Genomic DNA, 57,671 nt, shown 5'->3' on the forward strand with positions numbered 1-57,671 from the left:
CGGTGATCATGAACATGTGCGTGTTCGGGGCCGTCGCCCTCGGACCGTTCGTCGGCGGCGTGCAGGCCGAGGCGCACGCCTGGCGACCGTTGTTCTGGATCGTCGCGGGCATCGCACTATTGGCGCTGATCCTGGCGGCGCTGACGTTCGACGACGCCCCGCCCGCCGATCGCGAGGCGCCGCGCGACCTGACCGCGATCGCGCTGGCGACCGTGGGGTGCACAGCCGCCTTCGTCGGCGCCTCGCTGCTGACCACCCATGAGTTCTCCGACCTTGCGGTCACGTTGCCGATGTTCGGCGGGCTGGCCTTGATTGTCACGCTGATCGTCTACCAGTTCCGGGCCCGTCGGCCGCTACTGACCATCCGGACGATGATGACGAGCGCCATCCCGGTCGCCGGCGTGGGCGTCGCCCTATTCGCCGCGGCCGCCTCGATCGCGGCGACCGCGCTGACCGCTTCGGTCTTCATGCAGCACTTCAGCCCGGTAGAAGTCGGACTCCTGTACTTACCCGAACTCGGCGGCGCTCTGGTGATGGCCCTGGTGTTCGGCGTGGTGATCTCCCGGCGCGCGATGCACTTCCTGCCGCTGGTCGGCATGGTGCTGCTGGCGGCCGGCATCGCGGTGTTCCGGGCGTCTCTCCCCGTGAATGTGCCGCTGGCACTTGTCGGTTCGGCGCTGACGGGCCTGGCTCTCGGTGCCACGGTCGCGCCCGCGTTGTTCGTCGCCGGGTTCTCCCTGCAGTCCAACAGCCTGCAGCGGGTGTTCGCGATCATCGAACTCCTGCGCGCGGTCGCGGCGTTCATGGTGGCCCCGATCTTCGCCCACCTGGCGACCCGCTACTCGGGCGATCTTCTGGAAGGCACTGGGGTCGCGTTGTGGGTCGGGTTCGGGCTCGCGATCGGTGGCGCGGTGTTCGGCGTCGCGGTCTACCTACTCAGCGGCGCACGGCCGCAAAAGCCGGACCTCGACGAGTTCCTCGACGGAGACTCCCCCGCCTGGTACTCGCCGCCCCTGCTGGCACGGCTGCGCGGCGTCCTACCGTCAGCGGGTCCCCTCGTCGCGGCCCGCCGGGCGGCAGCGACGACTCCACATAGCCATCCTTTCAACCCGGTCGGGCCGGTGCTGTTCGCATATGACGGTTCACAACTCGCCGACCATGCGATAACGGCAGCAGCTGAACAACTTTCGCCCCGCGACGCCGTCGTGGTCTGCGTGTGGCAGCCCGTCGAGGTCGGCTTCACACCACTGGACAACCAACCATTCGACGCCGACCGGGCCAGCCAGGTGCGGCTGGCCGCCGAGCGGACAGCCGCTCACGGCGCAGCACTGGCGGACGAGGCCGGGTTCCGATCGTGCAGTTTGGCGATCGAGGCATCGCCGACCTGGAAGGGCATCGTCGACGCCGCAGACCAGCACGGGGCCAGCATGATCGTCCTCGGTCCGCATCGCCGCAACGGCCTGCTCGGCCACCTTCAGGGAAGCGTCGCTGCGGCCGTCGTCGCCCACACCGCCATCCCGGTTCTCCTGATCCCAGAACCGTCCAGCAGATGCGCGAAAGAGAGACCGCCGGCCCGCGCCGACGCCAAGGTAGCGTCGGGGGCGTGAATACCCTGCAAGATCCAAAGGTGACCGCGGTCATCGACCGCATGTACGCCGAAGCAAGCCAGCAGATGACCCAGCTCCAGGAACGTGGCGCCCAGTTGGTCAAGGCGACCACGGCGCAGGAGCGCGCCGATGCGTTCAGCGATTTCTACCTGCCGGTGACCCCGGAGTCCGGCCGGCTGCTCTACACGCTGGTACGCGGTACCCGCCCCGGACTCGTAGTGGAGTTCGGAATGTCACTGGGGCTCTCGACGATTCATCTGGCCAGCGCGGTTCGCGACAACGGCGTCGGCCGGGTGGTGACCACCGAGATGAGTGCGGCGAAGGTCGCCACCGCCAGGTCCAGCTTCACCGACGTCGGACTCGGCGACCTGATCACCATCCTGGAGGGCGACGCGACGCAGACGCTGGCCGCAATCGACGAGCCGGTGAACTTCGTGCTGCTCGACGGCTGGAAAGACCTGTATGTGCCGGTCCTCAAGCTGTTGGAACCCAGGCTGAGCCCCGGCGCGCTCGTCGTCGCCGACAACACCGGGCTAGCGGACGCTCAGCCGTATGTCGACTACATCCGCGATCCGGCGAATGGCTATGTGGGCGTGAGCTTCCCGGTCCGGAACCACGACGCCATGGAGATCAGCTGCCGCGCCTGACACCAGGTTCGGTTGTCCGACCTAGGTGACCAGCGCCACCGAGTTGGCGCGACGCAGCTTGCCTGACGGAGTCTTCGGGATGGTGCCCGGGCCGAGGACCACGACATTGCGCGGCCGAACGTCGACCTCGGCGACTACCTCGTGGGCGACCTCGTGCTCGATGCGGCGCACCACGGCGGGGTCCTGCCAGGCGTTGGATTCGACTGCGACCGCGAATGTTTCGCGCGAGTGGCCCGCATCGAGCCGCACCGCGACAGCGCATCCGGGGCGCACCCCTTCGACGCGGCTGGCGGCTCGTTCGATGTCGGTCGGGTAGATGTTGCGCCCGGCCATGATGATCACGTCCTTGACGCGACCGCACACCACGACGTGGCCGTTCTCCAGCAGGTAGCCCAGGTCACCGGTGTCGTACCAGCCGTTCTCATCCTGGGCCGGCACGAAGCCGCCCATGGTGATGTAGCCCGGAGTCAGTGACTCACCACGCAACTCGATGATGCCCACGCCGCGGGCCGGCAACACGTTGCCGTCCTCGTCGACGATGCGCGCCTCGAGATCGGTCAGCAACGGGCCCAGCGTAGCCAGGCGGCGAGTGTTGCCCTTGGAGGAGGGCACCGCGCGCCGCAGAGCGGCCAGCAGATCGGCGTCGACCTCGTCAACGACCAGGCCGGCGTCACATTCGGAGAACGACACCGCCAGCGTCGTCTCGGCCATGCCGTAGGCCGGCAGGATGGCCGATTCCCGCAGCCCGAACGGCCGGCCGGCGTCCAGCAGGTCCTCGACGTCGGCAGGCTCGACCGGCTCGGCGCCTGACAGCGCGAAGCGCAAGGTGGACAGGTCGAACTCGCCGGGCTTGGCCTGGCGGCGCAGCCGCTTGGCGAACAGCGCGTAGGCGAAGTTCGGCGCCGCGGTCATGGTGCCCTTGTACTTGTCGATGAGCTTGGCCCACAGCAGCGTGTCGCGCAGGAAGTCCATCGGGGTGACCTTGACCAGCTCGGCACCGAAGTACATCGGGATGGTGAGGAAGCCGACCATGCCCATGTCGTGGAAGCAGGGCAGCCAGCTGATCATCACGTCGTTGTCGATGTCGTACTTGGCGCCGATGAACATCGCCTCGGCGTTGGAGTGGATGTTGCGGTGGGTGATGACCACGGCCTTGGGAGATCCGGTCGATCCAGACGTCAGCTGCATGAGGGCGACATCGTCTTCGGAGGTCTCGACCGGGTCGATGGGCTCGGCGGCCAGCAGCGCCTCGACGGTGAGCACCGTGACGCCGCGTTCTTCGAGCACCGGCACCGCGACGAGGAACGGGTCGGAGACGATGACGGCCTTGGCCTCGATCATGTCGATGACGGTGGCGGTGTCCTTGGCCCACTGCTCGAGGTCGGTGCGCGGGGTGGGCTGGTGCAGCATCGTCAGGCTGGCGCCGCGCATCCACAGCGCCTGGGCGGTCGGCGCGATCTCCACCGGCGCTCCGGCCAGGACGCCCACTGCATCACCGAGGCTGATCCCGGCGGCGGCCAGGCCACCCGCGATGCGACGGGCACGTTCGTGCACCTCGCCCCACGTGTGCCGGACCGGCTCATGCGGCTCTCCGGTGACCATGCCCTTGGTACTGGTCACGGCATTGTGGAACATCTTGTCGGTGAAACGGCTCACGACGACCTCCTCGGCATCCGGAGCTGGTTGATCAGCGACGTTGAATTCATGCTCCACCTGCCGCAATGCACTGCATAGGAGGCACGCCAGTACGACTGGGGAGCGGTTTGATCTCGAAACGGTGATGGAACGACGAAAGTGCCGGTACCGCCGGGCACCGCCCGCCCCGGACCGGGGTGGGCGACTCGCACGTCTGCAGTGCCAGGCCGCTATTCATCACCGCCGCCATCTTAAACTTCCCTTAAGTTACTGCCAAGTTTTAGACGGTAATGAGAAGCGCGTCACAGTTTCCGGCGGGCAGGAGCGCAGCGACCCGGTGATTGATGGGGAGTCAGCTGGAGACGATGCGGGCACCGTGCACCGGCCCGCTGGCCACCCGCACGGTGCGGCACACGTCGGCGCCGGCCAGCTCGGTGCCGACGTCCACCGCAGCGCTCGCCGACTCGCACAGAAACGCGCAGGTCGGGCCGGACCCGGACACGATCCCGGCCAATGCCCCTGCCTCGGCACCGGCTCGCAGAGTGCGTCGCAAGCCAGGATTGAGACTCAACGCCGCCGCCTGCAGGTCGTTGCCCAGCAGGGCGGCCAGCTCGCGGGGGTCCCCCGAGGCCAGCGCGCCCAGCAGCGGCTCGGGGTCGCTCAGCCGGGGCGGAGTCCCCGTCTCACGCAGCCGGTCGATCTCTGCGTACACCGCGGCCGTCGACAATCCGCCCTGACCGAAGGCCAGCACCCAGTGAAAGGTGCTGCGGGCCAGAACCGTCGCCAGCTCCTCGCCGCGGCCGGTACCCAGCGCCGTGCCGCCGTGCAGTGCGAACGGGACGTCGCTGCCCAGTTGCGCGGCCAGCCCGTGCAGGTCGCGGCGCGGCACGCCCAGCTCCCAGAGGTTGTTCATGGCGACCAGCACGGCCGCGGCGTCGGCACTGCCGCCGGCCATCCCGCCGGCGACCGGGATCGACTTCTCGATGGTGATCTCGACATCGGGTACGCGCCCGACATGCTCGGCCATCAGCTCGGCGGCCCGCCAGGCGATGTTGCGCTCGTCGACGGGGAGATCGTCCGCGCCCTCACCCACCACGCGCAGCGAGAGCACGTCCGCGTTGCGCACGGTCACCTCGTCGACCAGCGAGACGGCGTGGAAGACGGTGACGAGTTCGTGATAGCCGTCGGCGCGGCGATCCCCGACCTCCAAGTAGAGGTTCACCTTGCCCGGGACACGCACGGTGACCGACCCGGTCGCCACCCATTCGGACGCGGTGGAGCCGTTGGATGGGGGCACCCGACGAGACTATCGCGCCGCCCCCGATTCGCCCTCCCGTCGCCGGCCCACGAACCTAGGGTCAAAGCGTGGTGCATCCCGGGCAGTCGTTCGCGGGCTATGCCGTCGAAAAGCTGCTGGGCCGCGGCGGCCAGGCGGCCGTCTACCGCGCGCGTGGTGCAGGTCAATCGCATCCGCTGGTGGCGTTGAAGGTGCTCGATGAGCAGCATCGCGATCAGGCCAGCGCCAACCGGCTGGCCCGGGAGTACCGCGTCGCCCACCGCTTGCGGCACCAGCACATCGTGGCCGTCTACGAGCACGGCGAGCACTGGATGACGATGCAGTACGTCGACGGCGGCAACGCGACTCGCCTGACGTCGCTGGAGACGAAGCTCGAGGCCCTCGGCCAGATCGCCGCCGCGCTCGATCACGCCCACCACGACGGGGTCGTGCACAGCGATGTAAAACCCGCGAATATCCTTGTGCATCGGGATTTTTCGCGATACGGCGCCACACTCATAGACTTCGGCGTCGCGCACATTCTCGCCGAGGACGTCTGGCACCGCTCCGCCCAGGTGGTGGCGTCGCTGCCCTATGCAGCTCCCGAACTCCTGCAGGGACGCCTACCTCAGGGCGCGACCGACGAATACGCGCTCGCCTGCACGGCACTGGAACTGCTCACCGGCGCACCGCCATTCGTCGCGGACAACCCGATGGCGCTCGTCGATGCGCACCTGCATCTGCCGCCACCAGAGGTATCGCGGCACATCCCATGGCTGTCACGGTCCTTCGACGTGGCCCTGGCCAGAGCAATCGCCAAAGATCCAGATCGGCGATACCCGTGCTGCACCGAGATGGTGCACGAACTCGCCGAGGCGGTACGCCGAAGCGCTCAGAACACCTGAGCGGGCCGCGAGGGGCCTTCCGAGGGATCGGTTGCGCCGGTGAAGTCGACAGAACGCTGCAACAACCGGACGAAATCGGCGACCGTCAGCGTCTCCCCACGACGAGCGGGGTCGATGCTGGCGGCCAGCAGGCGCTCGGCGGACTCGTTGCCGGTGCCGGCCCACTCCAGGAACGCGTTGCGGGCGGTCTTGCGGCGCTGCGCGAAGGCGATGTCTACCAGCTCGAAGACCTTCTGGCGGAAGCCGTCGTCGGCCGGCCACGGCGAGGTCTCGTGGCGGTCGATACGCACCAGGCCCGAGTACACCCGCGGGATGGGCCAGAACACCGTCGGCGACACCATGCCGTAGCGACGAACCTTGCCGAAGAACCGCACCTTGACGCTGGGCACTCCGTAGTCCTTGCCGCCGGGCTCAGCCGCCAGCCGCTCGGCCACCTCGGCCTGGACCATGACCATGACGGTGCGGATCGAGGGGAACTCGGCCAGCAGATGCAGCAGCGCCGGCACGGCGATGTTGTAGGGCAGGTTGGCCACTACGGCGGTGGGCTGCTCGATGAGGTCGGACCGCTCGATCCCGAGGATGTCCCGGTTCAGAACGGTCAGCCGGTGAATTTCGCTGTGCGAATGCTCAGCAACCGTCTTAGGCAGACGCGCGGCCAGTACCGGGTCGATCTCGATGGCGCTCACGGTGGCGCCACGATCCAGCAACGCCAACGTCAGCGAACCCAGGCCGGGCCCGACCTCCAGGACGTGGTCGTGCTTGTTAATGCCAGAAGCCGAGACAATACGACGCACGGTATTCGCGTCGTGTACGAAATTCTGGCCCAGAGATTTACGCGGCTTGAAGTCGAGTTCTTTGGCCAAGTTTCTGATCTCGGTACGCCCGAGCAGACGAATTGTCACGATGCACCCCTACCACACACGGGCCACGCTCCCCAGCCTTGTCGCGAACGCGTTACTTCAGCAATTGCGATTTGTTCTTCTCTTGTTGCCTGATCGGCACGGCTAGCATAGCGCAGACCGCCGTTTCTTTCCCAGGTGTTTTGGTCAAATTGCACACCACCGTAGTAACCGTTGCCGGTATTGATCGCCCAGTTTCCGCCGGCTTCGCACCTGGAAATGGCATCCCAAATGGGCCCGTTCTGCACCGGAGGGACCTCGGTCCCCGGCTTGGCGCCGACCCGGAGAACCGAATCACGTGCCGGCACAACAACGTTATTGGCAACGGGTAGCCGTCCGGTTTCCACACCGTTGACCGTCGCGACAGCAAAAGTCACGTCCTGCACACCGGGCGTTCCAGGATCCTGGACGACCTGGCGGCTCATATTCATCGTCGGATCTTCGATCCGCTGGGCCACCGGTGCCAGCGGCACCCGCTGGGTGACCTGTTCAACCCGGATCCTGGTCACCTGAATCTGCATCCCCGCGATGACCGGGGAGGACGCCGACGGCACCACCGAGTCGGCCTGTTCCAGCGGCACGCCTGCAGCGGCCAGCAGCCCAGCGACGTTTGGTGCGGCCAGGCGTACGGTGTTCACCACGCCACCGTCGTTGATCTGGACTGTCTTGGCGCTGACCACGGGCAGGGCCATGCCCTCCAGGGGCAGGCGGCTGCCGCGCGAGGCCGCGGCCGGCGCGGTATCGGTCATCCGCAGCTGCGCCAGCGCCTCGTCCACGGTCGACGCCGTGGTCCACACCTGCTTGGAATCCTGGCCATCCAGGGAGATCTGCAGCGGACGGCTGCGCCGCAGCACGATGGTCTCGGCATCGTTCACGTCCTGGTTGGCGCCGGGGAACAGGTCATCGCGCTCGCCGACGGTGTAACCGTTCTCCTCGACGACGTCGATGACCCGCGACTTCATCGTGCTGACCTTCATCTGGGCGCCGTCGATGTTCAGCGTGACGGTCTTCTCGGACATCACCGCGAACACCCCCGCGCCGGCCAGCGTGAGGAGCACGGCGGCGACGACGAGACGAAGGATCGGTGACGGCGACTGGTGGAGCTTGGTCAACGCATTCAACAGTTTCGATCCCGCCTAGGCACTAAACAAAAAGCAAGGGGCCCACGTTGGCCCCCTTTGATCACAAGACGGTAACGAACCAGTCGGGACCGGAGCAACCCGGGCCCGCGGCTCTCAACAGACCCTTAGAGACCGTAGACCCGTCGCGCGGTGTCCGACGACTGCTCTGCCAGCAACTCTGCCGGCCGGTCGACCACGTCAGCCAGGGCGCGCACGGTGTAGGGCAGGCAGTAGGGCTCGTTGGGCGCTCCGCGATAAGGATGCGGGGTCAGGAAGGGGGCGTCGGTCTCCACCAGCAATTGCCCGGGGGGAATCAGCGTCGCCGCCTCGCGCAGGTCACGGGCGTTCTTGAAGCTCACGGTGCCGGACAGGCTCAGCACCCATCCCGCGTCGACACAGGTACGCGCCATCTCCGGTCCTGAGGAGAAGCAATGGAAGATGACGGTCTCCGGGGCGCCCTCGGCACGCAGCACGTCGAGCACCTCGGCGTCGGCGTCGCGGTTGTGGATCATCAGTGGTTTACCGGTCCGCTTGGCCAGGTCGATGTGCCAGGCGAAGGATTCCCGCTGAGCCGAAGGTTCGGCACACCCGTCGAGCCGGCCCGGCCAGTACAGATCCATCCCGGTCTCCCCGACCGCCACCACCCGGGGCCCGGCGGCCAGCCGCTCGAGTTCGGCGCGGGCGTCGTCGGTGAGCGCGTCGGCGCGAGTCGGGTGCAGTGCCACTGCGGCGTAGACCCGCGGGTCCCAGGTGGCCGCGTCCGCGGCCCAGCGAGCGGCGTCCAAGTCGTCGGCGATGGTCACGACGGCCTGCACCCCGGCGGCGCCGGCCCGGTCGAGGAGCACACGCACGTCATCGGCGTCGCGGGCACCGCAGGCATCCAGGTGGGTATGCGCGTCGATCAACGGCGACAGCGGCTCGGGCAGCGGCGGTGGCTCACCCCTCCTTTGCTGGGCACTCACGCCCTACACCCTAAAGTGAGTCCCAAATGAGCAAGCCGCCGTACTACCTCACCACCGCGATCGCGTACCCCAACGGTGCGCCGCACATCGGCCACGCGTACGAGTACATCGCGACCGATGCGATCGCCCGCTTCAAGCGCCTCGACGGTTTCGACGTGCGCTACCTGACCGGAACCGATGAGCACGGGCTGAAGATGGCGCAGACGGCCGCCGCGGAGGGCATCCCGACCCCGGAGCTGGCGCAGCGTAACTCCGACGCGTTCCAGGCGATGCAGGAGAAGCTGGGGGCGTCCTTCGACCGCTTCATCCGGACCACCGACGCCGACCATATCGACGCGTCGATCGAGCTCTGGAAGCGGATGGACGCCGCGGGCGACATCTATTTGGATTCGTACTCGGGCTGGTACTCGGTGCGCGACGAACGCTTCTATACCGAAGACGAGCTCGAGACCCGCGCCGACGGCAACACGTACTCGCTCGAAACCGGCACGCCCGTGACGTGGACCGAGGAGCAGACCTACTTCTTCCGGCTGTCGGCCTACGCCGAGCGGCTGCTGGCCCACTACGAGGCACACCCGGAATTCATCGGTCCCGACGTCCGCCGCAACGAGGTGGTCAGCTTCGTCTCGGGTGGGCTTCGCGACCTTTCGATCTCGCGCACCACTTTCGACTGGGGGGTACCGGTGCCCGGGCATCCCGACCACGTCATGTACGTGTGGGTCGACGCGCTGACCAACTACCTGACCGGCGCCGGTTTCCCCGACACCGACTCCGAGCAGTTCCGCAAGTACTGGCCCGCCGACCTGCACATGATCGGCAAGGACATCATCCGGTTCCACACCGTGTACTGGCCGGCGTTCCTGATGTCGGCCGGAATCGAGCTGCCGAGAAGGGTCTTCGTCCACGGCTTCCTTCTCAACAGCGGCGAGAAGATGAGCAAGTCGGTGGGCAACGTCGTGGATCCGTTCGCGCTCATCGACGCGTTCGGGCTCGACCAAGTCCGTTACTTCCTGCTGAGAGAGGTGCCGTTCGGGCAGGACGGCAGCTACAACGAGGACGCCATCATCGGCCGCATCAACGCCGACCTCGCCAACGAATTCGGCAACCTGGCGCAGCGCTCGCTGTCGATGGTCAACAAGAACCTCGACGCGACGGTGCCCGAACCCGGCGAGTTCACCGATGCCGACCGCGAGCTGCTGGCGCTCGCCGACGAGCTGTTGAGCAAGGTGCGCGGGCACTTCGAGGTGCCCGCCATGCACCTGGCGCTGGAGGCGATCTGGGCGACGCTCGGCGCCGCTAACAAGTACTTCTCCGCGCAGGAGCCCTGGGTGCTGCGCAAGTCGGAGGCCGCCGCCGACCAGGACCGCCTCCGCACGGTGCTCTACGTGACCCTGGAGGTAGTGCGGATCGCGTCGCTGCTGGTACAGCCGGTGATGCCGACATCGGCGGCCACGTTGCTCGACCTGCTGGGACAGCCGGAATCGGCACGGGACTTCGGTGCGATCGCGGTACGCATCGCCCCCGGGACAACGCTGCCGGCGCCGACGGGGGTCTTCCCGCGGTACCAGCCAGTCGAGTGAACTGCGTCACGTAGCGTCACACCTGGTAGTCCCACGGTGTCTCGAGGTCGTCAGGCTCAAGCGACCTCGAAGGAGAGATGTGATGACCGAGCAACGAGCCCGTGTTGTGGTGATCGGCGGCGGCTACGCCGGCGTGATCGCCGCCAATCACCTGCGGCTGCGTCCCGATCTGCAGATCACGCTGGTGAACCCCCGTCCCGAGTTCGTCGAACGGATTCGGTTGCATCAGCTGGTCACCGGTTCCGATGACGCCACCGTGGCCTACGCCGACATCCTCGGCGACGGTATTGCGCTGGTGGTCGACGCGGCCACCCGTATCGACACCCAGGCCCGGCAGGTCGAATTGTTCAGTGGTTTTCCGGATGGCCAGCCGCTGCCCTACGACTATCTGATCTACGCGGTCGGCAGTGGCTCCGCAGCGGCGACTGTTCCCGGCGCCGACGAATTCGCTTATCCCATCGCCGATCTCGAAGAGGCACAGCGTCTGGGCGGCGCACTGGCTGAGCTGCACTACGGCGCGCCCGTGTGCGTTGTCGGCGCCGGACCAACCGGCATCGAGACCGCCGCCGAGCTGGCCGAGCAAGGCCGGACCGTCACGTTGGTGTGCGGCGCCGTCCTCGGGCCCTACCTGAGCACGCCGGGCCGCCGGTCGGTGGCCAAGCGGCTGCGCAAGCTCGGGGTTCAGATCGTCGACGGACCGCAGGCCGTGGTGACCGCGGTGGCCGCCGACGCGGTGACCCTGGATGACGGACGGCAGCTCGCCAGCCACGTGACGATCTGGACCGCCGGGTTCGGTGTGCCGGATCTGGCGAACCGGTCCGGGCTGCGCACCGATGCGATCGGCCGGCTGCTCACCGACGAGACGCTGACCAGCGTCGACGATGACCGGATCGTGGCCGCCGGGGACGCCGCGGCGCCGTCGGACCAGCCGCTGCGGATGAGCTGCCAGGCCGCGATCCCGCTGGGTGCCCAGGCCGCCAACACCGTGCTGGCCCGCATCGCCGGGGAACGACCCGCCGTGCTCAGCCAGGCGTTCGCCGGGCAGTGCATCAGCCTGGGCCGGGGCGGCGCGACTGTGCAGCTCGCCCGCACCAATGACGTCCCGCTGCCGCTCTACCTCGGCGGGCGGACAGCGGCGACGATCAAGGAGGCGGTGTGCAAGGGCACCGTGAGCTTCCTGCGCCGCGAGGCCCGCAAGCCCGGCTCCTACTTCTGGCTCAAGGGCGGCGGCAAGCGGCCGGCACCCGAGGCGGTGCAGACCCGATGACCGCGAGCGATGAACACGCCGAGCGGTTCACCCTCTTGCGGCCGCTGTTGTTCACCATCGCTTACGAGATCCTCGGGTCGGCCACCGAAGCCGACGACGTTCTGCAGGACAGTTACTTACGCTGGGCGACGGTCGAATTGACGGCAGTTCGCGACACCAAGGCCTACCTGGCCCAGTTGGTCACCCGGCAGGCCCTGAACACGCTCCGCTCGCAGGCCCGCCGCCGGGAGGACTACGTGGGGCCGTGGCTGCCCGAGCCGTTGCTGCTCGACGAGCACGATGCGGCCGACGATATGGTGCTGGCCGAATCGGTGTCGATGGCCATGCTCGTGGTGCTGGAGACGCTGACGCCCGACGAGCGTGCGGTGTTCGTGCTGCGCGAGGTGTTCGGCTTCAGCCACGACGAAATCGCGGATGCGGTAGGAAAATCCACGGCCGCGGTGCGCCAGATCGCGCATCGCGCGCGCGAACACGTGCATGCGCGGCGGCGGCGATTCGAGCCGATGAACCCGCAGCAGTCCGAGCAGATCACCCTGCAGTTCCTGACGGCGGCGGCGACCGGCGACCTGGACGGGCTGATGAGCATGCTGGCGCCCGACGTGGTGTTCACCTCCGACAGTGACGGCAAGGCCAGCGCCGCGCGCCGTCCGATTCTGGGCCCCGACAAGGTCGCCCGGTTCATCATCGGGCTGTTCCGCCAGGCCACGCCGGAATACCGGATCGAAGGCGCGAACTACAACGGAGCACCTGCGATCGTGGTCTACCGCGGCGAGGTGCCGGAATCGGTGATGATGGTCGAGATCACCGAAGGCACCATCACCAACTTCTATGCGATGCGCAACCCGGAGAAGCTTGCCGCTGTGACGGTGCGCAGGGAGATCAGCCGCTGACGCCTTTGCGTCTGCTGGCCGCAGGCGTCAGGCTAGGGCGATGCGCATCGACCGGCTCGGGGATCTCGGCACACCCGCCGACGTCCTGCGGTCCGTAGCCGGCGCCGCCGCACAGCGCCGGCTGCCGCCTCCGGCCGCGCTGGCCGGCGACTGGTTTGGCTCGGCGGCGGTGATCGCCCCCACCGTCCCGGTGCGGGCGATCCCCCCCGCCGAGGCGTTCGCGGTGCCGCCCGGCGATCGCGGGGACGCGATCGGCGGCGGCTGGATCGGCTATCTGTCCTACCCCGATGCGGCCGCCGACGGCCGTGCGGCGCGGATCCCCGAGGCGGCAGGCGGCTGGACCGACAGCGTGCTGCGCCTGGACGTCGACGGCTGCTGGTGGCACGAAAGCCTTTCCGCCGCACCGATAGCCATATGGGTAGCCGAAGCATTGTCGTCTCCGGCGCCGCTTGATTCCTACGAAATCGATTGGGAAGAGCCAGATTTCGCGCGCCATCAGGCCGGCGTACTGCACTGTCTGGCCGCGATCGGCGCCGGCGAGGTATACCAGGCCTGCGTGTGCACGCAGTTCACCGGCACGCTGCGCGGCTCGTCGCTGGAGTTCTTCGCCGACGCGGTGACTCGCACCACGCCGGCGCGCGCGGCCTACCTGGCCGGCGACTGGGGGGCAGTGGCCTCGCTGTCACCGGAACTGTTCCTGCGCCGGGTGGGCGCCGACGTGACGTCCAGTCCGATCAAAGGCACTCTCCCGTTGTGCGGCCCACCCAAGGAACTACTGGCGTCGGCCAAGGACGTCGCCGAGAACATCATGATTGTCGATTTGGTGCGCAACGATCTCGGCCGGGTCGCCGACACCGGCACCGTCACCGTCCCCGAACTGTTGACTGTCCAGGCCGCGCCGGGCGTATGGCATCTGGTGTCGACGGTGGCGGCCACCGTGCGGCACGAGGTCACCAACGCGGCGCTGCTAGCCGCCGCGTTCCCACCCGCTTCAGTGACCGGAACACCGAAAGGCCGTGCCCGTCAACTGCTTTCACAGTGGGAGCCGCGGCGGCGCGGGGTGTACTGCGGCACCGTCGGCATGGCCTCCCCGATCGCGGGCACCGAGCTGAACGTGGCGATCCGCACCGTCGAGTTCGACGCCACCGGCGCGGCCGTGCTCGGTGTCGGCGGCGGCATCACCGCCGACTCCGACGCGAAAGCCGAATGGCAGGAGTGCCTGGACAAAGCAGCCGCGGTCATTCACACCGGTCAATTCCCCGGGTCGCTGCCCTCCGGCCCGCCGGAGCGCGAGCGCAGCACCGCCTCGTAGAGCTCTCGTCGCGACGGCGTGCCCGGGTGCGCGTCCACCACGTGGGCGCAGGCGTCCTTCACCCGCATCCCGTCGGCCACCAACGCGTCGACCTTCGCGACCAGCGTCGGCAGATCTGTGGTCGGCACCGCCCCGGCGAGCACCACCGTGATCTCACCGAGGACCTTATCGTCGGCCCACTGCGCGAGTTCGCTCAGTGTGCCGCGCCGGATCTCCTCGTGCACCTTCGTCAGCTCCCGGCACACCACCGCGCGGCGCTGTCCGCCGAGTTCGTCGACGGCATCACGCAGGCACTCGGCCAGCCGTCGCGGGGATTCGAAGAACACACAGGTGCGGGGCTCGGCGGCGAGCCCGGCCAGCCAGCTCCGCCGCGCGGACTGCTTGCGCGGCGCGAATCCTTCGAAGCAGAACCGGTCCGACGCCAGCCCGGACACCGCGAGCGCGGTGGTGACGGCCGACGGGCCGGGCAAACACGAGACCGTCAGCCCTTCGTGAATGCAGGCCGCCACCATCCGATAGCCCGGATCGTTGATCAGCGGCATCCCGGCGTCGCTGACCACCAGGACCGTGGCGCCCGACTTGATGTCGTCGACCAGGGCCGGCACTCGGGCCGCCTCGTTCTGGTCGAACAGGCTGACCACCCGTCCGCTGATCCGCACGTCCAGCGACTGGGCCAGGCTGCGCACCCGCCGGGTGTCCTCGGCAGCCACCACATCAGCCGTGGACAGGGCGTCGGCCAGGCGTTTCGAGGCGTCGCCAGGTTGTCCGAGCGGCGTGGCGCCGAGAAGCAGTCTCCCGGCAGTCACGCTCGGCGGGCAGGCGCGTAGCGACTCGGGGTTTCCACGGAAGACAGAATACGATCGCAGGCGATGACCACGACAGCCGATGACCTCGACGCGCATCCGCGTCATGCGCCCGTCATCAGCCCCGGCCCGCTGGTGCCGGTCGCCGACTTCGGCCCGGTCGATCGCATCGAGGGCTGGGTGGCCACCGCGATCATCACCGCCCTGGCCGCCCTGACGAGGCTGATGAACCTCGGCGCACCTACCGATGCCGGCACCCCGATCTTCGACGAGAAGCATTACGCCCCGCAGGCCTGGCAGGTGCTGCACAACTACGGCGTCGAGGACAACCCCGGCTTCGGGCTGGTGGTGCACCCGCCGGTGGGCAAGCAGCTGATCGCGTTCGGTGAGGCGCTGTTCGGCTACAACGGCGTCGGTTGGCGATTCACCAGTGCGGTACTCGGTGTGGTGGTGGTTCTGCTGGTGGTGCGCATCGTGCGGCGGATCACCCGCTCGACGCTGGTCGGCTCGATCGCCGGCCTGCTGCTGATCGCGGACGGCGTGAGCTTCGTCGCCGCACGCACCGCACTGCTGGACGGCGTCCAGGTGTTCTTCGTCGTCGCCGCGTTCGGTGCCCTGATCGTCGATCGCGATCAAGTTCGAGAGCGGATGCACAACGCCCTGCTGGACGGCCGTATCGCCGAGACTCCGTGGGGTCCGCGGCTCGGCGTGCGGTGGTGGCGCTTCGGGGCGGGCGTGCTGCTGGGGCTGGCGACGGCGACGAAGTGGAACGGGCTGTACTACATCGTGTTCTTCGGCGCGATGTCGCTGGCGTTCGACATCGCCGCCCGCCGCGCCTACCGGGTACCGAGGCCGTGGTTCGGGGTGATCCGCCGGGATCTGGGGCCGAGCGCCTACGTCTTCGGCCTCATCCCGTTCGGCGTGTACTTGGCGTCGTATGCGCCGTGGTTCTCCTCGGAGACGGCTGTCAACCGCTACGAGGTCGGACAGTCGATCGGTGAGCGAGAGTGGTTTCAGCCGCCGGACGCGATCCGGTCGCTGTGGCACTACACGTACAAGGCGTATCACTTCCACTCGACGTTGACGAACTCGAACGGCAACCATCATCCGTGGGAGTCCAAGCCGTGGACGTGGCCGATGTCGTTGCGGCCGGTGCTGTACGCCATCGACAACCAGAACGTGCCGGGCTGCGGCGCGTCCTCGTGCGTCAAGGCCGTGATGCTGGTCGGCACCCCCGCCATGTGGTGGCTGGCGGTACCCGTCCTGATCTACGCGCTGTGGCGGGCGTTCGTCCGTCGCGACTGGCGCTATGGCGTCGTGCTCACCGGTTACGGCGCGGGATTCCTGCCCTGGTTCGCCGACATCGACCGGCAGATGTACTTCTTCTATGCCGTGCCGTTGGCGCCGTTCCTGGTGATGGCGATCGCGCTGATCCTCGGCGACATCCTGCACGCGCCCAACCAGAACGCCGAGCGACGAACGCTCGGGCTGATCGTGGTCAGCTGCTATGTCGCGCTGGTGATCACCAACTTCGCGTGGTTGTATCCGGTGCTGACGGGCGTCCCGATCTCCCAGGCGACGTGGAACATGGAGATCTGGCTGCCCAGCTGGCGCTAGCCGAGTCCGAGCACCGGCTTCAGCAGCTCGGCGACCGCCGTGACACCACCGGGCTTGTAGCCGTTGATTGTGGCGGCGCTGAGGATGACGCCGTCGACGCCTGCGTCGAGCACCTTCGTCTTGATCTGGTCGGCGATCTGATCCGGGCTGCCGAACACTGCCTGCTGCTTGAAGTCGTCCGGGATCATGTCGGGGGTGACGTTCTCGTCGATCAGCGCGATAGCGAGCACACTCGTCTCCAATGTGCTTGGGTCACGGCCGATCTCCTCACAGCGGTCCTTGACCACCTGCACCTTGCGGGGTAGTTCGTCGAACCCGGCGATGATGTTGAGGTGGTCGAAGTAGCGCGCGGCCAGCGGGATGGTCTTCTTCTCTCCGCTGCCGCCGATCATCAGCGGGATGTGGTCGCGGAAACGGGGATTGGCGAAGGCTTCGTTGGTGCGGTAGTACGTGCCCTCGACGCTGACGCGCTCGCCGCGCAGCATCGGCAGGATGATCGCCAGCGCCTCGTCGAGCTTGTTGAACCGGTCGGTGAACGTGCCGAACTCGTAGCCCAGCGAGTCGTGCTCCAGCTCGAACCAGCCGGTCCCGATACCCAGGATGGCCCGGCCCTGGCTGACCACGTCCAGCGTGGTGATCGCCTTGGCCAGCAGCGTCGGATTGCGATAGGAATTGCCGGTGACCAGCGTGCCCAACTGCACCCGCTCGGTCGCCGTCGCCAACGCACCCAGCGCCGTGTAGGCCTCGAGCATCGGCTCCTCGGGCGCACCCAGCCCGGGCAGTTGATAGAAGTGATCCATCACGAACACCGAATCGAATCCCGCCGCCTCGGCCTCCTGAGCCTGCGCGATAACCGTCGGGAACAGCTCCGGGACGCCGGTGCCGTAGGAAAAGTTCGGGATCTGAAGTCCAAGTTTGATTGCCACGAGGTCAACCTAAGCGCGATTAACCGGGGCGTGCGCCCCGTTTCACTCTCCGCGAACTGAGGAATATCTGCGACCCGTAAGGTCGGGGCCATGAGAAGCCGCGCCGCCATCGTCCGTCAGGCGGGCGACGCCTGGTCGATCGAAGACTTCGAGCTCGACCCCCCGCGCACCGGCGAGGTGCTGATCCAGATGGCCGCCGCCGGCCTCTGCCATTCCGACGACCACATCCGCAACAACTTCATGGCACCGCCCGGCGCCCCCAAGACCCGGCCACCGACGATCGGTGGCCACGAGGGCTCGGGCGTGGTGGTCGAGGTCGGGCCCGGCGTCACCGCGCTGGCCCAGGGCGACCATGTGGTGACGTCGTTCGTCGCGGTGTGCGGCCATTGCCGCTGGTGCTCGTCGGGCATGGAGTACCTGTGCGACAAGGGCGCCGGGGTGTTGGTCCCCGGCATGCCGACCGACGGAACGTTCCGCCATCACACTCTCGACGGCGCCGACCTGGGCCACACGTCCAAGATCGGCGCCTTCGCCGAACACACCGTGGTCGCCGCCGATTCGCTGGTGAAGATCGACCCTGACATCCCGATGGTGCCTGCGGCGTTGCTGTCGTGCGCGGTCCCGACGGGCTACGGCTCGGCGGTCCATCGCGGCAATGTGCGCGGCGGCGACACGGTCGTCGTGATCGGTGCCGGCGGCATCGGAACCGCCGCGATCCAGGGCGCCCGGATCAACGGCGCGACGACGATCGTCGCCGTGGATCCCCTTGAGAACAAACGCAAGTCGGCATCCGATTTCGGTGCCACCCATACGGCGGTGTGGGCCGCCGACGCCACCGACCTCGTCCGGGACCTCACCCGCGGGGTGATGGCGGACTGCGTGGTCGTCTCCCCCTCCGACATCACCGGCGACGACGTGCGCGACGCACTCGCACTGACCCGCAAGGGGGGCACCTGCGTGCTGACCGGGATGGCTCCGGCCGGCCCGCTGCCCATGCATCTGGACATCCAGGACCTGGTGCTCATGAACAAAACCCTTTGTGGCACGGTGTTCGGGTCGTGCAATCCGCGTTCCGAAATCCCAATGCTGGCAAGCATGTACACCGCCGGACAGCTTCACCTCGACGAGATGATCACCCGTCGCTACCGCCTCGACGAGATCAACACCGCATTTGACGACCTGCTGCGCGGCGAGTTGGTCCGCGGGGTGATCGATTTCGGGATCGCCTGAGCCCCATGGTATCTCCACTATCGGGTATCAGGGTGCTCGAGATCGGCGACCGGATCGCCACCGCCTACTGCGGCAAATTGCTGCGTGACGCGGGCGCCGATGTGGTGATGGTCGAGCCGCCGCCCGGGCATCGGCTGCGACGCTACCGGCCCGTCGGTGTGCAGGAGTCTGCCGGTGACAGCCCGTTCTTCTCGTTCCTGGCCGGCGGCAAACGCAGTGTCACCAGCGCGACCGTTCCGCGCGAGTTGCTGGAGTGGGCCGACGTCGCAATCCTGGGAGCGACGCCGGCCGAAGCCACCGCCTTGGGCCTCGGCAGCGACGAAATCGCCCGCTGCACAGCCGAAGTGATCACGGTGTCCGACTTCGGCTGGGCCGGGCCGTGGACCGAGTTGCCCGCCACCGAGTTCACCCTGCAGGCGTGGTGCGGATCGACCGGCTCCCGCGGCGAACCCGACCGCCCGCCGATCGCCGTCGGCGGCGACCTGGGCGAGTTCATCGCCGGCAGCTACGCCGCGTTCTTCGCCCTGGCCGCCTATCGCGGCGGCGGCTCGTTCGACCTGTCCGTCCTGGAAGCCATGACCACCTCCATGCAGGTGTTCTCTTGGCTGCGCAAGGAATTGATGCTCCTGGAGGTTCTCGGGCGGACCACCGAAGTACCCTCGGTCGAACGGGCCCAAGACGGCTACGTGGGCATCTCGATGGCCACCGCTCAGCAGTGGCAGGACTTCTGCGCGATGGTCGAATGTCCCGACCTGGCCGACGTCCCGGAACTGCGCTTCCAGGTAGGCCGCTGGGAACAGCGGGATCTCATCCGAGCACGTACCGCCGACTTTTTCGCCACCCACACCGTCGCCGAGATCGTCGAGCTGGCGGCTCTGTTCAGGATCCCGATGACGGCGATCGGGAACGGCGAAACCCTCTCCGAGATGGATCATTTCGTCGCCCGGGGATCATTCCTCGACCACCCGGCCGGATTCCGGGCGCCGGGTCCGCCCTGGCGGATGAGCCGCACACCACCGCTGCCTCCCGCCCTGCCGCCCGCGCTGAGCGACACCGGTGTCGTCGGCATCTGGCCGCTCCGGGAACGGCAGCCCGCACGGTCGAGCCTGCCCCTCGACGGGGTCCGGGTGGTCGACCTGACGGCGTTCTGGGCCGGCCCGTCGGCTACCCATCTGCTGGCGATGCTCGGTGCCGACGTGGTGAAGATCGAATCTGTGCAGCGCCCGGACGGGATGCGCTTCGCCGGTGGCTTCCGCGAAGACGTCGAACGCTGGTGGGAGTACAGCTGGGTTTTCCACGGGGTGAACTCGGGCAAGCGGTCTGTGACGTTGGACCTGGGATCCGAGGACGGCAGAACACTTTTCGGCCGCCTGGTCGCCGAGGCTGATGTGGTGATCGAGAACTTTACCCCGCGGGTGATGGAGAACTTCGGGCTGGGCGACGAGCAGCTGCGCGGTTTCAACGAGCAGATCATCGAGGTCCGGATGCCGGGATTCGGCCTCGACGGGCCGTGGCGTGACCGGGTCGGCTTTGCGATGACGATGGAGCAGCTCGCCGGGCTGGCCTGGCTCACCGGATATCCCGACGGCCTGCCCACCGCGCCGCGCGGGGCGTGCGATCCGCTGGCCGGTGTGCACGCCGCCTTTCTCACGCTCGCCGCCCTCGAGCATCGGCGCCGCACCGGGCAGGGCCAGCTGATCGAGGTGCCGATGATCGATGTGGTCCTCAACGCCAGCGCCCTGCAGGTCATCGAGCGTGACGCCGCCGGTGTGCTGCTGACCCGCCAGGGTAACCGCGGGCACGAGTTCGCCGTGCAGAACGTCTACGCCTGCGCCGGCGACGACCAGTGGATCGCCGTCAGCGTCCGCCACGACGGCGACTGGCAGGCACTCAAAGCTGTTCTCGGGCAGCCAATGTGGACACACGGCGTCGACTACACCGCGGAGGAGGCCGACGTGATCGACGGGCACCTTGCCGGCTGGCTGAAAGACCAGGCCCGCGACGAGGCCGTCACCGCGCTGCTCACGGCGGGTATTCCGGCCGCACCCGTGGTGCAGCCGCCCGAGGTGATTGACAACCCCGCACTGCGGGCCCGCGGCTTCTTCCAACCGATCGACCACCCGCTGTGTGGCCCACTGCCCTACTCGCGGCCACCGGTCACCGGGCATTTCGTCACCAGTGCCGCTCCGCTGTTGGGCCAGCACAACGCCGAAATCCTCGGCGGGTCACTGGGGTTGACGGATCACGAGTTGGACCGGCTGGCCGACGGCGACGTCATCGGAACCTGGCCGTTGGGATTGTGATCGCCTGCCCGGTGGATCCAGTCGCGTGGCTTTAGGCGCCAGGTGCGCTTGGCGTACTCGAGCTCGTTGTACGGCCACTGCGTGACGATGCGCCCGCCCGGCGACCGGAAGTAGCTGCCGCACTGTGTCCATACCGTCTGCTCGAGTTCGGCGGAGATCTCCTCGTTGAACCGCCGCTCGGCGTCGGGTCGTACCTCCAGCGTGCCGCCCCTGCGCATGAGCCGCCCGACCGCGTCGGCGACCAGCCGGGCGCCGGCCTCCAAGATGTAGACGATCGAGTTTCCGCCCTGGTTGGTGTTGGGTCCGTACAGCATCAGGAAATTCGGGTAGCCGCTGACGGCCACGCCGAGATAGGCACTCGGGTCTTCACCCCACCGCTCATGTAGTGACTGGCCGTCGACCCCGATCACCTCTATGCCCGATAGGTAGTGGTTGGTCTGGAATCCGGTGGCCAGCACAATGGCGTCGACATCGGTCGCCGAGGCGGGCGTACACACGCCCGCCTCGGTGATCTTCTCGATCGGCTCGGTCACCAGCGATACGTTGTCTCGCTGCAGCGCGGCGTAGTAGTCGCCGCCCAGCAGCACCCGCTTACAGCGGAACGGATAGTCCGGAGTCAAGGCCTCGCGCAGCCGTTCGTCGGCGACAGTGCGGTGTAGAAATTTCTCCGCGATGCCCTGCCGCCCGGCGACCAGCGGGTCGTCGATCCGCAATGCCGTGTTGTCGTGCTGCTCTTTCCACAGCCGCCATCGCTCGCGACGCGCGGCGAGCGGGCTGCGACGGAACCGGCCGAGTTCCTCGGCGCTGAACGCACGGTCGTCCTTGGGCACCATCCATGGCGGCGTGCGCTGGAAGACGGTCACCTCGGTGGCGACCTTCGCCAGTTCCGGAACGATCTGCACGGCACTGGCTCCCGTGCCGATCACCGCCACCCGGCAACCGCTGAGGTCGGCGCGGGGGTCCCACCGCGAGGTGTGCATGATAGACCCGCCGAAGTCGGACAGGCCGTCGATGTCGGGCAGCTTCGGCTCGCCGAACAAGCCCACCGCGCTGACCACGACATCGGCGGAGAACCCGAAAACCCCTCCGGTGGAGACCGATTCGAGGTCGAGATCCCATTGCGACGTGCTCGCATTCCACTGCATGCTCCGCACCGCGGTCCCAGTGAGCAAATGACGGTCCAGATCGAAATCCTTGGCCACCGTCTCCAGATACTCCAGGATCTCCGGCTGGCGGGCGTAGGTACGGCTCCAGTTTCGGTTCGGGGCGAACGAGAACGAATACAGGTGGCTCTGGATATCGCACGCCGCACCGGGATAAGTGTTCAGCCGCCAGGTTCCGCCCACGCCGTCGCAGCGTTCGATGATCACCAGGTCGTCGACACCGATGCGCCGCAATGCCACGGCGGCAGCCAGGCCGCCGAACCCGGCGCCGATGATCGCCACGCGTGGTGAGTGACGCCGCCGAAGGGCCACCCGCAAACGCCCCGCCAGGTAGCGCTTGGTCATCCACGACCGCCGTCAGCGATGTCGAGCCCCGCGAGCGTGCCATCAGTTCGCCACGCCGCCAGGATGTCGGCGTATTCGGTTGGTGTGCCGTAGAAGAAGCTGCCCTGCCGCGTTGTAGCGTTGGCCTGCCCCTCGCGGTTGTAATAGCCGGGCGTGCAGGACCGGGCGCGCTCAGCGGTTCCCGCCGATCTGCCCACCACGATCTCGACCCAGCCGTCCTCGGCGCCGGTGGTCGGTTCCAGCCGGGTGACGTCACGCGCGAGTGCCTCGGCGATGATCCAGGCGACATGCGAGGCCTGGACGTCGAGCAGGTACGGGAAGTTCACCGTAAACCCCGACTGCGCAATGCTTTCGACGAACAGGTTGGGAAAGCCCGTCACGAGTAACCCGTGCAGCGTCCGGATACCGTCGCGCCACTTGTCGGTCAGGGTGCGCCCGTCGGCGCCGAGGATTTCGAAGCCGGTGCGCCGAGAGTACTCGGTGCCCACTTCGAAACCCGTCGCGAAGATCAGGCAGTCGAGCAGATGCTCGACGCCGTCGACCACGACACCGCGTTCGGTGATGCACTGCACGCCTTGCCCGTGCGTGTCCACCAGAGTCACGTTGGGCCGGTTGAACGTTGCCAGGTAGTCGTCGTGGAAGCACGGCCGCTTGCAGAAGTAGCCGTACCAGGGTTTGAGTGCCTCGGCGGTGCCACGATCGGTGACCGTCGCGTCCACCCGGGCGCGGACCTCTTCCATCTTCGCGAAGTCGGCCAGCTCGCCGTCCCTCATCACCAGCAGCGTCTTGGTGATCGAGGTCCAGGCGTCGGCGACCAGATCCTCGTCAGCCTCGCCGCCGGCGGTGAGCTGCTGGAAGTTCTCGATCCGGCGGCGTTGCCAGCCGGGCGTCAGGCCGGCCACCCACTGCGGATCGGTCGGCTGGTTGTTGCGGACGTCGACCGAGGACGGCGTGCGCTGGAACACCGACAGGTGCCGCACCGCCCGCGCCAGGTGCGGTACGCACTGTACGGCCGTCGCACCGGTGCCGACGATGCCGATTCGCTTGTCCGCCAGCAGTTCCAGGTCTTTACCCGTGTAGTCGTAATCCCACCGGCTGGTGTGGAAGGTGTGCCCGGCGAACGACTCGATGCCTGGGATGCCGGGCAGCTTCGGCTTCTGCAGATAGCCGTTGGCCATCGAGACGAAGCGGGCGCGGATCGCGTCGCCGCGGTCGGTGTGCACGATCCAACGCGAGAGCTGTTCGTCCCACCGGATCTGCCGGACATCGGTGTGCAGGCAGGCATCTCGATACAGGTCGTAATGCTCGGCGATACGCTGGCAGTGCGCGAAGATCTCCGGGCCCTTGGCATATTTCTCGGTCGGTACGTAGCCGGTCTCTTCCAGCAGTGGCAGGTAGACGTAGGACTCCACATCGCAGGCGATGCCGGGGTAGCGGTTCCAGTACCAGGTGCCGCCGACGTCGGCGGCCTTGTCGATCAGCCGGATCCCGTCGACGCCGAGTTCGCGCAGGCGTGCCCCGGTCAGCAGGCCACCGAATCCGGCCCCGACGATCGCGACGTCCACCTCGTCGGTCAGCGGCTCGCGGTCGGCCGGTTCACCCGACCAGGGATCGCGTGCGAATCCCGCGAAATCACCCGCCACCTCGACGTACTGCGCGATCCCGTCGGGGCGCAGCCGGATCTCACGCTCGTGTGCGTAGCGAGCGCGCAGCGCATCGGGATCGAAGGGCAGGCCGGTCACGTTGTCCGCACTATAGGTCTACCGCGATGGCGATCACCTTGGTCTCGAGGTATTCCTCGAAACCCGCCAGCCCCATCTCGCGCCCGTTGCCGGACTGTTTGTAGCCGCCGAACGGCACGTCGGCGGAGTACCACACTCCCCCATTCACACTGACCGTGCCGGTCCGCAGCCGTGCCGCCACGGCCTCCGCACGATCCGAGTCCGCACTCCATACCGCCGCCGACAGGCCGTACGGCGAGTCGTTGGCGATGCGGATCGCATCGTCGTCGCCGTCATGGGCCACCACCACCAGCACCGGGCCGAAGATCTCCTCGCGGGCCACCCGTGCCGAATTGTCCAGCCCGCGAATCACCGTCGGTGCGATGAAATAACCCAGGCTCAGCCCGGCGGGTCTGCCGCCGCCACAGGCGAACGATCCACCCTCGGCCACAGCGAGATCCAGGTAGCCCTTGACCCGGTCCCGCTGGCGGGCCGAGATCAGTGGCCCGCACACGGTGGCAGGGTCGGTCGGGTCGCCGACCGGGATGTCGGCCATCGCAGCGGCCGCGGCGTCGACGGCGTCGTCATAGCGGTCACGAGGCACCAGCAGCCGGGTGGTGAACGCGCAGCCCTGCCCGGCGTGCCGGGAGACGGCCACTGCCGCCGCACCGCAGGCCAGCGCCAGGTCGGCGTCGTCGAGGACGACGAAGGCCGACTTGCCGCCGAGCTCGAGGCAGACCTTGGTGATGGTCGGCGCCGCGGCGGCCATCACCGCCGTACCCGTGGTGCTGGACCCGGTGAAGGACACCAGGTCGACTCGGGCGTCCTCGCAGAGTCGCGCGCCGATCCGGGGGTCGCTGGAGGTAACGATGTTGACAACTCCAGGTGGAAAGTCGGTGTGCTCAGCGATGATTCGCCCGACATGGGCGGCACACCACGGCGTCTCGGGGGCCGGCTTGAGCACCACGGTGTTGCCGGCGGCCAACGCCGGCCCGAGTTTGGCGAGGTTGATCTGATGCGGGAAGTTGAACGGGGTGATCGCGCCGACGACACCGTAGGGCTCACGCACCAAGTCACGCCGCGTCGCGATCCCCATCGGGGACGCCAGACCCAGATCAGTTCGCCACGAATAATTTTCGGCGATATCGGCGGGAGACGCGAGATCGTTGACCGGACCCTGTAGGTGCGAGCCATGGGTGCCCGTGATCGGGGCGCCCACCTCGGCGACGGTCACCGCCCGCAGTTCCTCTATCTCGGCGTTCAGCGCCGTCCGCAACTGGCGCAGGCAGTGCACCCGCAGCGCGACATCGCGCGACCAGTCGGTGTCGTCGAACGCTGATCGCGCCGCGCCGATCGCCCGGGCCATGTCGGCGGCGTCGGCGTCGGCGGCCAACCCGATCGGCTCTTCGGTGGCCGGGTTGATCGTGCTGAACGTGCCAGAGCCTCCGGCGACCAGATGGCCGTCGATCAGCAGGTCGGTCACAGCGGATCCCGGGCGACCGGGCACGACATGCACCGCGGTCCGCCGCGCCCGGTACCGAGCTCCGAGGCGGCGATGGGCAACACCTCGATGCCCGAATCCTGCAGCCGGGCATTGGTTTCGGTGTTGCGCTCATAGGCGACGACAACGCCGGGCGCCAATGCCAGCGTGTTGTTGCCGTCGTCCCACTGTTCACGCTCGGCTGTCACCGGGTCCAGCCCGGTGTCGATGACCCGCAGCTGCTCGATCTCCATCGCCTCGGCGGCGGCCTTCACGAATGGCGCCTCGTCGAGGATCGTCACGCCGTCGGGGGTCCGTTTGATGGTGAACGCCGACAGTGAGTCGCTGATCGCGGGATACATCACCACTGCGTCGACATCGACCATCGTGCAGACGGTGTCCAGGTGCATCTGAGCCCGCTCCTGCGCGATCGGGACCGCCAGCACGGTGTGGGCGAGCCCGTCGTCGAACAGGCTGCGCGCCAACGCTTCCGCACCTGCCGGTGTGGTGCGTTCCCCCACGCCGACGGCCACCACACCGGGCGAGAGCAGCAGCACGTCACCGCCTTCTACCGGCGCGGTGTGGGACTCGTAGGCGCGGCGGACACCGAGGAACCGCGGGTGGTGGGCGTAGATCAGGTCGGTCAGCGAGGTTTCGCGGATCCGGGCCGGCAGCGCCAGCGAGGTGATCGCCACCCGCGGGCCGATCCAGAACGACGAGTCGCGGGTGAACAGCAGATTGGGCAGCGGCTCGATGACGAAGTCGCCACCGTGGTGCATGCGCCGCACCAGCGACGTGTCGGCATTCGCGCTGGACGGCAACTCGGTGAAGGTCATCCCCGCGGTCAGCACGTGCGCCAGCGCCGCGGGCTCCAAGCTGCGCAGATAGGCCGAGAGTTCTTGCGCCAGGGGCAGTCCCAGACGCCGGGCATCCACGGCCGCGGAAATCCCTTGTATCCGCGCGGCTCCGCTGTTCAGCGCTTCGGTCAGCAACTCGGCCAGTAGCAAGACTTCCACACCCCGCGACCGCAGCAGATCGGCGAACGCATCGTGCTCCTGCTGGGCTCGAGACACCCACGGCAGGCCGTCGAAGAGCAGTTTGTCGTTGTTGCGGGGGGTGAGCCGCTGCAGCTCGGCTCCGGGCCGGTGCAGGATCACGACCCGCAGCGTCCCGACCTCTGAGTTGGCGCCCAGCACGGTGGCAGTCACGTTTAGCACCGTAACAACAGGTCAGCCAGCTCAACTATCGTTGAGATGTGACCGAGCAGGAATTGACGCCCGGCGAGCTCGCCCTGCGGGCCGGCGTTGCGATCTCGGCCCTGCACTTCTACGAACGCCAAGGTCTGATCAGCAGCCGCCGGACCTCCGGCAACCAGCGCCGCTACGCCCGCGACACCCTGCGCCGGGTGGCCTTCATCCGGATGTCCCAGCGCCTCGGCATACCCCTGGCGCGGGTCAGGGAGGCGCTGGCGTCGCTGCCCACCGACCGCGTGCCGACGAGCCGGGATTGGGCACGGCTGTCGGCGGGCTGGCGCGAGGACCTCGACGAGCGGATCCTGCATCTACAGCGGTTGCGCGACAACCTCGCCGACTGCATCGGCTGTGGCTGCCTGAGCCTGCGCAGCTGCGCGCTGTCGAACCCCGAAGACGTGCTCGCCGGCCAGGGCCCCGGAGCGTCTCGGCTGTAGATCATGGGGTATCGAACAGATGTGCGATATCCTCGGATGCGTGTCTGTGGCGGTTCAAGGCGCGCTGTTCGAGCACAGCGAGCGCCGCAACCTGGGCGCAGGCGCTTGGATCGACCTGCGCTCGGCCTGGGTCGAGGATGCCGACGCGCTGTTTGAAGGCCTGGTCGACGAGATCCCGTGGCGTGCCGAACGGCGGCAGATGTACGACCGCGTCCTCGACGTCCCCCGCCTGGTCAGCTTCCACGACCTGACCACTGAAGCAGCGCCGCATCCCGTCATCACCAAGCTGCGCCGTCGCCTCAACGACATCTACGGCGGCGAACTCGGCGAACCCTTCACCACCGCGGGCCTGTGCCTGTACCGCGACGGCACCGACAGCGTGGCCTGGCACGGGGACACCATAGGTCGCAGCAGTACCCAGGACACTATCGTCGCCATCGTGAGCCTCGGGGCCACCCGGGTGTTCGCGCTGCGGCCTCGCGGTGGCGGACCGTCGCTGCGTCTCCCGCAACACCACGGCGACCTTCTGGTGATGGGCGGTTCGTGCCAACGCACGTGGGAGCACGCCGTTCCGAAAACCGCACGGCCCAAAGGTCCGCGGATCAGCATTCAGTTCCGCCCCCGCGACGTGCGCTGAGCTCAACTACGAATGGCGTTGACGCCGGCGACCAGCAGATCGCGGGCCCGCTGGGTGTTCACCGGCACGACCGGCTTGTCGGGTTCCACCAGCGGGTTGGCGGCGACGATCACCTGATAGACGCCGAAGTGGGCGGCGTAGTTGTAGGTCTCGCCGGTGCGCTGCTGGTTGTTGATCGTCGCCTGCAGGATTCGGTGCACACCGATCGTCTGGGTGCCGTCGATCTTCGGTGTGTCGACGGTTTCGACAATGCCGCGCATCCCTGCGCCGCTGAAGGTGACCTTCTTGCAGTCCGCTCCTGGGTCGACCACCGGCAGTGGCGAATTGGTCTCGACGGCCAGCACAATGAACCGGTTGCCCTCCCCCTGAGCGGAGACGGCGGCCATGTTGCCCTCGGTGCCTGTCGGTACGAGTTGTCCGGCGGCGAATTTCGCGCAGCCGGGCGGGTCGAATGTCAGCCCGTCGGGCAGCTTCTGCCCGGTGAGCAGCCTCTGGTCGATGCCCGTTTTGGCGACATCGGAGACCTGGAAGTCGGGGCCGAAGCTGGACTTCAGTGTCGTTATCTTGCCGATGTCGGCCGTGGGTTCGTTCGATCCACCCGAACCACACGCGACGAGCAGGCCGGCGCACAGCACTGCGATGACCGCGCCGGGTTTCAACATCGTGGCCAATGTACCCGGGTCAATCGCGCAGCGCGGACACGGTGGTGACCAGCAGGTCGCCCACGACCGCCGAATCCAGTGGCGGATGGGGTGATCCGGGATCGGTGATCAGAGTGACGGATACGACGTGGTTGTCCACGTAAGCCTGCGCGGTGACGGCGTTCCCATCGGTCTCGGTACCGGATTCCACGATAGTGCGGGTGGCGACCGTCATCGCGACGGTCTGGGCGCCGTCGATATGGGGCGCCTCAGACATGGGGGCCAGGGTCACCTCACCCGTCGTGTGCGCGAAGGTCATCGTCCAGTGCGCGCAGTCGCCGATCAGGCCGTCGTCCGGGGCGCCCTGACCGGGCACCGCGACGATGACGTAGACGGTGCCGCCCGACCCTGACGCCGAGTATCCGCGGGCACCTGGATCGGCGGGGGCGGGGTCGGCCAGCGTGGCGCACGGCGCGGGTGCCGCCGTCCAGCCGGATCCGAATCCCCACAAGCCTGCGGCGCTCACCGGTCCCGAGACGTCAGCGATCTCGTATCCGGCCGGTAGTGCGGTTCGGATCCGTTTGATGTTGGCCGGATTGACCGAACCTCCCCTCGGCAACAGGCTCGGCGACGACGAAGGCGACGGCGCCGGACTGGGCTGCGCTGCACACGCAGCCAGCCAGAGCGCCGTCAGGCAGACGATGAGCTGCCGCACGGGGACTTGATATCACTGATTGATTGCCCGATGCGCGCGCCTCGCGGGCATACGCTGTCTGCCATGTGTACTCGAGTGCTGTGGAATACCAACGATGTCATCGTTCTCACCGGGCGGACCATGGATTGGCCGGAGTCGACCCAGCCGGTGATCGTGGGGTTTCCCCGCGGCCGTGACCGCGACGGCAGCAACCCGGCCGGCTTGGTGTCCGATCCGAATCCGCTGCGCTGGACCAGTCAATACGCAAGCCTGGTTACCACGATCTACGGGCTCGGCACCGTCGACGGCCTGAACGAGGCGGGCCTGGCCGGCCACGGACTGTATCTGGAGTCGACTGACTTCGGCCCACGCGACCCGGCCAAACCCGGAGTACAGGCCGGACTGTGGTTGCAGTACCTGCTGGATCAGGCGGACACGGTCGCCGAGGCGCTGCGGTTGATGGACGAGATTCAGGTGCTCAAGATCTCCGCTCACGGACGAGACGCCAACCTGCATCTCGCCCTCGAGGACGCCGGCGGCGACTCGGCGATCATCGAGTTCGGCGGGGCCGAGCCGGTGATCCACCACGGCGCCCAATACACTTTGATGACGAACGATCCGACCTACGACGAGCAGTTGAAACTGCTTTCTCTGCAAGACTTCTCACATCCCAGCCGCGATATGCCGCTGCCCGGCAACGTCAATCCGGTCGATCGCTTCCAACGGGCGGCCTACTACTCGGCGCTGTTGCCCGCACCCGGTTCACAGCGTGAGGCGATCGCGGGCGTGATGGCGATCATGCGCAACGTGTCGGTTCCGTTCGGTGCGCCTTACGCCAACTTCGGCGTCTACAACACCGAATACCGGACGGTGACCGACCTGACCAACCGGATGTACTTCTTCGAGCTGAGCACGAGCCCGAATGTGGTCTGGATCGAGATGGATCGGTTGAAGCTGGACGACGGACCGGTCGTGGTCGATCCGTATGACTACTCACTGGTCGGCGACGTCACCGACCGCTTCACACCGCGAGAGTTGCCGTTCTAGCGGTTGAGGCGCCAGATGTCGGTGGACATCAGCGTCGCGAACGAGCACCACAGCGGGTAAGGCGCCAGCGCGGCACCGAACTTCGGGTCGGCACCGGCGGCGCGGCGTGCCAGGTCGGCGCTGCTGACAGCAAGTGCGCCCGCAAGGACCGCCGACGGCCCGAGCTTGTGCTGCTTGAAGAAGAGCCAGCTCCACCCCGCATTGAGCACGAGGTTGACACCCAGCGCGCCGAAGTAGCTGCGAGCTTTGGCCTCGTCGCCTTCGTTACGAAATTTCTCGACGGTCGCGGCCGACGTTACGGCGATATCGACATACAGCGTCGTCCACGCCACCGGAAACACCGCGTTCGGCGGAACGTAAGGCGGCTTGCGCAGTGTGGGATACCAGGTTTCGACCCCCTGACGGCTGGCGATGCTACCGACCACGGCTGCTGCGGCTGTGGCCAACGACGTTGCGACGATCGACTTGCCCATGACCGCCAAAGTACACGTGCGGCGCAGCGCCTACTTCTGGCCGCCCCGTGTCCCGTTCCCTCGGCGTGGCAATAGTGGACGCTTCAAACATTCACTCGGAATTAGCTGTGGATCCCATTAAGCTGCTGAATCGAATTCAGTTGGTCGCTGACAGAAGTGCGCCCCGACAAAAGGAGAAGTCGTTCGATGAACAAGATGACGGCGGTGGCGGCGGGTCTGGCCGCTGTTTCGTTGAGTTTCGCGCTCGTCGGCTGCGGCTCGGACAGCAAGACCGATACCAACACGTCCACGTCGACCTCGACGTCCACCGCGACGTCCACGTCGAAAAGCGCTGAGACATCGGCAAGCCCGAGCCCGGCGGCCGGCACGAATCAGACCATTCAGGACTACCTGAAGCAGAACCAGATCACCGAGACGCCGGTCAAACGCGGCGATCCCGGCTCACCCAACATCGATCTGGCGATGCCGCAGGGGTGGAAGGATGCCGGGGGCCAGACGCCCGACTGGGCCTACGGGGCGATCGTCTTCGACGAACCCCAGGATCCTACTGACCCGCCGAGCATCATCGCGATCGTCTCGAAGCTGACCGGCAACGTTGACCCTCAGAAGATCCTGCAGTTTGCGCCGGGCGAGCTGGCGAACCTGCCCGGCTGGCAGCCTCTCGGCGACCCCAACAAGAGCACACTGAGCGGTTTTGACGCGGTTCAGCTCGGTGGCAACTACATGAAGGACGGCAAGAAGCGGATCATCGCCCAGAAGACGGTGGTGATTCCCGGTAAGGACGGCCTGTACGTCCTGCAGATGAATGCCGATGCGCTCGACGGCCAGGAAGGCCCGCTGATGGACGCCACCAACGTCATCGACCAGAAGACCACGATCACGCCCTGATCTGTGTAGTCCCCGGCTGCCGACGTGCGTTCGTACGCCCGTCGGCAGCCGAGCTTTCTTTGTGCCGTTCTCCCCGATTCGCTTGTGGAAGTACGACACTAGCGGCGACTCGGACCGGCGCGACTGGCCACCGAATTCTGGCTGCTCGCAGGATCATTCGTCTTGCTCGTCGACCACCTCGCCGAGGGTCTCCTCGCCGCCGTTGGTGTCGACTGCCACGTCCAGCGGCTCGTTAGACTCACTTACTGTGCCATCTGGGACACTACGAGCAGCTAACGAGTTCGCTAGGTCGGCATCGCCATCTCGATAGATCTCCTGGCGGCACGTCCAACGCCCAGTGCCCCAAGGCTCTAGCGGCCAGCCGAGCGAGGTGCGATCATGAAGTGAACAAGCGTGGTCAGCCGATGGGGGGCGACATGCCCGAGCTGTTCGATGAACTTCTAACGACATGCCACTTGTGTGGTCATTTGCACATCGACTGCGATACGTGCCCTTGCGTTCTGCGCCTCGGACATTGGGTCATCGATGGATGCGATCACTGCAAATCGAGGGACGACCAGCGTGTGCAGCCAAAGGCTGAGCGGCAGATCAAGTCACGCCCTGACCGCCAGGTGTGACACGTAAGCCCAATTTTTGCCAGTGCCGAAACGGGCAGCTAGCCCAATCCCTGGCGTACCACTTGGCCCACGTCGCCTCGGGCTAGCAGCCGTCTATGTCGATGCCGAGCATCGACATCGACGGGTAGCCGACCTTGCCATGTCACCGTGGAGTACGTTTAGCCCGACCACGGACAGGGGCAAGACCTAGCAGCGCATCGTCGATGAGCTTGCCGCAGAAGAGAAGTCGGCGCTGACAGTGCCGCACTGGCGGAGCGGATCGGAGTGTCCGACCGGCAGATTCGCCGCGCCGTCCACGCGCTGGCCGACCGCGCCCCGGCTACCCCTGCGAGTCCACCCCGACTACCCATACTGCGCGGCGGCGTCAACGACTACCACCACCGGAGAACGGCTCGTGGGACACTAAGCGCGGGAATACGCCGACGCCTCGGCGACCTGCTCGGCACTCGGCCGCACCCCGGTGTAGCGCTCGAACTGTTCAGCCGCCTGAAGAGCGATCACTTCCGCGCCCGTGATGACCCGCTTCCCCGCCGAGCGGGCCGCGACGATCAGCGGCGTCTCCGACGGCACCGCGACGACATCGAAAACCGTTTGCGCAGCAGCGATCACATCGTCGCCGTAGGCGGGTTCATGTTCCTGCGGCCCGCCGGCCATGCCGATGGGTGTCACGTTGACGATCACCGGCGTCCGCAGTTCCCCCACCTCACTGCGCCATTCGTAGCCCAGGCGCTCTGCCAGCTCCAGCCCGCTGTCGGCGTTTCTCGCCACGATCGTGCCCTCATGGAAACCGCTGTCCCGGAACGCCGTTGCCACTGCGCTGGCCATCCCGCCGCTGCCGCGGATCAGCACCGCCGCATGCGGGTCCAACCCGTGCTCGGCGATCAGCCGCTGCACGGCCGTGTAATCGGTGTTGGCCGCGGTCAGCACGCCCTCGTCGTTGACGATCGTGTTGACCGCGTTGATCGCACGCGCCGACTTCTCGACATGATCCACCAGTGCCAGCGCGTCCTGCTTGAACGGCATCGACACCGAGCACCCTCGAATGCCCAGCGCTCGCACACCGCCGATCGCGGCGGCGATATCCGTTGTGGTGAAGGCTTTGTAGATGAAATCCAGGCCGAGCTGCTCGTAGAGATAGTTGTGGAAGCGGGTGCCTATGTTGCTCGGTCGGGAGGCCAGCGAGATGCACAGCCGGGTGTCCTTGTTGAGCGCGGGCCTGGCCATCTCAGCCGATCGCCCGCAGCGTTTGCCGCACGCTTGCCCGGATCTCGGCGGCCAATGCCGGATCGATAAGCAGCGCATCGGCTTTCGGTACGTCGAACTCGGTTATCACAACTCCGGGCTCCTCTCGCTCCCAGTGAGCACCGAAACGGTCGAGGATCGTCCGCATCGGCACATTGTCGGACAGCACTCGGCCCGAGAACCGCTTCACTCCCCCGACCTGGGCGGCGACGATCAGCGCGTCCATCATGAAGTTGCCGATGCCGCGGCCCTGGTAGGCGTCACCGACGATGAACGCGATCTCGGCGAGCGACGGATCCGACTCGTCACGGACGAAGCGCACGTCGGCGACGACCGGGCCGTCCACGCCGTCCACGAGCACCCAGACGAAGTGGTTGACGTAGTCGACCTGGAACAGATAGTTCATCAGCGTCATGCTGGGCGCACGCATCGTCATGAACCGCCGGTAGAGCGTCTCGCTGGAGAACTCGATGGGACCATTCGAGGTACGTTCGCTGTCACCGGGCAGCGCCGGCCGCAACATCAACTCCGTGCCGTCCTTGAGCACCACCGGGATCGGGGTGACGAAGGCTGCCAGCCGCTGCCGGGCAGTGCGAACCATCCGCTCGCTCATACCGGGCAGATCCGCCAGGATCTCGAAAGCCGCGTGGTCACCGATGTACGCCGTCAAGGGTTCGGTGACCGTGACCGTGGCCGTGCGGGGCTTGTCGCGCAACAGTGCGATCTCGCCGACGATCATCCCGCCGCAGACCTCGCCGAGGACGACCTCGCCCTCGTCGCCGATGTGGCGGACCTCGGCCCGGCCGGATTGGATGAGCAGGAACGACACCGCCCGCTCACCCTGGCGGGTCAGCATCTGGCCGACCGGCGCCTGCAATGGCTGCAGATGGGCGGCCAGCGGACGCAACAATTCAGGCGGACACCCGTCGAACACCTCCATGCGCGCCAAGCCCTCGGTGCGCACGGTGATCAACTCAGGTGTCGCGCCCAGTGCCGACGCCAGGCCGCTCTCGCCGCCGTCCGCCGTCATGCGACCTCCGTTGTCATCGACTTCGAGGTTACCGATGGGCGAGAACCGCCCGGACCGATTCGCCATATCCGCCGGGTGCTGCGCTACAGGTGCTTCGACCGATTCACGAAGCGGCCGGCGCGCGGTGAAAACAGCCAGCCACCACCGGCTTTCGTTCCACCGTCGACCGGGATGTTCTGCCCGGTGACGAACCCAGAAGCCTCCGATGCCAGGAACAACGCGACCCTGGCCTGGTCCTCCGGCCAGCCGACTCGGCCGACCGGCGCCCAGGATTCCCACAGGTGGTCGACGTCCTCGTAACCGGTGAGATAGTCCACCTGCGGGGTCTGGGTGAGATCTGTGCCGATGCCGTTGACCCGGATGCCGTGCCGGCCTAGGTCGACCGCCAGACACGTCGTGAAGTGTGCGACAGCGGCTTTCATCGCGCCGTACACCGGATCACGAGGGAAGCCTCGCATGCCTTCCACGGAGTGGATATTGACGATGCTGCCGGTTCCTGCCTTGATCATGGCGCAGACAAATGCCCGGGTAACTGCGAACACGTGGCGCAGATTGATGTCGTACATCCGCTGCCAGCTCTGGGGCGTCGACTCGTCGAAGGCCACCATCGGCCGGTAATCCCCGACGTTGTTGACCAACACATCCACCCGGCCGTGCTCGGCCAGCACCGCATCGGCCAGCCGGGCGACATCGTCGTCGACGGTGACATCGACGACGTGGCTGCGGATCACACCGCCGGCCGCCGAGATGTCACGGCTGATCCGTTCGGCGCGGGCAGGGTCGATCTCGGCGACCTCGACTGCGGCGCCATGCGCGGCGAACAGCCTCGCGATCGCGCCGCCGATGCCGTCCCCACCCCCGGTCACCACCGCAACGCGGCCATCCAACAGGCGATTCCAGTCCGCGATCTCCGCAATATCGCGGGGGCCGTTGCTCATAGCGGCGCAGCCTACGCCGGTCAGTAAGCGAGCAGGTTCACAATCCTGGTGAACGCAGACGGCAACGCTGCCGCCGCGGGCACCACCCGCGACCGCGTCGGGCCGAACTCGACGGCGTGCAGCAGGCCCGCGGTCAACAGCCGATAGCGCCGGGTCATCTGTCGCCATTGCCGGTCGTAATCCGCGGGCCGGTCCGCCAGAACGCAATTCACCAACAACTCCGCGCCGCCGAACGCAAGGCCGAGACCTTCTCCGGTCAACGCATCGACGTACCCCGCGGCATCGCCCACCAGCATGATGCGGCCCGCGGTGCGGCCGGCCACCCGCTGGCGCAACGGTCCCGCGGCCCGCTCGGGCCCGTGCGGGTGGCCGTTCACGCGGTCGCTCAACTCGCCGAACTCGGCCAGCCGGCTCTCGAACGAACCCTGGCGCGCAGTCAGGATCGCGATGCCGACGCAGTCGTCGGCGACCGGCGTGACGTAGGCCTCCGCCCCGTCACCCCAGTACACCTCGACCCGGTCGCTCCACGGCGCGATTCGGACATGGCGTCGCAGTCCCCACCGGCGCGACCCGCGACTCGGACGAGCCAGGCCAAGGGATCGCCGGATCGGTGAGTGCAGCCCGTCTGCGGCGGCCAGATAGCGCGCACGAAATCCCGCACATAGCACCGAATCCGCATCCTGACTGATCGATCCGACATGGGCGGTGACCAATTCGACGCCAGCGGCGCCGGCCGCTTCCACCAAGGCACTGTGCAACGCTGTGCGGCGCACGCCACGGCCGGGGCCGGCACGAAACGGGGCGTCGACGCGGCGTTGTGAATCGAAATAGGTGATACCCCGAAACAGCTTGCCGGGCAACGTGATTCCGAGTTCGTCCAGTTGCCGCACGGTGTAGGGCATCATTCCCTCGCCGCAGGCCTTGTCGATCGGCGGGTGACGCCGCTCGACCACGGTCACCGCCATTCCCGCGCGCGCGGCGTGCAATGCCGTGACCAGCCCGGCCGGCCCGCCGCCCGCGACCAGGAGATCGATCACGACAGGCTTGCCAGAGCGGCGTTTTCGGTGCGGATGCGGGTCCGTAACAGGGCCGCGTTGAGAATTGTGAAGACCAGTGCGGTGATCCAGCCGGTGTGCACCAGGGGCAGCGCGACGCCCTCGGCGATGACCGCGACGTAGTTGGGGTGGCTGAAGTACCGGTAGGGTCCGCCGCCGACCCGCTGCGCGCCGGGAATGACCACGACCCGGGTGTTCCACTGCTGCCCGAGGGTGGTGATGCACCACCACCGCAAGCCTTGGGCGGCAACCACTATCGCGAACATCGGCCAGCCGAGTGCAGGCAGGAACGGCCGGTGGAGCCCGATCACCTCCACCAGGGCGCCCACAAGCAGCCCCGTGTGCAGGACCACCATGATCGGATAGTGGCTGGCGCCGAACTCGACACCGCCCTGCGATCGGCTCCAGGCGAGATTGCGCCGGGCGACGATCAGTTCAGCGACGCGCTCCAGCGCGACCGCCGCAACGAGCAATACATACCAAGTCATCAGTGCCAGCGCAGAAGCACCAGTTCCGAGCAGAACCCGGGACCCATGGCCATCATCACGCTGGGGCCCGCTGCCGGATGCTTGGCAATGGTGTCGCGCAGCACGTGCAGCACCGAAGACGAGGAGATGTTGCCGATATCGGCCAGTGATCGCCAGGTCAGCTCGAGTGCCTCCTCAGGCAGTTCGAGGCTGCCGACGATGGCTTCGATGATCTTCGGGCCGCCCGGGTGGCAGACCCAGGTGCCGATATCGTCGATGCTCAGGCCGTGTGCGCCAAGGAATTCCGTGACGTCGGCGGGCAGGTAGCGCTCGATCACGTCGGGCAGGTCGGCGGACAGAACCAGCTCCAACCCGGACGCGCCAACGTCCCAGCCCATGGTGCGCAACGAATCTGGATACAGATGGCTGCGTGAGTCGATGATGTCGGGGCCGCTGGCGTTGATCTTCTTGGCCCGTCGCTCACCGACCGCAACGACGGCTCCGGCCCCATCTGCGAACAGGGCGCTGCCGACCAGTCCGGGCATTGTGGGCTTATTCGCCGTGTAGGTCATCGAGCACAGCTCCACGGACACCAGCACCGCGACGCCGTCTGGGTCCCCGCGCAGGTAGTCGTGCAACCGGGCCACACCCGCCGCGCCTGCGACGCAGCCCAGCCCGAACATCGGCACCCGCCGCACGTCGGGCCGCATCCCCAGGCGACCGGCGATACGGGCCTCCAGGGACGGAGCAGCGACACCCGTCACGGTCGTCGAGATCACCAGGTCTACATCTTCGGGACGCAGGCCGGCTTCGTCGAGCGCACCGGCGATAGCAGCAGACCCCAGCTCGACAGCGTGCTCGATGAACAGATCGTTGGCTTGGCCGAAGTCTTTCAGCGCCGGGTATTCGTCCAACGGCATCACGAAGTGACGATTGTCGACCTTGGCGCTGCGGTGCAGACTGCGCAGGATCTCCTCGTACTCGCCGTACCCACCAATGGTGAGGAACGCTTCGGTGATCTCGGCTTGGCTGAAGCGGTGCGGGGGCAATTCACCGCGCACACCGGCAATGACACTGATCGGACGCATGTCTTGGATACGAAGATCCTTCGCGGCTGGTTCACCAGTGTTTGCCTGTGAGCCCTCGTTTGACACGTCATCCAGTATGCCTGGCCGGGCCGGCTTCGCGTATGCCAACCCGTTGGTGCATCCACACCAGCGGCTTGGGCGCCCACCAGTTCCACCGACCCATGACGTGCATAAACGCCGGTACCAGGACGAGCCGCACCAGTGTCGCGTCGGCCAGCACAGCCAGCGCCAGGCCGAGTCCGAACATCCGCATGAACGACACGTGAGCGGCTGTCAACGCCGCGAACGAGATTGCCATGATCAGGGCAGCAGCGGTGATCACGCGGCCGGTGTGAGCCACGCCGAGAGCGACGCTCTCGTCGTTGTCCGCGACGCCACCCTGAGGCGATGCGAGCCAAAATTCCCGGATCCTGGACACCAGGAACACCTCGTAGTCCATCGACAGTCCGAAAGCGATACAGAACAACAGGACCGGAATATTGGCTACCAGGGTCCCGGTCGACGTCGTGCCGAGCGCATCGAGATGGCCGTCCTGGAAGATCCACACCATGGCGCCGAACGCCGCCGTCAGCGAGAGAACATTGAGCACAAGCGCCTTGAGAGGCAACACCAGGCTTCCCGTCAGCAGGAACAGCAGCACCACCATGATCGCCGCGATCAACCCCAGCACCACGGGAAGCCTCGAGGTGATGGCGTCGACGCTGTCCCGGTTGGTTTGGGCCATACCGGTGAACTCGACCGTCCGGTTGCCGGGCGTACTCACGTCGTGCAGCCGGTCGAGTTGGGTTGCCGAACGGTCGGAGAACAGAGGCGCGGCGCATTCCACGGTGAGCAGCGCACTGCCCGACGCCAGCCCGGTCGCCGCCGTCGGCACCCCCACCGGATTTCCACGCACGTAAGCGCCCACCGGCGCGGACACTGCCGTCACATCGGGGACTCGTGACAAGTCCGCGGCGTATCGGGCGATCTGAGCGTCGGACAGCCCATTCGCATCCGGGATCACGATGGGGATCGCGGTTTCGGAATCGTTGGTGAAGTCGCTGCGCAACTGGTCGCCCACCTGGTGCGCCGACGCCGACGTGGGTAGCACGCGGTCGTCGGGGAATCCGGGACGCACACTGAGAAAGGGCAGACCCAGAATCACCAGCAAAACCACCCCGGCCAGGCCGATCGGCACCGCGCGCTTCATTACGAATCGCGTTGAGCGGTACCAGAATTGCTCTTCGACGGGCCGCGGGGTGGGTTCTGCCCGGCCGAGCATGCGGCGAAGTAGACGGCGCACGTCGAGCGCGTCGAGTCGATCGCCGAGCATGCTGATCGCGGCGGGCGTGATCACGATCGCGGCCAGCGCGGCGAATGCCACGGTGGCCACACCCGCGTAGGCGAACGATTTCAGGAAGTGCATCGGGAACAGCACCATGACGCCCATCGACAACGCGACCGTGGTGCCGGAGAACAGCACGGTGCGGCCCGCGGAGACCATGGTCCGCATCAGCGCCTCGTCGCGGTCGTGCCCCTCGGCCAGTTCGTCGCGATAGCGGCTGATCATCAGCAGGGTGTAGTCGATGGCTAGCGCCAGCCCCATTGCGGTGGTGAGATTCAGCGCGAAGATCGAGACATCGGTGAAGAAAGTCGTCACCCGCAGGACAGCCAAGGCACCGAGGATCGCCATCAGCCCGACGGCGACCGGCAGTGCGGCGGCGAAGACGCCACCGAACACCCACACCAGAACCAGGAAACTCAGCGGGATCGCAATGGACTCCATCAGCAGCAGGTCATGCTGGGATTGCTGAGTCACCTGCAGATTGACCATCGCAGTGCCGCCGGTGCGCACGACGATGCCGTCGCGGTCGCGACTGATCTGGTTGGACAGATCTCTGGCGTAGGTCTGCTGACTGGCTTCGTCACCGGTGATTCCGGCCGAGATCAGGCCCGACTTCTCGTCGCGGCTGACCAGCGCGTCCGCCGCCTGCGGCGGAGATGTCCAGGGTGAGCTGATCCCGGTGACATGGCCGGACCGCTTGAGCTGGTCGATGACATCGAGCGCGACCGCGCGCGTGGCCGGGCTGTCGAATCGATCGGAGGTCACGACCACCAGGAAGGGGACGTCGCCCTGCCCGAACTTCTCGGTCAGCAGGTCGCTGGCGCGGGACGATTGCGAGTTCGGGTCGGCGAAGCCGCTGGGAGACAGATGCTTGGCGACGGGTACGCCGAAGATGCCGATCGCCACGATAACGAGGATCGCTACCGCGACCACCTGGCGCGGCGCGGCAATGGCTAGCCGGGCGATCGCTCGCAGCAATGGTTCGTCCTTTGGTTCAGCCCTGCCTTCTGCTGATACGTACAGGACCAGCAGGAGGTTCACTACGCCTCCCCGAACGGCTTCGCGCCCTACCCGGCAACGGTAGCCAATAGGGCACGCTGCGCGCATACGCAATGAAGACGGCGCCGAACACGCGGCGGAACCGCGCCTCCTTGAAAAGTGGACCCACCAGGCAATATGCGGTGAAAATGAGGGCGACCACCAGCTGGTCGGGCGTCCACGTCGGCACCGTCCAGACCGTCAGGGTGAAGGCGACATAGATCGGCTGCCGAACCAATCGGAAAAGACCAGTGGTCGGCATGCTCGGATACACCGGGCGCCGGCCACGCAACAGTGCGATCCAGCCCAGCGTGCCGATCTGGACCGACAGGCCGGCGTCGTACATGGCCTTGCCGAGCAGCAGCCAGGCGCACGCATACAGCACGTCGAGGACGACCAGCGCCGGGCCGTGGGCCTGCCACCAGATCGTGCCGGACGGGGACCATAACGCGAAAAGCGCGAACACCTGAAGCGACGCGACGGTAGCAGGGCATCGGCTGGGAGACGATGGAACACCGTAGCCACATGGAATACCAGAATCTGGTGCCCGACCGGGTCCTCGAGTCGCGGTATCTGGGCTGAACACAAGGGTCCCCTCCCGCACGGAGCGGAAGGGGACCCGCGCGTCAGGCAGCAGCTTTGTGCGTGCCGGCCCGTCGGCTGGAACCGGTTCCCTTCTTGGCTCCCCCGTCTGCCTTGTCGGTTGACGCGCTCTGGCTGGTGTCGTCTGACGTCGCCTGAGCCGAGCTGTCGCGGCGGGTCGAGCCGGCGCCGGCTTTACCCGGCTCGACCTTGTTGCCGTCGCCCAGATCCGTTGCGCCGTTCGAGGTTTCCTCCGTCGCTTGCGTTGTCGCTGCCGCAGACGTCGACTTCGTCTTGGCCGCAACGGACGTGGAAGTGGCTGCCGCGCCGCCCGGCAGCGCGCCACGGATCGCCTGGGCGATATCGGTCACCGTGTTCTTGACAAAGGCGACGCCGGCCTTGGCGACCATGACGACACCGTCGCGGACTGCGGCTACAACCTGGCTGAAATCGCGAGACTTGAGGGCCTGCACCACGTTGTAGACCGCGGTCTGCGGTGCCACCACCAAATCACGCACGTTGACGAACAGCTTGGTGCCGAGCGACGGGGTCTGGCTGACCTGGACGCCGTCCCAGCTGACCAGCGTCCAGCCGTCCTCCGGATTGCCGGTCACCACCACGACGGCGGTGTTGCCCAGCGTGTGGGTGAGCATCAGCAAAATGTCGGGATTCTTGACGTTCATCATCGTCCAGATCATGATCGTGGCGCCGTGGGAGAACAGCAGCGGATTGGTATCACCGTTGGCGATCACATCGTTGATCACGCCGTTGACCCGGGCCTCGAACCCGTTGCCGTTCTCGCCGCCGGGGATTGGCAGGCTGCGCAGGCCGAGCGTCCAAGCCACCGGGATCAGGAAGTAGGCGATGCGGCCGAGTCCGCTGTCGATGGGGGATCCTTCGAAGATGCCCGCGCTGATCTCGTGGATACCGGCTTCCTCGTACACCGGGAGGTTCGGCAGAAGTGCTTCCAGCGGCGCCGCGGTCTCTTGGGTGCGAATCATGTTCGAGGTGTAGATGCTGTCGTAGCCACCATCTTTGAGCTGCTGGGCGATGGCCTCGGCCTGCTGCTCACCGAGCGCGGTGAGTTGGGGTCCGGGGACCGACGTGTCGATCCCGGCACCAGCGATGTTGCCGTAGGACTCGCCGTGCCGCACCCAGGTGAGGGTGATCGAATCGGCCGCCCAGGCCGGCAGCGCCGACGTCAGGAACAGCGCCACGGCCGCAAAGACAGTCGTGATCGCCTTCAGTGTCAGGCGCCGAGCGCCTGTGTGATCTCGCATCCCAAACTCCATCCAGATCCCCCGTCGGTGCTACAACGCACAGACACTAGCGGCTGTGCGATCGGTCACAGTACACAATCGCAAATCTGTCTACAAACCCCCAGGCTGGGGTATGTCAGCAACCTAACGACTTCGTAATTTCTCGGTATCGACACTCGCCAGCGGCGCATTGCCGTGGTGTCGTGGAAAGCGATGCCCTCTCACCTGATCCGCGCCGCAGGCATTGCGGCGGCCGCGGCATGCTCCGCGTTGCTCCTGACTGCTCTGCCACACGCCGGCGCCGCCCCCGCCTTCGACTCACAGGGATATGTCGACTCGACTGCGCGCTGCCCGTCCGCCGCGGTGCTGTTCGGTAGCACCGACAGTTCCCGGGTAGCGATCTGCAAGACGTCCGGCGGATACGAATACCGCGGCGTGCGGGTCACCGATGGCGCGAAGCTGATTCTGTCCGCGTCCAGCTCAGGCAACGGCTCCTATGCCGCCGCCAACAACGGCATCACCTACACAGTCAGCTCGAGTTCCTTGGTGGTGAGCTCCGCAGGCAGCGTGGTTCGCACAGAGTCGTGGGTGGATTTCCACGGTCCCCAGACGTCGCAGTCGCAGACCTCGACGACTTCGAGCTCGTCATCGTCGACCTCGACTTCATCGTCTGCACCGACGACGTCGGCTACCCCGACCAGCACGACCCCGACGTCGACCACCCCGCTACCGCCACCGATGGCCGCCGAGGTGGGTGGCGGCAGCAGCCACTGACACGCCCGCGCGTCCCCAAAATTGGCTCTTCTGGTCTGAATTGGGCCAGCTGAGCGATCTGTCGGTGTCGACGTCCTGCAGCGACTGCGCGATCCTGTTCAGCCACCTGATGGCCAAGTCCGAAGCGGACATCGAGCGAATGGTGCGCGCTGGCGTAGGCGGCTAGCCGGCTCAAGTGAAGGTGAGCCGAAGCCGCTCGAGGCGTCGCACAAGAAGACTCGGCAGCCATCTGCCGAGTTCGGCGACCTCGATCGTCGATGTGCGTTCGAGCAGCTGCCCGATGACGATCTGAGCCTCCAACCGTGCCAGCGCCGCGCCGATGCAGTAGTGCGCGCCCTTTCCGAAACTGATGTGCCCCTTGCCTGCCGGCCTGTCGAGCCGGAACTCCGCGGGATCGTCGAAGTGGGCCGGGTCGCGATTGGCCGCTCCCCACAGGAGGAGCAGACGGGAACCCGCTTCGAGTTCGGTACCGAACAGCTCGGTGTCGTTGACGACGTGACGGTAGTGGCCCCGGAACGGCGGCTCATAGCGGAGTACTTCTTCAAGAAACGGCCCGAGTAGATCGGGGCGGTCTCGAATCTGCTCGGCGACGTTCGGCTGCTTCGCGAGAACGTAAGCGGCAGAACCGATCAACGACGCCGTCGATTCACCTCCGGCACTGAAGAGCGTGATCATCATGGCCTGGGCAGCCACTGCGCTCAACCCCCCGGTCGAACATGCCACGGCCAGATCCCCCAGCAGGTTGTCGCGTGGTTCGGTGCTCGCCCGAGCGAACTGCTCGGTGATGTAGGCGCTGAGTTCGAGCACAGCAGCACCGGCCGATTCCATTTGGGCTTGCGTCACCAGACCTTCGACCATTTGGGTCGCGGCGTAACCCCAACCGATGAGGGCGTCGACATCGGCGTCGGGGACGCCGATGATCCGGCCGACAATCATCATCGGCAGCCGGTTGGCCATCGCGCTCATCCATTCGATCCCGACGTCTGTGGCACTTGCCTCCCACAAGCCCGCTGCGGCATCGGAGATATATGGTTCGAAGGCGCGGATGCGCTTTGCGGCCAGCTGCGGCAGCAGGAGTTTTCGGTGCACCGAGTGTGCGGGCTCGTCGGCGGTCGCCAACGCCTGGATTTCCCCGCCGAGCTCGCCCACCTCGAAGGCCGACACTGTGCGGGGCGGTTGATAGATCATCGTGGCCGTCAAGTTCGACGAGAAGTCTTCGCACCGTGCGACCGCCTCGGCGACGGCCGCCCAACTGCTCACGGCATAGAAGCTCGACTCCCCGATGGGGTGGACGTGACCGGCCCGATGCATCGCCGTGTACAGCTCGTGCGGATCCTGGATGTAGCGATCGTCGAACAGCGCCAGCCCGAGGCCGGTATCCGCCGATGTCATGTCCCTACGCTGAGCCGCCGCCCGCGCTGCGTCAATCGCGGTCGGAAAAGTCGCGAACCGCTTTTCCCACTAGGTGCTCCATAAGTCTCAGCGGTGCCACGTCAGCTGCGGAGATGTAGACATTTACGAGTATCTGTGTCTCATATTTGAGAACATTTGGCGATAGTGACGCAGGGAGAGATCCATGGTTCGCGACGATTGGGTGGTCGGTGGCGACCGGCGCGCGGCGGCGGCCGATCGTATCTACGCAGCAGCGGCCGAGCTCGTCTTACGCGAGGGCCTGGACGCCTTCGACATCGACACGTTGGCGGCAAAGGTGCACTGCTCGCGTGCGACCATCTATCGCCATGCCGGGGGCAAGGCGCAGATTCGCGACGCCGTATTGGTGCGCCTCGCAACTGGAATCACCGACAAGGTCCGCCGAGCCGTCGCCGGGCTCAGTGGCTCGGAACGAGTGATCACCGCGATCACCGTGGCACTCCAGCAGATTCGCTCGGATCCGCTGCGACGAATGATGTTCGCCGCGGGCAATTCGCCGGATGTGCGGGAATTGCATGCCTCTCCCGTGCTCGCCCATCTCGCCGCAGAGCTCACCGGCATCACCGATGACGATCCGCAAGCAGCGCAATGGATCGTGCGTGTCGTCGTGTCGCTGGCCCACTCCCCGATCGCGAATGTCCGCGACGAGCGCAAGGCTCTGGAACGCTTCGTGGCACCCGCCTTCGACGCGACCGCCGGCGCCGACACGACGAAGCAGACCACCGCGCCGGCGCCGCGCACGTCTACCGATTGAGGATCGAAACAGCCTCGTACAGCGGGTCATTCGTAGTGGATATGCCCCCAATGAACGGGTGGGACAGCTCGAGGATGAGAAACAGATTGGTCGCGACGATCACGCCGACGATCGCCACCATGGGGTAGTGCATACCCGGCTTCTCGACCCCGTAGATGACGACGGTGCCCAGCACCATGGCGCTGGTCAGAAAAATGACCGCCCACAATGGCCATGGCGGCCCAGTGTCTTCCCGCGCTGTCAGCAGGCGCACCGTACGCGCCTGACTTATCTTGTCCAGGTTGGCATATGACGTCGAAAGGAGCGCCTTCTGACTGTCGGTAGTCGCCGTGATCTGATGGTAGGCCGCCGATAGCTGCGTCAGCGCAGTGTCGGCCTCAGGTGACCGTGTCCCGGTTCCGCTGTCCCATTCCGCGATTACAGCTTTCTCGTAGCCGAGCAGGCTCGCCCGGATGCGGTCGCCGTCGGTCTTAGCGAAAACACCTAGATCCCTTGCCATTTCGACTGCGGCTGCGCCTTCGTCCCTGGCGTTGGCATCGGCAGAGTTGATCTGCCCCCACATCGACGAGACGATGAATCCGATGAAGAAGGCGTAGATGAAGCCGATGAAACTGTACGTGAACTTGGTGACGTCATTGTGTTCGTCTCGGGTCAATGCGGGGAACTGGTGCCGGACCCATTTGACGAGCAACATCGCTGCCCCGGCGACGACGACGATCAGCCCGAGGAGAAGCAGCGCTGCTGGGATGTTGCTCACTATCCATGCACTCATCAGCGACCACTTTATGGGTTTCCGGGCATCCGGGGTGCGAGATCGACCGTGGACCCATGTCCGGATGGACTGCGGCCGGCCAACGTTTGAAACTAGCGGGATTCGATACTGCGCAGGGTCCTGATCACGTAGTCATCGATCATCGCGCTCTGGGCCGGCCAGTCGTGCGTGGTTGTCAGCAGCGCGTACAGGCCGAGCAGGAAGAACACCGCGCTGTTGATCGGAACCACCGCGGGATCCACCTCGCCGCGCTGCTGGGCACGCTCGATTTCCCCGGCGACGGCAACGATGACCGGATGCTCGTTGCTCTCGTCCGCGGGCCGCGTCTGCGAGAAGTGCAGTGCCAGAAAGTCTTTGAAAAGAACAGCTCCGAGCCGCCGCTCCAGGCCCATCACGAGGCGGACGGCCTCGTTGAGTGTCGAGGCGATGTCGTGTTCGGAATCGGCCACGTGGCGGCCGACTTGCTTGGCGATGCGGTCTTCTTCACGGCGCTCCAGCTCCAGCAGCACGTGTTCCTTCGTGGGGAAATGAAAGAAGAATGTGCCGTGCGCGACACCGGCCGCGGCGACAATGACGCCGACATCAGCTGCGGCGATACCGGACCGCTTGAATTCGGCGATGGCCGCACCCATCAGGCGTTCCCGGGTCTGCAGCCGCTTGGCCTCGCGGGCCGACGGCTTGCCCACCACTGACATGCGGCAACGATATCGCTTCCTGGCAGCTCCGATGGTGAATGACTTCAGCAGTTTCACCCAAAACCTGTCCTGCGCGAAGCTCATTGGCCATGCGGTGAGCGCGGCCAAGGCGCTCGGTCCAGATGGCTCCGGCCAGGCCGTATTCCGTGTCATTCGCGGCGGGGAGCTTGCGCCAGAAACCTGACTCGAACGTCTCGCGGGCGCGGGCCACCGCGGCGTCGACGGCGGCCTTGTCGGCGTCGACGACCTCGGCGATCAGCTCCTCGGTGGACGGATTGAAGACCTCGATGGTGTCAGTCATTTGGATGCCGCCCTTTTCGATTACAGCTGGGCCCAAACCGTTTTGGTCTTCAAGTAGCCCTCCAGGCCTTCCTTGCCGAACTCATGGCCCCAACCGGACTGCTTGTAACCGCCGAAAGGCACATCGTGGTCGAAGATCAGCTGACAGTTGATCTGCACGCTGCCCGCCTGCAGACGCTTCACGAGCCGGTGGCCCCGGCTGATGTTGGTGGTCCACACCGTGCCCGCGAGCCCGTAGGTGGTGTCGTTAGCCATCGCGATGGCTTCGTCTTCGCTGTCGAACGGGATGATCGACACGACCGGCCCGAAGATCTCCTGCTGGTAGAGCCGCATGCTGGGGTCGACGTTGGTGAGCACGGTCGGGTGCACGAAGTAGCCCTTGCGGTCGAGCCGGTACCCGCCGGTGACGACCTCGACCCCGTCGCGCTTACCCTCGTCGATGAATCCCAGCACGCGGTCGAGCTGTTTGGCGCTGATCAGCGGGCCGCTCATGACGCCCTCTTCGTCAGGGCCGCCGTATTTCATGAAGTTGGCGACCCCGGCGATGCCCTCGACCACCTGGTCGTAGACGCCGCGCTGCACGAAGATCCGCGAACCGCAGACGCAGCCCTGCCCGGAGTGCACGAAGATACCCATTGCGGCGCCGAAGATGGCCTTGTCCAGATCGGCGTCATCGAAGATCAGCACGGGCGACTTGCCGCCGAGCTCCAGCATCACCTTCTTGAGGTTGCCTGCCGAAGCCTGCACGATCATTTTCCCGACCTCGGTCGACCCGGTGAAGGCGACCTTCTCGACTTCCGGGTGGGCGCTGATCGCCGCGCCGGCGGTGTGCCCATAGCCGGTAAGAAGGTTGACCACACCCTCGGGCACCCCGGCCTCGTGGATCAACCGGTCCAGCAAAACCGCCGAAAGTGGTGTCTCCTCAGCGGGTTTCACGAGGCTACTGCAGCCTGCCGCCAGCGCGGGGGCGATCTTGGCGCAGGCGTTGAAGATAGGCCCATTCCACGGAAAGATCAGGCCGACGACGCCGTAGGGTTCCTTGAGCGTGTAGGCGTGCAGGTCGACGTAACTGTCGGCGGCGATGCCGGTGGTCTTCACGTCGTAAGAGGTGCCGTTGATCTTGGAACACCAACCGGCGTAGTAGCGGAAGAACTCGGCACAGGTGGGGACCACCATCTCCGACTGCAGCTTCATCATCCCGGTGTTGGCAGAGTCGATCGCCGCGAACTCCGCCGCATGCTCGTCGATCAGGTCGGCGATACGCCACATGACCTTGGCTCGCTCACGGCCCGGCAGCTCAGACCAGACACCGGATTCGAACGACGACTTGGCCCGGGCAACCGCCTCGTTGACGGCTTTCTCTCCGCAGTCGGTGAACTCGCCGATCTGCTCCTCGGTCACCGGGTCGACGATGGGAATGATGTCGCCGTCGCCTGGCCGGCTTCGAATGTCGTCCAATATGGCCTGCAGCGTCATCGTTGACCTCATCTTGTCGGGGCGTCGAACCATCTCGCGAATGCTGTGCAACTGCTTAGCATTTAGGCCTGTGACCAGTCAATAGACGCATCTACGGCGACAACAAACTGATAGCTCCGCACCCGCGGTCATCTCTTTTACTCCAGGCGCACCGCTTGTTCTCCTGCGGCAACCTGACGTCAGTCGACGGCGGCGTCGAGCAGTAGGCGGGCGAAGCCGGCGGGGTCGACGAACGGAGACATGTGCGCCCACTCGTCGACCACCCGCAACCTGCCATGCGGCAGATCGCCGGCAAGGGTCGTCATCACCTCCGGCGTGCAGGCCAGATCGAGACTCCCGCAGAGTGCAACGGCCGGAGCCTGGACCGATGCGACGTGAGCGCGGCGATCGTAGGATGCCAGCGCTTCGAGCGTGGTCGCGTATGCCAGCGGTGACACCGCGCTGAGACGACGCCGGGTGTCACGCACCACCGGACCGTCGTCGGCGATTTCGTCAGCGGTGAACCACCGGTGAATGCCGGCCTCGACGTCGATGCCTGCGCCGTCGCGCAATGCCTTTGCGGCACCGGCGAACTCCGGTGCCGGTCCGTCTCGGGTGCACACGAGGATCAACCGCTCGATGCGATGCGGTGCCAACAGCGCCATCTCCAACGCGACCTGACCGCCGAGCGAATGTCCGACAACCACCAGTGGCCCGTCTGGCTCATCGGCGAGCACGGCCGCGGCGAGCTGCTGTTGGAGTAGGCCGCCGGAGACGAATTCCCGGTTGAGATCGGGAGCGATCGAGGCGAGGGGCAGGTGGCCACGAACCGCATCCCAGACAGACGGATCGAGCGGTGTGCCATGCAGCAGCATCCAGCGCGTAGTCGGGACGTCCATCAGCCCATCGTTGCAGGCAGCCTCGTCATCTGTCCCGGACCGTCTGGGCGCGTTCGGATTTCAGTGTCCCGGGTAGCGACATGGGCCTCTTCACCCGTCGCCGCTCAGCTCACGCACGGTATTCGTCGTCGGTGACCTTCTCCAGCCATTCGACGACCTCGCCGTCGAGGTCACCGGTGATCGCGAGGTGTGTCATCGCACCGGCGGGGGTGGCACCGTGCCAGTGCTTGACACCTGGCGGTGTCCAGATGACGTCTCCGACGTTGATCTGCTGCTTGTCACCGCCCCACTCCTGCACCCACCCGGTTCCCGCCGTGACGACGAGAGTTTGTCCGGCTGGATGGGTGTGCCAGGCGCTACGAGCACACGCGGTGAACGTGACTTGTCCGGCACCCACGTTGCGGTTTCCGTTCGCGCCGAACAGTGGCTGCACCTGCACCTCGCCGGTGAAGTAGTCCTCAGGTCCGGCGGCGGGCGGACGCGTGTCGCCGCGAGAGATTTCCATAGCCATTCCGTCTCAGCTTTCTGTTGTCGCTCATGTTGATTGTCGTCGTCCACAGCGCAGTCCGCGCCGCTACACACCCTCGTAGGTGTCGGGGTTGGGACCCACGCGCCCGTCCGCGCCTCGATCGAGCCCGTCGATGGCTGCCATCTCTTCGCCCGACAACTCAAAGTCGAAGACGTTGATGTTTTCGGTCATTCGTTGCGGGCTGGCCGACTTCGGGATTGCGATGACGCCGTGCTGCATGTGCCAGCGCAAGATGACCTGGGCGGTGGACTTGCCGTGAGCGTCGGCGATGCGGGTGATCATCGCATCGGTCAGCGGCTCGCGATTGTGCCCGAGCGGGCTGTGCGCTTCAACTGCAATGCCGTATCGCGTGGTGGCCTCGCGGGCAACATGATTGGCGAAGTACGGGTGCAGTTCGAACTGGTTGACCGCAGGCGCGATGCCCGTCTCGCCAATGATGCGGTCCAGGTGTGCGGGCTGGAAATTGGAAACACCAGCGCTGCGGAGCCGACCGTCGGCGACGAACTCGGTCAACGCCTTCCACGTCGACACGTAATCGCCGCCGTAGAGCGTGGGCAACGGCCAATGGATGAGAAACAGATCCAGTTGATCCAGGCTGAGATCCGCCAACGTCGCCTCGAACGAGCGCCGCACGTCATCAGGTCCATGATTGGCGTTGGCGAGCTTGCTGGTCACATAGAGCTGGTCGCGCGGGATACCCGACTCTGCGATTGCCCGCCCGACGCCGGCCTCGGTGCCATATGCCTGCGCGGTGTCGATGTGACGGTATCCCGCCCGCAGCGCCTGCCCCACGATGTCGGCGGTCGTCGCGATATTGGCCGGGGTGGACTTGCGGTCCGGTTGTATCGCCAGAGTGCCGAACCCGAGCGCCGGGATGAGTGTGCCGTCGTTCAGGGAAACGGTCGGAATCGAACTGTGCGCCGTCTGCATCACATACTCCTCGTACTCTGTCGCGGCCTGTGAATGGCGACCGTCTCGACGACGAGTCAACCGCCGCGACGACGTGGCAACCAGGGTCAGTCGAGAGGGGGTATCGGCAGGGACCCCCACCCCCGGTATGGCGCACCTACGCTGGTCGACATGGCTGAGAACAGGGAGGCACGGGCGGCGATCCGCGACTTCCTCGTAACCCGCCGCGCCCGCATCACACCCGACCAGGCTGGTCTGGACACCTACGGCGGAAACCGTCGCGTCAAGGGCCTGCGCCGTGAAGAGGTCGCCCTACTGTCGGGTATCAGCGCCGAGTACTACATCCGGCTCGAACGCGGAAACGCCGCCGGCGCTTCACCGGGCGTCATCGACGCCATCGCCACCGCCTTGCACCTCGATGCTGACGAGCGGGCTCACCTCATCCGTCTCATCGACGCGGTCGGCCCCGGCCGTCGGAAACGCCGCCCAACCCGGTCCCATGACACCGTTCGTCCCGGCATCCAAGTGCTCCTCGATGGCCTGGACCACCTGCCCGCGTTCGTGTTCAACCGCCGACTCGACATCATCGCCACGAACGAGCTCGGCAGGGCGCTCTACGCACCGATCTTCGACGATCCCGTCCAGCCGCCCAACGTGGCCCGCTTCATGTTCCTCAACGAGCCTCGCTCGCGAGAGTTCTGGCCCAACTGGGAGCAGATGGCCAGCAACAACGTCGCACTACTGCGCACCGAGGCAGGCCGAGACCCCGACGACCCCGCGTTGATCGAACTCATCGGCCAGCTTTCCACCCGCAGCGAACAGTTTCGAATCCTTTGGGGCGCATACGATGTCAAAGAACACCGGTCCGGCATCAAGACACTTCGACACCCACTCCTCGGCGAAATCACGCTTCCGTTCGAAGACCTCCACGTCGACGCGGCCCCTGACCAACTCCTGATGGTCTACACACCTCCCCCAGGCTCGACCGAACACGACGCCATCATGCTGCTGGCTAGCTGGAACGCCGAGGTCGCGCCGTCTGCGACGGAAGCCTGACGGTCTGTGACCACCTGAACTGGTCAACCGCATCAATTGTCTGGCCAGGTCAGGAAATTGACGGCGATGTGCGCGCGACGGGTTCTTTGACGCCGGCGATGGTCCATGCCGAAACGTCGGACAGGCGAATGCGAAGCGAGTCGTGTTCGACAACGGTGCCTGCGACGTAGCAGCGGGCTTTGCGGAGGTGGAGGAACACGCTGGCCTGTTCAGCTTCGAGCGCGGCGATGCGGCCAGCAACATCGGCAGCGTCATTTTTGGCGAAGAAGTGGGCGACGTAGTGCCCGAAGTACGAGCTGGGCACCGTGATGCCCGTAGCCACACCCCAGGGCAGGTACAGCGTCACTTCAATGCTGACGGACTCCGCTTCGGTGTCGATGTGTCGCAGGATCGTGTCAGCGCCGACGGCGCCAGGGTCGATGAAAGCCATGTCGGGATCGTAGAACATTCCGTCTGAAGACTAGAGAAAATCTATTGTGCTGACTGTAGACAAATGGGGCTGCCGTCGTTAGAGTATCGACTGTAAGCAGAGCAGTCATGTTGGCGCGGGAGATGATGAACTACCCGTGAAGTCAGTACAAGTGAAGGACAAGATACGGAACCGATCAGCACGATCGTTCGGTGGCCGTGTAGTTGAGCAGTACCCGCACGCGCAGTACCCCTCATCAGGTGAAGGAAAGGAGGAGCCACCGTCGGATCGCCCGGATTGTTCAGTATCGGGCCGATGCCGCGTTCTCAAAGCAGTGTCGAAAGATGGTAGTTATCTCCTCAGGGCCGGCGCCCCAGTGAAATCGCAATCAAATCACTGGGCCGCCGGCCCTTCATCATGGGCAAGGTCAGGCACGTGTTGAATCACCCGCTGCCCCGCCGGCCTCGAAAGGCGTTGTGACTCCCGCAAAGAACAAATCTGGTGACAGCAGCCCGAACGAAAAGTTCGATGACGAGGACTACCCCGCCTACAACATGGGCAGCGCCGCCCAAATTCTGGGAACCACGCAAGCATTCCTGCGCAGCCTCGATGAGGCGAAGCTGCTGATACCTCAACGCTCCGAAGGCGGACACCGCCGCTACTCCCGGTATCAACTCCGAATTGCGGCGAGGGCGCGTGAACTCGTCGACCGTGGCATCACGCTTGACGCGGCGTGCCGCATCATCATCCTGGAAGATCAACTCGCCGAGGCTAATGCCATCAACGCCGAACTACAGCGCACTCTCGACGATCGGCCAAAGCGCGTCGACGAAGACACTGAAAATGGCGACTCGTAATGCAGCATCTTCGTCCCGAACGACGCGACTGACGGATCATTGAGTGCTGTCGGCATGGCGCGGAGATCCTGCGGGCTGTTTGCGGGCCGCAGGTAGCTCGCCACTGTAGACCGCTCGCATCCGAGGCCGAACGATATCCACGATGGGCACATCGAGGCCGACGCTCTCAGCGAACTCCTGGGCCGCCGCAAGATCCTTCTGTGCCAACGCGTCCGCCGATTCGACCCGCTCCGCGGGAACCTCGATCCCGGCCGCGTGGAGCTGCAGAAGCGTCAGCGGCGAGGTGCCGCCATCGGTGTTCTGCAGGACCTTCAACAACCGGTCAAGGGGCACACCACCGGCCTGGCCGATGGAGGCGGCTTCCCGTACCGCCGCCCACATCGAGTAGGTCAAAGCATTGCGGGCCAGCTTGGTGACCATGCCGGTTCCGAGGCCGCCACAGTGCACGACGAGCTTGGCGAAGTCTTCCAAAACCGGACGTGCATATTCAACGGCGTCGTCAGGACCGCCCACCATGACCGTCAGTCCGTTCTCGGCCGCAATCGTCCCGCCGGTCACGCCGGCATCGAGGAACGCAACCCCCGCGTCTTCACATAGCGCAGCCAACTTGCGAACGACCTCGACACTGACGGTGGACAACAGCACTACGGTCAACCCGAGGTGCGCGGCCGACAGGATGCCGTCCTCCCCAGCGATCACTTCGTGTGCCTGGTCGGCGGTCAGGACCGCCACCAGAACCACGTCGCTGTCGCGGGCGACCTCGGCGATGGTGGCCGACTGTGCGGGAACGCCGTCGAGGTCGTCGGAAACCCCAGGACGCACGTCATACACGGTCGGGATACGACCCCGCCGGGAAAGGCTGACCGCGACTCCACCGCCGATCATGCCCAAGCCCACGACTCCTGCGCGCAGCGAGCGATTGCGTTCCGCTTCACCGTGTGCCTGCTTCGACATTCGAATCTCCTGTTTCCAAGCTTTTGCCAACAGCGTCAACTCAGACTCTGCGCTCGGATCGCTGATTCTGTCAACAGCGTTGATTAAATCATTCGCGTCGGCGACACTCATGTGCATGACGCCGTCCGCGAGCACCCAGCCCGCCGCACCCAAACGCGGACCAGGTCGCCCACGCTCGTCCGCCACACCTGATGCGATCCGACGTGCAGCGCGGACCCTGTTCGCCGAGCGCGGCTTCAGTCACACCTCGGTGCGCGACATCGCCAGCCTTGCGGGCAGCGATCCCGCTGTGGTGATCCGCCACTTCGGGTCAAAGGAAAAACTGTTCCTTGAAGTTGTCGCCGTCGATCCGCAGTTCCGCGGCCTCGTCGAAGGCCCCCTCGCCACGCTTGGCCGGCAGATCCTCGAGAAAGTGGTGGAGGCGGACGGCTCGATACTGCGGCTATATGCGGCGTTGCTCGGCGCACTGGACCGACCCGAAGTGCGCCGTTATCTGGAACAGGCGACCGCCCAACACATCATCGCCCCGCTTGCCGCGCGTCTACACGGCCCCGATGCGCGTCTGCGTGCTCAACTCGTCGCCGCGCAGATAGGCGGCCTGCTGATGAGCGTCGCCCTCGCCGATGCGCCATCAAGTGAGTTGGTCGGCGCAACGGCACTCGACTACTACGCTGCCGGTATCCAGAGTCTCATCGAGGCACCCGCCCCGCGACAGTCGCGTGATGACTGACGACGGGGGCTGCCCCCTGAGGCCTAGCGGGGTAATACCCTGCTGAACTGCTCAAACGTGGTGGAGCTAAGGGGAATCGAACCCCTGACCTTCTCGATGCGAACGAGACGCGCTACCAACTGCGCTATAGCCCCTTGGTCCGTAGCAGGCTACCAGCCCGAGACGGCCTGGCCGAAACCGGCGACCTACTGGCCGGCCGCCCGCGGCAGGTCGAAGTGCCGAGCGAACGCCACCTCGTCGAGGTGCTCGAAGATCGGGTCCTCGTCGTCGATGTCCAGCACCGCCGCACCGGGGCGGCGCAACCGCGCCGGGACCACGTCGAACTCGCGGTCCTCGGTGTTCTCCACGCCAAGCCGCGAGCGCGCCATCCGCTGCTGGCGACGCCGGCGCACCTGCTCCTCGATCCGGGTCTGACGACGCAGATAGGCCAGATACAGCACGGTCACCGCGCCCGCCGTGCCGCAGAGCCACCACAGGTCCGCGCTGACGGTGAAGGACAGCACAGCGGTGATCACCATGATCGCCGCCATCGCCATCAATACCCGCTTGCGGAACCGGTACTTGCGCGCGCTGACCGCAGCGGCCGTCGTGGACTCTGTGCGCCGAGGCCGGCTCGCCCGCGGCGTCGCGGTCGTCGCCGGCTCGTCCTCGGCCTCCAGACCTGACGTGTCATCGACATATTCGTATTCGTCGGCCGTGCCGTCCTGGGCGTCCTGCAGCTCGTCCTCGGCGATCGCCTCAAACTCTTTGGTCGTCTCAGCCTCGGGGACTGCCTCGGGTTCGTCTTCCTCGACGACCGATTCCTCTATTACCGGGGCCGGTGTCTCTACTACCGGAGCCGGGGTCTCGTCGAACAGGCTGGGCTGCGCCCCGCCACCGACGGGAAGCGCGCCGGAATCCTCGTCGACCACATCGACGTCGAGGTAGTCAGGCTCAGCTTCCACGGCCACCGCAGCCACCACGACCACCTGGCGGGTACGAGACGGGGCGGCCTCGTCGTCGGAGTCCAGCTCGTCGAACTGGTCCTCTTCTGGCTGCCAGTCGGGGTCGTGCCGATGACCGGCCGATGGCCCGCTGCGCTTGAACCGCCGTGATTTCGCGCCGTCGTTGAGAACTCGGGTGGCAAGCGCGACGTCGCTAGTGCGGCGGACGTTTTCGCGCTTGCTGATGAGCATCGGGACCAACACGAACAACCACAGCACCACGAGCGAAATCCAGAGCAATGACTGGGGGATGCTTGGCATGGTGGCCTGCTCCTTTCCCGTTCAGGCTAGGTCCGTGACCTACGCAACCCGAGACGGCGCGCCGCAGTCAATTACACACTTGTAATTTGCCAATGACAAGCACCAACAGCCCCAAATGTCACATTAGTAACAAGCACGCGCTGCGATTACGCCCACTGCGCCAACCCTTGGTGCACCAACCGACCCGCCACTGAGCCTTCGATCTCCTCGACCGTCATCGCCACCAGCAGGTGATCTCGCCATCCACCGTCGACATCGAGGTAGCGCTCGAGAAGTCCCTCCTCGCGGAAGCCGGCCTTGGCCAGCACCGCCCGGCTTGCCGCATTTTCCGGGCGCACCGTGGCCTCCACCCGATGTAGGGTGACCGCCCCGAAACAGTGGTCGAGCCCCAGTGCCAGCGCGCCGGTTGCCACTCCCCTGCCCGTGACCGCACTGGACACCCAGTAGCCGATCCAGGCCGAGCGCAGCGCGCCATGCGTCACGTTGCCGATCGTCAACTGACCGCAGAATTGCCCGTCGAGCTCGATCACGTAGGGCAGCATCCGGCCCTTGCGCGCTTCAGCGCGAAGTCCCGAGCACACCGCCGGCCACGACGAAACCGCATGCCGCACAGCCCAATCCACCTCAGCCGTCGGCTCCCATGGTTCGAGATGGCGGCGATCGGCCAGCCGGATGCGACTCCACAGCGCCGCATCGCGCATCCGCACCGGACGCAGCCGAATCACACCGGCCTCCACCCTAAGCGGGCCGACCGGAGCCGGCCAGCCCGGATGTAGGGAACTGTTACGGAACAGATTCACGGTGCGGGTCCGCGGTTCAGCCGCGTTGAGCCAAGAAGGCGACATCGACGACCTCTCCGGTCCGGACCTGATCGACCTCGGTGGGTACCACCACCAAACAGTTGGCCTCGGCCAGTGTCGCCAACAAATGCGACGAGGCACCGGGCGCGCCGCCGAGCGCCTGCACCAGATATTCGCCGGTGTCCTGGTCGCGCATCAGCTGCCCGCGCAGGAAACCCTTGCGGCCGGGAACCGACGAGATCGGCGACAACGCGCGGGCCTGCACGACACGCCGCATCGCCTGTCGCTTGCCCAGAGACAGTCGGATCAACGGACGGACCATCACTTCGAAGACCACCAGCGCGCTCACCGGGTTGGCCGGCAGCAGGAATGTCGGCACCCCTTCGCGCCCCAGCTGACCGAAGCCCTGGACCGACCCGGGGTGCATCGCGATCCGCGCGACTTCCATCTCACCCAGCTTCGACAGCACCGTGCGCACGCTCTCGGCCGCCGCCCCGCCCACGGCACCGGCAATCACCACCAACTCGGCGCGATTGAGCTGACCCTCCACCGCCTCGCGCAGCTCTTTGGGGTCGGTACTGACGATGCCCACGCGGCTCACCTCTGCCCCGGCATCCCGTGCCGCGGCGGCGATCGCATACGAATTGACGTCGTAGACCTGCCCGTTGCCGGGCGTACGAGAGATGTCGACCAACTCGCCGCCCACG

At 66.3% G+C, this 57,671-nt stretch carries 56 protein-coding genes and 1 tRNA gene (2 of these 57 running past the window's edge); 20 read left to right on the forward strand and 37 right to left on the reverse strand.

What is annotated here, in order from left to right; all coding sequences use genetic code 11:
- Together CG716_RS12865 and CG716_RS12870 are read left to right on the forward strand one after the other, a co-directional pair.
- On the forward strand, window positions 1–1,607 hold the 3' portion of the coding sequence (locus tag CG716_RS12865; protein WP_094480055.1) for a universal stress protein. It extends 412 nt beyond the left edge of the window; 1,607 of the gene's 2,019 nt are visible here — the last part of the coding sequence; its start codon lies off the left edge, out of view; the stop codon is at window positions 1,605–1,607.
- Entirely contained in the window at window positions 1,550–2,254 is a 705-nt protein-coding gene (locus tag CG716_RS12870) for an O-methyltransferase (RefSeq protein ID WP_420093190.1), read from the forward strand. Before CG716_RS12865 ends, CG716_RS12870 begins: the two co-directional genes overlap by 58 nt.
- Window positions 2,255–2,275: 21 nt before the next feature.
- Here the strand turns inward: CG716_RS12870 and CG716_RS12875 are convergent, their stop codons facing one another.
- Window positions 2,276–3,910 (reverse strand): fatty acyl-AMP ligase, encoded by a 1,635-nt coding sequence (locus CG716_RS12875; protein WP_094480260.1) that lies wholly within the window; start codon window positions 3,908–3,910, stop codon window positions 2,276–2,278.
- Between the two features lie 331 nt (window positions 3,911–4,241).
- A complete protein-coding gene (locus CG716_RS12880) occupies window positions 4,242–5,186 on the reverse strand; it encodes a 4-(cytidine 5'-diphospho)-2-C-methyl-D-erythritol kinase (protein WP_094480057.1) in 945 nt (314 codons plus the stop codon).
- 68 nt (window positions 5,187–5,254) lie between these two features.
- Between CG716_RS12880 and CG716_RS12885 the strand changes: the two genes are divergently transcribed.
- Complete coding sequence (locus CG716_RS12885; RefSeq protein ID WP_094480059.1) at window positions 5,255–6,070, forward strand: serine/threonine-protein kinase; 816 nt, start codon at window positions 5,255–5,257, stop codon at window positions 6,068–6,070.
- On the opposite strand, the gene rsmA is transcribed toward CG716_RS12885, so the two are convergent.
- The 3 genes from rsmA to CG716_RS12900 form a co-directional block, all read right to left on the reverse strand.
- Window positions 6,058–6,972, reverse strand: a complete 915-nt coding sequence (rsmA, locus tag CG716_RS12890) for a 16S rRNA (adenine(1518)-N(6)/adenine(1519)-N(6))-dimethyltransferase RsmA (RefSeq protein ID WP_094480061.1) — start codon at window positions 6,970–6,972, stop codon at window positions 6,058–6,060. The two genes, CG716_RS12885 and rsmA, sit on opposite strands and share 13 nt — an antisense overlap.
- The gene (locus tag CG716_RS12895; RefSeq protein ID WP_094480063.1) at window positions 6,969–8,090 is read right to left on the reverse strand and encodes a resuscitation-promoting factor; all 1,122 of its coding nucleotides are present in this window, start codon (window positions 8,088–8,090) and stop codon (window positions 6,969–6,971) included. The genes rsmA and CG716_RS12895 overlap by 4 nt, the downstream gene beginning before the upstream one ends.
- Before the next feature lie 125 nt (window positions 8,091–8,215).
- Window positions 8,216–9,052, reverse strand: a complete 837-nt coding sequence (locus tag CG716_RS12900; RefSeq protein WP_094480065.1) for a TatD family hydrolase — start codon at window positions 9,050–9,052, stop codon at window positions 8,216–8,218.
- Window positions 9,053–9,078: 26 nt separating this feature from the next.
- On the opposite strand from CG716_RS12900, the gene metG reads away from it, so the two are divergent.
- From metG to CG716_RS12920, 4 genes are all read left to right on the forward strand, one after another.
- Window positions 9,079–10,632, forward strand: coding sequence for a methionine--tRNA ligase (gene metG, locus CG716_RS12905; protein WP_094480067.1), 1,554 nt, complete (start codon window positions 9,079–9,081; stop codon window positions 10,630–10,632).
- Between the two features lie 82 nt (window positions 10,633–10,714).
- Window positions 10,715–11,899 carry an NAD(P)/FAD-dependent oxidoreductase gene (locus CG716_RS12910; RefSeq protein WP_094480069.1) on the forward strand — a complete coding sequence of 395 codons (1,185 nt, stop codon included), beginning with the start codon at window positions 10,715–10,717 and terminating at the stop codon, window positions 11,897–11,899.
- Complete coding sequence (locus CG716_RS12915) at window positions 11,896–12,789, forward strand: RNA polymerase sigma-70 factor (RefSeq protein ID WP_094480071.1); 894 nt, start codon at window positions 11,896–11,898, stop codon at window positions 12,787–12,789. The genes CG716_RS12910 and CG716_RS12915 overlap by 4 nt, the downstream gene beginning before the upstream one ends.
- A gap of 40 nt (window positions 12,790–12,829) precedes the next feature.
- On the forward strand, window positions 12,830–14,101 hold the full coding sequence (locus CG716_RS12920; RefSeq protein ID WP_094480073.1) for an aminodeoxychorismate synthase component I: 1,272 nt from the start codon (window positions 12,830–12,832) through the stop codon (window positions 14,099–14,101).
- On the opposite strand, the gene rsmI is transcribed toward CG716_RS12920, so the two are convergent.
- Window positions 14,041–14,907: a 16S rRNA (cytidine(1402)-2'-O)-methyltransferase gene (rsmI, locus tag CG716_RS12925; RefSeq protein ID WP_094480075.1), complete on the reverse strand. Its 867-nt coding sequence runs from the start codon at window positions 14,905–14,907 to the stop codon at window positions 14,041–14,043. The genes CG716_RS12920 and rsmI overlap by 61 nt on opposite strands.
- Before the next feature lie 63 nt (window positions 14,908–14,970).
- Here rsmI and CG716_RS12930 point away from each other — a divergent pair, with 63 nt between their 5' ends.
- Window positions 14,971–16,521: a dolichyl-phosphate-mannose--protein mannosyltransferase gene (locus CG716_RS12930; protein ID WP_094480077.1), complete on the forward strand. Its 1,551-nt coding sequence runs from the start codon at window positions 14,971–14,973 to the stop codon at window positions 16,519–16,521.
- On the opposite strand, the gene CG716_RS12935 is transcribed toward CG716_RS12930, so the two are convergent.
- Entirely contained in the window at window positions 16,518–17,447 is a 930-nt protein-coding gene (locus tag CG716_RS12935; protein WP_094480079.1) for an LLM class F420-dependent oxidoreductase, read from the reverse strand. The two genes, CG716_RS12930 and CG716_RS12935, sit on opposite strands and share 4 nt — an antisense overlap.
- Before the next feature lie 90 nt (window positions 17,448–17,537).
- On the opposite strand from CG716_RS12935, the gene CG716_RS12940 reads away from it, so the two are divergent.
- Window positions 17,538–18,677 carry a Zn-dependent alcohol dehydrogenase gene (locus tag CG716_RS12940; protein ID WP_094480081.1) on the forward strand — a complete coding sequence of 380 codons (1,140 nt, stop codon included), beginning with the start codon at window positions 17,538–17,540 and terminating at the stop codon, window positions 18,675–18,677.
- A gap of 5 nt (window positions 18,678–18,682) precedes the next feature.
- Window positions 18,683–20,980 (forward strand): CaiB/BaiF CoA-transferase family protein, encoded by a 2,298-nt coding sequence (locus CG716_RS12945; protein WP_094480083.1) that lies wholly within the window; start codon window positions 18,683–18,685, stop codon window positions 20,978–20,980.
- Here the strand turns inward: CG716_RS12945 and CG716_RS12950 are convergent.
- The 4 genes from CG716_RS12950 to arcA are packed head-to-tail and all read right to left on the reverse strand — an operon-like array spanning window position 20,920 to window position 26,897.
- A complete protein-coding gene (locus tag CG716_RS12950; RefSeq protein WP_094480085.1) occupies window positions 20,920–22,488 on the reverse strand; it encodes a flavin-containing monooxygenase in 1,569 nt (522 codons plus the stop codon). The two genes, CG716_RS12945 and CG716_RS12950, sit on opposite strands and share 61 nt — an antisense overlap.
- The gene (locus CG716_RS12955) at window positions 22,485–24,230 is read right to left on the reverse strand and encodes a flavin-containing monooxygenase (protein WP_094480087.1); all 1,746 of its coding nucleotides are present in this window, start codon (window positions 24,228–24,230) and stop codon (window positions 22,485–22,487) included. Before CG716_RS12955 ends, CG716_RS12950 begins: the two co-directional genes overlap by 4 nt.
- A 10-nt stretch (window positions 24,231–24,240) precedes the next feature.
- On the reverse strand, window positions 24,241–25,692 hold the full coding sequence (locus CG716_RS12960) for an aldehyde dehydrogenase (RefSeq protein ID WP_234817830.1): 1,452 nt from the start codon (window positions 25,690–25,692) through the stop codon (window positions 24,241–24,243).
- Entirely contained in the window at window positions 25,689–26,897 is a 1,209-nt protein-coding gene (gene arcA / locus CG716_RS12965) for an arginine deiminase (RefSeq protein ID WP_094480091.1), read from the reverse strand. The genes CG716_RS12960 and arcA overlap by 4 nt, the downstream gene beginning before the upstream one ends.
- A gap of 47 nt (window positions 26,898–26,944) precedes the next feature.
- Here arcA and soxR point away from each other — a divergent pair, with 47 nt between their 5' ends.
- Together soxR and CG716_RS12975 are read left to right on the forward strand one after the other, a co-directional pair.
- Window positions 26,945–27,376: a redox-sensitive transcriptional activator SoxR gene (gene soxR / locus CG716_RS12970; RefSeq protein ID WP_094480093.1), complete on the forward strand. Its 432-nt coding sequence runs from the start codon at window positions 26,945–26,947 to the stop codon at window positions 27,374–27,376.
- A 40-nt stretch (window positions 27,377–27,416) separates the two neighbouring features.
- Complete coding sequence (locus CG716_RS12975; RefSeq protein WP_207760666.1) at window positions 27,417–28,013, forward strand: alpha-ketoglutarate-dependent dioxygenase AlkB; 597 nt, start codon at window positions 27,417–27,419, stop codon at window positions 28,011–28,013.
- Window positions 28,014–28,015: 2 nt separating this feature from the next.
- On the opposite strand, the gene CG716_RS12980 is transcribed toward CG716_RS12975, so the two are convergent.
- Window positions 28,016–28,675, reverse strand: a complete 660-nt coding sequence (locus tag CG716_RS12980; RefSeq protein WP_094480097.1) for a DUF5642 family protein — start codon at window positions 28,673–28,675, stop codon at window positions 28,016–28,018.
- Between the two features lie 19 nt (window positions 28,676–28,694).
- Complete coding sequence (locus tag CG716_RS12985; RefSeq protein ID WP_094480099.1) at window positions 28,695–29,369, reverse strand: DUF5642 family protein; 675 nt, start codon at window positions 29,367–29,369, stop codon at window positions 28,695–28,697.
- A 63-nt stretch (window positions 29,370–29,432) separates the two neighbouring features.
- Here CG716_RS12985 and CG716_RS12990 point away from each other — a divergent pair, with 63 nt between their 5' ends.
- Window positions 29,433–30,395, forward strand: coding sequence for a bile salt hydrolase (locus CG716_RS12990; protein WP_094480262.1), 963 nt, complete (start codon window positions 29,433–29,435; stop codon window positions 30,393–30,395).
- Here the strand turns inward: CG716_RS12990 and CG716_RS12995 are convergent.
- Window positions 30,392–30,868, reverse strand: coding sequence for a TspO/MBR family protein (locus tag CG716_RS12995; RefSeq protein ID WP_094480101.1), 477 nt, complete (start codon window positions 30,866–30,868; stop codon window positions 30,392–30,394). The genes CG716_RS12990 and CG716_RS12995 overlap by 4 nt on opposite strands.
- A gap of 186 nt (window positions 30,869–31,054) precedes the next feature.
- Here CG716_RS12995 and lpqN point away from each other — a divergent pair, with 186 nt between their 5' ends.
- Window positions 31,055–31,756, forward strand: coding sequence for an envelope biogenesis lipoprotein LpqN (gene lpqN / locus CG716_RS13000; RefSeq protein ID WP_094480103.1), 702 nt, complete (start codon window positions 31,055–31,057; stop codon window positions 31,754–31,756).
- Between the two features lie 1,019 nt (window positions 31,757–32,775).
- Here the strand turns inward: lpqN and CG716_RS13005 are convergent.
- The 9 genes from CG716_RS13005 to CG716_RS13045 form a co-directional block, all read right to left on the reverse strand.
- Window positions 32,776–33,597, reverse strand: a complete 822-nt coding sequence (locus CG716_RS13005) for a shikimate 5-dehydrogenase (RefSeq protein ID WP_094480105.1) — start codon at window positions 33,595–33,597, stop codon at window positions 32,776–32,778.
- Between the two features lies 1 nt (window position 33,598).
- Window positions 33,599–34,606 carry an acetyltransferase Pat gene (locus tag CG716_RS13010; protein WP_420093192.1) on the reverse strand — a complete coding sequence of 336 codons (1,008 nt, stop codon included), beginning with the start codon at window positions 34,604–34,606 and terminating at the stop codon, window positions 33,599–33,601.
- A gap of 122 nt (window positions 34,607–34,728) precedes the next feature.
- A complete protein-coding gene (locus CG716_RS13015) occupies window positions 34,729–35,583 on the reverse strand; it encodes an SDR family NAD(P)-dependent oxidoreductase (RefSeq protein ID WP_094480107.1) in 855 nt (284 codons plus the stop codon).
- A 20-nt stretch (window positions 35,584–35,603) separates the two neighbouring features.
- The gene (locus CG716_RS13020; protein WP_094480109.1) at window positions 35,604–36,620 is read right to left on the reverse strand and encodes an NAD(P)/FAD-dependent oxidoreductase; all 1,017 of its coding nucleotides are present in this window, start codon (window positions 36,618–36,620) and stop codon (window positions 35,604–35,606) included.
- Window positions 36,617–37,126: an isoprenylcysteine carboxyl methyltransferase family protein gene (locus CG716_RS13025; RefSeq protein WP_094480111.1), complete on the reverse strand. Its 510-nt coding sequence runs from the start codon at window positions 37,124–37,126 to the stop codon at window positions 36,617–36,619. Before CG716_RS13025 ends, CG716_RS13020 begins: the two co-directional genes overlap by 4 nt.
- A complete protein-coding gene (locus tag CG716_RS13030) occupies window positions 37,126–38,184 on the reverse strand; it encodes a type III polyketide synthase (RefSeq protein WP_094480267.1) in 1,059 nt (352 codons plus the stop codon). Before CG716_RS13030 ends, CG716_RS13025 begins: the two co-directional genes overlap by 1 nt.
- Before the next feature lie 76 nt (window positions 38,185–38,260).
- Entirely contained in the window at window positions 38,261–40,495 is a 2,235-nt protein-coding gene (locus tag CG716_RS13035) for an MMPL family transporter (RefSeq protein WP_094480113.1), read from the reverse strand.
- A gap of 16 nt (window positions 40,496–40,511) precedes the next feature.
- A complete protein-coding gene (locus CG716_RS13040; RefSeq protein ID WP_207760667.1) occupies window positions 40,512–41,021 on the reverse strand; it encodes a methyltransferase family protein in 510 nt (169 codons plus the stop codon).
- A 160-nt stretch (window positions 41,022–41,181) separates the two neighbouring features.
- Entirely contained in the window at window positions 41,182–42,417 is a 1,236-nt protein-coding gene (locus tag CG716_RS13045; protein ID WP_165774133.1) for a histidine phosphatase family protein, read from the reverse strand.
- A gap of 192 nt (window positions 42,418–42,609) precedes the next feature.
- Between CG716_RS13045 and CG716_RS13050 the strand changes: the two genes are divergently transcribed.
- Entirely contained in the window at window positions 42,610–43,170 is a 561-nt protein-coding gene (locus tag CG716_RS13050; RefSeq protein ID WP_094480268.1) for a hypothetical protein, read from the forward strand.
- 40 nt (window positions 43,171–43,210) lie between these two features.
- On the forward strand, window positions 43,211–43,336 hold the full coding sequence (locus CG716_RS31105) for a hypothetical protein (protein ID WP_264005328.1): 126 nt from the start codon (window positions 43,211–43,213) through the stop codon (window positions 43,334–43,336).
- Between the two features lie 5 nt (window positions 43,337–43,341).
- Here the strand turns inward: CG716_RS31105 and CG716_RS13055 are convergent, their stop codons facing one another.
- Entirely contained in the window at window positions 43,342–44,562 is a 1,221-nt protein-coding gene (locus tag CG716_RS13055) for a cytochrome P450 (RefSeq protein ID WP_094480117.1), read from the reverse strand.
- Between the two features lie 184 nt (window positions 44,563–44,746).
- Here CG716_RS13055 and CG716_RS13060 point away from each other — a divergent pair, with 184 nt between their 5' ends.
- Entirely contained in the window at window positions 44,747–45,355 is a 609-nt protein-coding gene (locus CG716_RS13060; RefSeq protein ID WP_094480118.1) for a TetR/AcrR family transcriptional regulator, read from the forward strand.
- Here CG716_RS13060 and CG716_RS13065 read toward each other — a convergent pair.
- From CG716_RS13065 to CG716_RS13095, 7 genes are all read right to left on the reverse strand, one after another.
- The gene (locus tag CG716_RS13065) at window positions 45,345–46,127 is read right to left on the reverse strand and encodes a bestrophin-like domain (RefSeq protein ID WP_094480120.1); all 783 of its coding nucleotides are present in this window, start codon (window positions 46,125–46,127) and stop codon (window positions 45,345–45,347) included. The two genes, CG716_RS13060 and CG716_RS13065, sit on opposite strands and share 11 nt — an antisense overlap.
- 92 nt (window positions 46,128–46,219) lie before the next feature.
- The gene (locus CG716_RS13070) at window positions 46,220–46,822 is read right to left on the reverse strand and encodes a TetR/AcrR family transcriptional regulator (RefSeq protein ID WP_094480122.1); all 603 of its coding nucleotides are present in this window, start codon (window positions 46,820–46,822) and stop codon (window positions 46,220–46,222) included.
- Window positions 46,710–47,123, reverse strand: a complete 414-nt coding sequence (locus tag CG716_RS31330; RefSeq protein WP_094480124.1) for an aldehyde dehydrogenase family protein — start codon at window positions 47,121–47,123, stop codon at window positions 46,710–46,712. The genes CG716_RS13070 and CG716_RS31330 overlap by 113 nt, the downstream gene beginning before the upstream one ends.
- Before the next feature lie 20 nt (window positions 47,124–47,143).
- Window positions 47,144–48,598, reverse strand: a complete 1,455-nt coding sequence (locus CG716_RS13080) for an aldehyde dehydrogenase family protein (RefSeq protein WP_094480126.1) — start codon at window positions 48,596–48,598, stop codon at window positions 47,144–47,146.
- A 179-nt stretch (window positions 48,599–48,777) separates the two neighbouring features.
- Entirely contained in the window at window positions 48,778–49,476 is a 699-nt protein-coding gene (locus CG716_RS13085) for an alpha/beta fold hydrolase (RefSeq protein ID WP_094480128.1), read from the reverse strand.
- A gap of 109 nt (window positions 49,477–49,585) precedes the next feature.
- A complete protein-coding gene (locus CG716_RS13090; protein WP_207760668.1) occupies window positions 49,586–49,987 on the reverse strand; it encodes a (R)-mandelonitrile lyase in 402 nt (133 codons plus the stop codon).
- Between the two features lie 63 nt (window positions 49,988–50,050).
- Entirely contained in the window at window positions 50,051–50,935 is an 885-nt protein-coding gene (locus CG716_RS13095; protein ID WP_094480270.1) for an aldo/keto reductase, read from the reverse strand.
- 150 nt (window positions 50,936–51,085) lie between these two features.
- Between CG716_RS13095 and CG716_RS13100 the strand changes: the two genes are divergently transcribed.
- Window positions 51,086–51,970, forward strand: coding sequence for a helix-turn-helix domain-containing protein (locus CG716_RS13100; protein WP_094480132.1), 885 nt, complete (start codon window positions 51,086–51,088; stop codon window positions 51,968–51,970).
- Between the two features lie 49 nt (window positions 51,971–52,019).
- Here the strand turns inward: CG716_RS13100 and CG716_RS13105 are convergent, their stop codons facing one another.
- Window positions 52,020–52,400 carry a hypothetical protein gene (locus tag CG716_RS13105; RefSeq protein ID WP_133066931.1) on the reverse strand — a complete coding sequence of 127 codons (381 nt, stop codon included), beginning with the start codon at window positions 52,398–52,400 and terminating at the stop codon, window positions 52,020–52,022.
- Window positions 52,401–52,855: 455 nt separating this feature from the next.
- On the opposite strand from CG716_RS13105, the gene CG716_RS13110 reads away from it, so the two are divergent.
- Complete coding sequence (locus CG716_RS13110) at window positions 52,856–53,236, forward strand: helix-turn-helix domain-containing protein (RefSeq protein ID WP_234817831.1); 381 nt, start codon at window positions 52,856–52,858, stop codon at window positions 53,234–53,236.
- Window positions 53,237–53,272: 36 nt separating this feature from the next.
- On the opposite strand, the gene CG716_RS13115 is transcribed toward CG716_RS13110, so the two are convergent.
- Window positions 53,273–54,190, reverse strand: coding sequence for an NAD(P)-dependent oxidoreductase (locus CG716_RS13115; protein WP_165774134.1), 918 nt, complete (start codon window positions 54,188–54,190; stop codon window positions 53,273–53,275).
- A gap of 115 nt (window positions 54,191–54,305) precedes the next feature.
- On the opposite strand from CG716_RS13115, the gene CG716_RS13120 reads away from it, so the two are divergent.
- Complete coding sequence (locus CG716_RS13120) at window positions 54,306–54,920, forward strand: TetR/AcrR family transcriptional regulator (RefSeq protein WP_165774135.1); 615 nt, start codon at window positions 54,306–54,308, stop codon at window positions 54,918–54,920.
- Window positions 54,921–54,978: 58 nt separating this feature from the next.
- Here the strand turns inward: CG716_RS13120 and CG716_RS13125 are convergent.
- The 4 genes from CG716_RS13125 to glp all read right to left on the reverse strand — a co-directional run.
- Window positions 54,979–55,054, reverse strand: a tRNA-Ala gene (locus CG716_RS13125).
- Between the two features lie 51 nt (window positions 55,055–55,105).
- Window positions 55,106–56,164, reverse strand: coding sequence for a divisome protein SepX/GlpR (sepX, locus tag CG716_RS13130; protein WP_094480138.1), 1,059 nt, complete (start codon window positions 56,162–56,164; stop codon window positions 55,106–55,108).
- Window positions 56,165–56,310: 146 nt separating this feature from the next.
- Window positions 56,311–56,964, reverse strand: coding sequence for a GNAT family N-acetyltransferase (locus CG716_RS13135; RefSeq protein WP_094480275.1), 654 nt, complete (start codon window positions 56,962–56,964; stop codon window positions 56,311–56,313).
- Window positions 56,965–56,980: 16 nt separating this feature from the next.
- A protein-coding gene (gene glp / locus CG716_RS13140) for a molybdotransferase-like divisome protein Glp (protein ID WP_094480140.1) crosses the window boundary here: on the reverse strand, window positions 56,981–57,671 show its 3' portion. 566 nt of this gene lie beyond the right edge of the window; 691 of the gene's 1,257 nt are visible here — the last part of the coding sequence; its start codon lies off the right edge, out of view; it ends in the stop codon at window positions 56,981–56,983.

This window comes from Mycolicibacterium sphagni (genome assembly GCF_002250655.1).
Classification (GTDB): Bacteria; Actinomycetota; Actinomycetes; order Mycobacteriales; family Mycobacteriaceae; genus Mycobacterium; species Mycobacterium sphagni.

Bases quoted from the DNA above. Each gene is read 5' to 3' on its own strand.
- CG716_RS12870 (WP_420093190.1), top strand. From the start codon at position 1,550: ATGCGCGAAAGAGAGACCGCCGGCCCGCGCCGACGCCAAGGTAGCGTC.
- metG (WP_094480067.1), top strand. From the start codon at position 9,079: ATGAGCAAGCCGCCGTACTACCTCACCACCGCGATCGCGTACCCCAAC.
- CG716_RS12910 (WP_094480069.1), top strand. From the start codon at position 10,715: ATGACCGAGCAACGAGCCCGTGTTGTGGTGATCGGCGGCGGCTACGCC.
- CG716_RS12915 (WP_094480071.1), top strand. From the start codon at position 11,896: ATGACCGCGAGCGATGAACACGCCGAGCGGTTCACCCTCTTGCGGCCG.
- CG716_RS12920 (WP_094480073.1), top strand. From the start codon at position 12,830: ATGCGCATCGACCGGCTCGGGGATCTCGGCACACCCGCCGACGTCCTG.
- CG716_RS12930 (WP_094480077.1), top strand. From the start codon at position 14,971: ATGACCACGACAGCCGATGACCTCGACGCGCATCCGCGTCATGCGCCC.
- CG716_RS12940 (WP_094480081.1), top strand. From the start codon at position 17,538: ATGAGAAGCCGCGCCGCCATCGTCCGTCAGGCGGGCGACGCCTGGTCG.
- CG716_RS12945 (WP_094480083.1), top strand. From the start codon at position 18,683: ATGGTATCTCCACTATCGGGTATCAGGGTGCTCGAGATCGGCGACCGG.
- CG716_RS12950 (WP_094480085.1), bottom strand. From the start codon at position 22,488: ATGACCAAGCGCTACCTGGCGGGGCGTTTGCGGGTGGCCCTTCGGCGG.
- CG716_RS12980 (WP_094480097.1), bottom strand. From the start codon at position 28,675: ATGTTGAAACCCGGCGCGGTCATCGCAGTGCTGTGCGCCGGCCTGCTC.
- CG716_RS12990 (WP_094480262.1), top strand. From the start codon at position 29,433: ATGTGTACTCGAGTGCTGTGGAATACCAACGATGTCATCGTTCTCACC.
- CG716_RS12995 (WP_094480101.1), bottom strand. From the start codon at position 30,868: ATGGGCAAGTCGATCGTCGCAACGTCGTTGGCCACAGCCGCAGCAGCC.
- lpqN (WP_094480103.1), top strand. From the start codon at position 31,055: ATGAACAAGATGACGGCGGTGGCGGCGGGTCTGGCCGCTGTTTCGTTG.
- CG716_RS13005 (WP_094480105.1), bottom strand. From the start codon at position 33,597: ATGGCCAGGCCCGCGCTCAACAAGGACACCCGGCTGTGCATCTCGCTG.
- CG716_RS13015 (WP_094480107.1), bottom strand. From the start codon at position 35,583: ATGAGCAACGGCCCCCGCGATATTGCGGAGATCGCGGACTGGAATCGC.
- CG716_RS13025 (WP_094480111.1), bottom strand. From the start codon at position 37,126: ATGACTTGGTATGTATTGCTCGTTGCGGCGGTCGCGCTGGAGCGCGTC.
- CG716_RS13045 (WP_165774133.1), bottom strand. From the start codon at position 42,417: ATGCGAGATCACACAGGCGCTCGGCGCCTGACACTGAAGGCGATCACG.
- CG716_RS13050 (WP_094480268.1), top strand. From the start codon at position 42,610: ATGCCCTCTCACCTGATCCGCGCCGCAGGCATTGCGGCGGCCGCGGCA.
- CG716_RS13055 (WP_094480117.1), bottom strand. From the start codon at position 44,562: ATGACATCGGCGGATACCGGCCTCGGGCTGGCGCTGTTCGACGATCGC.
- CG716_RS13060 (WP_094480118.1), top strand. From the start codon at position 44,747: ATGGTTCGCGACGATTGGGTGGTCGGTGGCGACCGGCGCGCGGCGGCG.
- CG716_RS13065 (WP_094480120.1), bottom strand. From the start codon at position 46,127: ATGAGTGCATGGATAGTGAGCAACATCCCAGCAGCGCTGCTTCTCCTC.
- CG716_RS13070 (WP_094480122.1), bottom strand. From the start codon at position 46,822: ATGTCAGTGGTGGGCAAGCCGTCGGCCCGCGAGGCCAAGCGGCTGCAG.
- CG716_RS31330 (WP_094480124.1), bottom strand. From the start codon at position 47,123: ATGACTGACACCATCGAGGTCTTCAATCCGTCCACCGAGGAGCTGATC.
- CG716_RS13080 (WP_094480126.1), bottom strand. From the start codon at position 48,598: ATGACGCTGCAGGCCATATTGGACGACATTCGAAGCCGGCCAGGCGAC.
- CG716_RS13085 (WP_094480128.1), bottom strand. From the start codon at position 49,476: ATGGACGTCCCGACTACGCGCTGGATGCTGCTGCATGGCACACCGCTC.
- CG716_RS13090 (WP_207760668.1), bottom strand. From the start codon at position 49,987: ATGGCTATGGAAATCTCTCGCGGCGACACGCGTCCGCCCGCCGCCGGA.
- CG716_RS13095 (WP_094480270.1), bottom strand. From the start codon at position 50,935: ATGCAGACGGCGCACAGTTCGATTCCGACCGTTTCCCTGAACGACGGC.
- CG716_RS13100 (WP_094480132.1), top strand. From the start codon at position 51,086: ATGGCTGAGAACAGGGAGGCACGGGCGGCGATCCGCGACTTCCTCGTA.
- CG716_RS13105 (WP_133066931.1), bottom strand. From the start codon at position 52,400: ATGGCTTTCATCGACCCTGGCGCCGTCGGCGCTGACACGATCCTGCGA.
- CG716_RS13115 (WP_165774134.1), bottom strand. From the start codon at position 54,190: ATGTCGAAGCAGGCACACGGTGAAGCGGAACGCAATCGCTCGCTGCGC.
- CG716_RS13120 (WP_165774135.1), top strand. From the start codon at position 54,306: ATGACGCCGTCCGCGAGCACCCAGCCCGCCGCACCCAAACGCGGACCA.
- sepX (WP_094480138.1), bottom strand. From the start codon at position 56,164: ATGCCAAGCATCCCCCAGTCATTGCTCTGGATTTCGCTCGTGGTGCTG.